The organism is Salmonella sp. 741265055_HSA, from assembly GCF_046569525.1.
Classification (GTDB): domain Bacteria; phylum Pseudomonadota; class Gammaproteobacteria; order Enterobacterales; family Enterobacteriaceae; genus Salmonella; species Salmonella enterica.
In genome coordinates, this window is sequence record NZ_JBKFSQ010000038.1 from 1 (window position 1) to 41103 (window position 41103).

Annotated in this window: 32 protein-coding genes and 1 pseudogene; 18 read left to right on the plus strand and 15 right to left on the minus strand. The window is 53.0% G+C overall.

Features of this window, described 5'->3' with window-relative positions; translation table 11 throughout:
• The first annotated feature begins 145 nt into the window (after positions 1-145).
• From ACLD4K_RS18095 to rluA, 4 genes are all read left to right on the plus strand, one after another.
• Positions 146-766 (plus strand): YdcF family protein, encoded by a 621-nt coding sequence (locus ACLD4K_RS18095; protein ID WP_000877511.1) that lies wholly within the window; start codon positions 146-148, stop codon positions 764-766.
• Between the two features lie 43 nt (positions 767-809).
• Positions 810-3161 carry a DNA polymerase II gene (polB, locus tag ACLD4K_RS18100; protein ID WP_411012268.1) on the plus strand — a complete coding sequence of 784 codons (2352 nt, stop codon included), beginning with the start codon at positions 810-812 and terminating at the stop codon, positions 3159-3161.
• Positions 3162-3334: 173 nt separating this feature from the next.
• On the plus strand, positions 3335-6241 hold the full coding sequence (rapA, locus tag ACLD4K_RS18105) for an RNA polymerase-associated protein RapA (RefSeq protein ID WP_411012269.1): 2907 nt from the start codon (positions 3335-3337) through the stop codon (positions 6239-6241).
• Positions 6242-6252: 11 nt separating this feature from the next.
• Positions 6253-6912, plus strand: coding sequence for a bifunctional tRNA pseudouridine(32) synthase/23S rRNA pseudouridine(746) synthase RluA (rluA, locus tag ACLD4K_RS18110; protein ID WP_411012270.1), 660 nt, complete (start codon positions 6253-6255; stop codon positions 6910-6912).
• 93 nt (positions 6913-7005) lie between these two features.
• On the opposite strand, the gene djlA is transcribed toward rluA, so the two are convergent.
• Positions 7006-7818: a co-chaperone DjlA gene (gene djlA, locus ACLD4K_RS18115; RefSeq protein ID WP_001200595.1), complete on the minus strand. Its 813-nt coding sequence runs from the start codon at positions 7816-7818 to the stop codon at positions 7006-7008.
• Between the two features lie 253 nt (positions 7819-8071).
• Here djlA and lptD point away from each other — a divergent pair, with 253 nt between their 5' ends.
• The 6 genes from lptD to apaH are packed head-to-tail and all read left to right on the plus strand — an operon-like array spanning position 8072 to position 14818.
• Entirely contained in the window at positions 8072-10432 is a 2361-nt protein-coding gene (lptD, locus tag ACLD4K_RS18120) for an LPS assembly protein LptD (RefSeq protein ID WP_411012271.1), read from the plus strand.
• A gap of 53 nt (positions 10433-10485) precedes the next feature.
• Positions 10486-11772 carry a peptidylprolyl isomerase SurA gene (gene surA / locus ACLD4K_RS18125; protein ID WP_411012272.1) on the plus strand — a complete coding sequence of 429 codons (1287 nt, stop codon included), beginning with the start codon at positions 10486-10488 and terminating at the stop codon, positions 11770-11772.
• Positions 11772-12761 (plus strand): 4-hydroxythreonine-4-phosphate dehydrogenase PdxA, encoded by a 990-nt coding sequence (gene pdxA / locus ACLD4K_RS18130; RefSeq protein ID WP_411012273.1) that lies wholly within the window; start codon positions 11772-11774, stop codon positions 12759-12761. The genes surA and pdxA overlap by 1 nt, the downstream gene beginning before the upstream one ends.
• Positions 12758-13579, plus strand: coding sequence for a 16S rRNA (adenine(1518)-N(6)/adenine(1519)-N(6))-dimethyltransferase RsmA (gene rsmA, locus ACLD4K_RS18135; RefSeq protein ID WP_001065397.1), 822 nt, complete (start codon positions 12758-12760; stop codon positions 13577-13579). Before pdxA ends, rsmA begins: the two co-directional genes overlap by 4 nt.
• A 2-nt stretch (positions 13580-13581) precedes the next feature.
• Positions 13582-13959 (plus strand): Co2+/Mg2+ efflux protein ApaG, encoded by a 378-nt coding sequence (apaG, locus tag ACLD4K_RS18140; protein WP_080191598.1) that lies wholly within the window; start codon positions 13582-13584, stop codon positions 13957-13959.
• Between the two features lie 10 nt (positions 13960-13969).
• On the plus strand, positions 13970-14818 hold the full coding sequence (apaH, locus tag ACLD4K_RS18145) for a bis(5'-nucleosyl)-tetraphosphatase (symmetrical) ApaH (protein ID WP_411012274.1): 849 nt from the start codon (positions 13970-13972) through the stop codon (positions 14816-14818).
• 148 nt (positions 14819-14966) lie between these two features.
• Here apaH and folA read toward each other — a convergent pair whose 3' ends face one another.
• The 3 genes from folA to kefF form a co-directional block, all read right to left on the minus strand.
• The gene (folA, locus tag ACLD4K_RS18150) at positions 14967-15446 is read right to left on the minus strand and encodes a type 3 dihydrofolate reductase (protein ID WP_000624379.1); all 480 of its coding nucleotides are present in this window, start codon (positions 15444-15446) and stop codon (positions 14967-14969) included.
• A gap of 198 nt (positions 15447-15644) precedes the next feature.
• The gene (gene kefC, locus ACLD4K_RS18155; protein WP_000377169.1) at positions 15645-17507 is read right to left on the minus strand and encodes a glutathione-regulated potassium-efflux system protein KefC; all 1863 of its coding nucleotides are present in this window, start codon (positions 17505-17507) and stop codon (positions 15645-15647) included.
• Positions 17500-18030, minus strand: a complete 531-nt coding sequence (gene kefF, locus ACLD4K_RS18160; protein ID WP_000600713.1) for a glutathione-regulated potassium-efflux system oxidoreductase KefF — start codon at positions 18028-18030, stop codon at positions 17500-17502. Before kefF ends, kefC begins: the two co-directional genes overlap by 8 nt.
• 121 nt (positions 18031-18151) lie before the next feature.
• Between kefF and ACLD4K_RS18165 the strand changes: the two are divergent.
• A pseudogene (locus ACLD4K_RS18165) lies at positions 18152-18232 on the plus strand (hypothetical protein); the annotation flags it as partial.
• A gap of 351 nt (positions 18233-18583) precedes the next feature.
• On the opposite strand, the gene ACLD4K_RS18170 reads toward ACLD4K_RS18165, so the two are convergent.
• Positions 18584-20473 carry a sulfatase-like hydrolase/transferase gene (locus ACLD4K_RS18170; protein WP_411012275.1) on the minus strand — a complete coding sequence of 630 codons (1890 nt, stop codon included), beginning with the start codon at positions 20471-20473 and terminating at the stop codon, positions 18584-18586.
• 899 nt (positions 20474-21372) lie between these two features.
• On the opposite strand from ACLD4K_RS18170, the gene srfN reads away from it, so the two are divergent.
• On the plus strand, positions 21373-21663 hold the full coding sequence (gene srfN / locus ACLD4K_RS18175; RefSeq protein ID WP_411012276.1) for a DUF1471 family virulence protein SrfN: 291 nt from the start codon (positions 21373-21375) through the stop codon (positions 21661-21663).
• Positions 21664-21886: 223 nt separating this feature from the next.
• Here srfN and ACLD4K_RS18180 read toward each other — a convergent pair whose 3' ends face one another.
• From ACLD4K_RS18180 to ACLD4K_RS18210, 7 genes are all read right to left on the minus strand, one after another.
• Complete coding sequence (locus ACLD4K_RS18180) at positions 21887-22303, minus strand: hypothetical protein (protein ID WP_000767274.1); 417 nt, start codon at positions 22301-22303, stop codon at positions 21887-21889.
• Positions 22304-22602: 299 nt separating this feature from the next.
• A complete protein-coding gene (locus tag ACLD4K_RS18185; protein WP_079825641.1) occupies positions 22603-22833 on the minus strand; it encodes a YgdI/YgdR family lipoprotein in 231 nt (76 codons plus the stop codon).
• Between the two features lie 88 nt (positions 22834-22921).
• Positions 22922-24262: an MFS transporter gene (locus ACLD4K_RS18190; RefSeq protein WP_411012277.1), complete on the minus strand. Its 1341-nt coding sequence runs from the start codon at positions 24260-24262 to the stop codon at positions 22922-22924.
• Between the two features lie 146 nt (positions 24263-24408).
• The gene (gene fixX, locus ACLD4K_RS18195) at positions 24409-24696 is read right to left on the minus strand and encodes a ferredoxin-like protein FixX (RefSeq protein WP_000203736.1); all 288 of its coding nucleotides are present in this window, start codon (positions 24694-24696) and stop codon (positions 24409-24411) included.
• On the minus strand, positions 24693-25979 hold the full coding sequence (locus tag ACLD4K_RS18200) for an FAD-dependent oxidoreductase (protein WP_001287763.1): 1287 nt from the start codon (positions 25977-25979) through the stop codon (positions 24693-24695). The genes fixX and ACLD4K_RS18200 overlap by 4 nt, the downstream gene beginning before the upstream one ends.
• Before the next feature lie 49 nt (positions 25980-26028).
• Positions 26029-26970: an electron transfer flavoprotein subunit alpha/FixB family protein gene (locus tag ACLD4K_RS18205; RefSeq protein ID WP_001032195.1), complete on the minus strand. Its 942-nt coding sequence runs from the start codon at positions 26968-26970 to the stop codon at positions 26029-26031.
• A 15-nt stretch (positions 26971-26985) separates the two neighbouring features.
• Positions 26986-27756: an electron transfer flavoprotein FixA gene (locus ACLD4K_RS18210; RefSeq protein WP_000692185.1), complete on the minus strand. Its 771-nt coding sequence runs from the start codon at positions 27754-27756 to the stop codon at positions 26986-26988.
• A gap of 480 nt (positions 27757-28236) precedes the next feature.
• On the opposite strand from ACLD4K_RS18210, the gene caiT reads away from it, so the two are divergent.
• The 6 genes from caiT (at position 28237) to caiE (ending at position 35420) form a co-directional block, all read left to right on the plus strand.
• The gene (caiT, locus tag ACLD4K_RS18215; RefSeq protein ID WP_000787071.1) at positions 28237-29754 is read left to right on the plus strand and encodes an L-carnitine/gamma-butyrobetaine antiporter; all 1518 of its coding nucleotides are present in this window, start codon (positions 28237-28239) and stop codon (positions 29752-29754) included.
• A 34-nt stretch (positions 29755-29788) separates the two neighbouring features.
• Positions 29789-30931 carry a crotonobetainyl-CoA dehydrogenase gene (gene caiA / locus ACLD4K_RS18220; protein ID WP_005124373.1) on the plus strand — a complete coding sequence of 381 codons (1143 nt, stop codon included), beginning with the start codon at positions 29789-29791 and terminating at the stop codon, positions 30929-30931.
• A 111-nt stretch (positions 30932-31042) separates the two neighbouring features.
• Entirely contained in the window at positions 31043-32260 is a 1218-nt protein-coding gene (gene caiB, locus ACLD4K_RS18225) for an L-carnitine CoA-transferase (protein ID WP_001016207.1), read from the plus strand.
• 62 nt (positions 32261-32322) lie between these two features.
• A complete protein-coding gene (gene caiC / locus ACLD4K_RS18230; protein ID WP_411012278.1) occupies positions 32323-33876 on the plus strand; it encodes a crotonobetaine/carnitine-CoA ligase in 1554 nt (517 codons plus the stop codon).
• 53 nt (positions 33877-33929) lie between these two features.
• On the plus strand, positions 33930-34715 hold the full coding sequence (caiD, locus tag ACLD4K_RS18235) for a crotonobetainyl-CoA hydratase (RefSeq protein WP_000004383.1): 786 nt from the start codon (positions 33930-33932) through the stop codon (positions 34713-34715).
• A gap of 108 nt (positions 34716-34823) precedes the next feature.
• On the plus strand, positions 34824-35420 hold the full coding sequence (gene caiE, locus ACLD4K_RS18240) for a carnitine operon protein CaiE (RefSeq protein ID WP_000122863.1): 597 nt from the start codon (positions 34824-34826) through the stop codon (positions 35418-35420).
• A gap of 76 nt (positions 35421-35496) precedes the next feature.
• Here caiE and caiF read toward each other — a convergent pair whose 3' ends face one another.
• From caiF to carA, 3 genes are all read right to left on the minus strand, one after another.
• A complete protein-coding gene (gene caiF / locus ACLD4K_RS18245; protein WP_024797390.1) occupies positions 35497-35892 on the minus strand; it encodes a carnitine metabolism transcriptional regulator CaiF in 396 nt (131 codons plus the stop codon).
• A gap of 273 nt (positions 35893-36165) precedes the next feature.
• Positions 36166-39393, minus strand: coding sequence for a carbamoyl-phosphate synthase large subunit (gene carB / locus ACLD4K_RS18250; protein WP_001126307.1), 3228 nt, complete (start codon positions 39391-39393; stop codon positions 36166-36168).
• A gap of 17 nt (positions 39394-39410) precedes the next feature.
• Positions 39411-40559: a glutamine-hydrolyzing carbamoyl-phosphate synthase small subunit gene (carA, locus tag ACLD4K_RS18255; RefSeq protein WP_411012279.1), complete on the minus strand. Its 1149-nt coding sequence runs from the start codon at positions 40557-40559 to the stop codon at positions 39411-39413.
• Between the last annotated feature and the right edge of the window lie 544 nt (positions 40560-41103).

The window sequence follows — 41103 nt, forward strand, 5'->3', positions numbered from 1 at the left end:
GGGACTCACTCCCTTGCCGCCTTTAAGCAACTCGAATTATTTTGGGTATATATTGATAAATAGACGTCAGCAAAAATATCTGACGTTAAAAGTCCTTTTATCGTTAAAATATCCATTACACCCGTCACGGGGAACGCACTCATTCATGAAATATCGCTACATCATCAGAATCGCGGCAGGCATAATTCTCATTATGGCCACGGTGTTTATCCATAACGCTATCGCTATTTATCAGTTCAGTCAGCAAAACCAGACGCGCGTAGCTGACTGCGCGATTGTCGCAGGAGCAGGCGTTAGCGGAAAAACGCCTTCTCCCGTTTTTCAGGCCAGACTGGATCATGCCATCTGGCTTTACCAACAACACATTGTCCGCGCGTTGGTATTAACCGGCGGCTACGGCGCTGGCGCAACGGTTTCCGACGCGGCGATAGCCCGTCAATACGTTCTGGAAAAAGGCATTCCGGCTAAGGCGATTTTTATTGAAGAGCGCTCTACCGTGACGCGCGAAAATATTCGTTACGCAAAACAGATACTGCGACAACAACAATGGCGCACAGCGTTACTGGTCAGCGATCCGCTGCATATGCTGCGTCTGAAAACTATCGCTCAGGATAATGGTATCGATAGCCGCTCATCACCCACGCGATCCACCCGCTATAAATCCTGGTGGGCGAAAACCCGCTTCTTACTGCGAGAAACTTTTTATTACAGCGGATATCGGCTTTTACGTTATATGCCTGTACAAAATAACAGTATCACCCCCTAAAACAGGTTATAATTAGCGTGAATTTTTTAGACAGGTAATCATCGTGGCGCAGGCAGGTTTCATTTTAACCCGGCACTGGCGGGATACGCCGCAAGGAACGGAGGTCTCTTTCTGGCTGGCGACAGACAACGGCCCTGTGCAGGCGACGCTGGCACCGCAGGAATCCGTGGCGTTTATTCCGACCAGCCAGACCTCCCGCGCCGCCTCGCTGCTACAGGCGGAAAAAGACTATCGCCTGACGCCGCTCCAGCTGCGAGACTTTCATCGTCAGCCGGTATCCGGTCTGTATTGCCGCACTCACCGCCAGCTTATGCGGATGGAGAAACTGCTGCGCGAAAGCGGCGTCACCGTTTATGAAGCGGATGTACGCCCGCCGGAACGTTACCTGATGGAGCGTTTTATTACGTCGCCCGTTTGGGTAGACGGCGAGATGCGCAACGGCGTTATCCGCAATGCGCGTCTTAAACCCCACCCCGACTATCGACCGCCGCTAAAATGGGTCTCGCTGGATATCGAAACCACGCGACACGGCGAACTGTATTGCATTGGTCTGGAAGGCTGCGGCCAGCGTACCGTTTATATGCTGGGTCCGGCGAATGGCGATGACCGCCAACTGGACTTCGAGCTTGTGTATGTCGCCAGCCGCCCGCAGTTGCTGGAAAAACTCAACGCCTGGTTTGCCGAGCATGATCCTGACGTCATCATCGGCTGGAACGTAGTGCAGTTCGACCTGCGTATGCTGCAAAAACATGCCGAACGCTACCGTATCCCTTTACGGCTGGGGCGAGACCATAGCGAACTGGAGTGGCGCGAACATGGCTTCAAAAACGGCGTTTTTTTCGCCCAGGCCAGAGGGCGAGTCATTATCGATGGTATCGACGCGCTTAAATCCGCGTTCTGGAATTTTTCGTCTTTTTCGCTGGAAGCCGTCTCGCAGGAACTGCTCGGCGAAGGAAAATCCATTGATAATCCCTGGGATCGTATGGATGAGATCGATCGTCGCTTTGCCCAGGATAAACCCGCCCTCGCCACCTACAACCTGAAAGACTGCGAGCTGGTCACGCGCATTTTCCATACAACCGAGATCATGCCGTTTTTGCTGGAACGCGCGACGATCAACGGCCTGCCGGTCGATCGCCACGGCGGTTCGGTCGCCGCATTCGGGCATCTTTACTTTCCACGAATGCACCGCGCCGGCTATGTCGCGCCCAATCTCGGCGAAGTGCCGCCGCTGGCAAGTCCCGGCGGCTACGTAATGGATTCACAACCCGGATTATACGATTCAGTACTGGTGCTGGATTATAAAAGCCTGTACCCGTCGATTATCCGCACATTTTTGATTGATCCCGTCGGGCTGGTCGAAGGCATGGCGCAGCCGGATCCGGAACACAGTACCGAAGGTTTCCTTGACGCCTGGTTTTCACGAGAAAAGCACTGCCTGCCGGAAATTGTTAGCCAAATCTGGCACGGGCGCGATGAAGCCAAACGTCAGGGCAATAAACCGCTCTCGCAGGCGCTTAAAATCATTATGAACGCCTTTTATGGCGTACTCGGCACCACGGCCTGTCGCTTTTTCGATCCCCGTCTGGCGTCGTCAATCACCATGCGCGGCCATGCGATTATGCGCCAAACCAAAGCGCTGATTGAGGCGCAGGGTTATGACGTGATTTATGGCGATACCGATTCCACTTTCGTCTGGCTCCGGCGCGCGCATTCAGAAGCCGACGCGGCGGAAATCGGGCACAGGCTGGTACGTCACGTGAACGAATGGTGGGCGCAGACGTTACAACAGCAAAATTTGACCAGCGCGCTGGAGCTGGAGTTTGAAACCCACTTTTGCCGTTTTCTGATGCCGACCATCCGCGGCGCGGATACTGGCAGTAAAAAACGCTACGCGGGCCTGATTCAGGAAGGCGACAGCCAGCGCATGGTATTTAAAGGTCTGGAAACGGTGCGGACCGACTGGACGCCGCTGGCGCAGCGCTTTCAACAGGAGCTGTATCTGCGCGTTTTTCGCAATGAACCTTATCAAGACTATGTGCGCGAGACTATTGATAAACTGATGGCAGGCGAACTGGACGCGCAGTTGGTTTATCGTAAGCGTCTGCGTCGCCCTTTACATGAGTACCAACGTAACGTCCCGCCGCACGTACGCGCCGCCCGGCTGGCGGATGAACAAAACCTGAAGCGGGGTCGTCCAGCGCAGTATCAGAATCGCGGCGCCATAAAATATGTCTGGACTGTTAACGGCCCCGAACCCGTGGATTACCAGCAGTCGCCGCTGGATTACGAACACTATCTTACCCGCCAGCTACAACCCGTGGCGGAAGGAATTCTTCCCTTCGTTGAAGATAATTTTGCTACACTACTGACCGGGCAACTGGGGTTATTTTGACGCGTGACGAAAGCGCCGCCTTCCAGTACCATAGCGCCCTTTCCATTCCTGGACCTAATTAACGCCACTACCACATTAGCCTGGTAGCGGGGTCGTATACTTGCAATTATCCAGCGTTGTCGCCTGGGTATGACGAGTAATGCCTGCAATTAAAGATATAGAGCCGAACACATATGCCTTTTACACTTGGTCAACGCTGGATCAGCGATACAGAAAGCGAGCTGGGACTTGGAACCGTTGTTGCGATGGATGCGCGAACCGTCACCTTACTTTTCCCGTCCACGGGGGAAAACCGCCTGTATGCGCGCAGTGATTCTCCCGTAACCCGCGTCATGTTCAACCCTGGCGATACGATTACAAGCCATGAAGGCTGGCAGCTACATATTGATGAAGTAAAAGAAGAAAATGGCCTGCTTGCCTATGTCGGCACCCGACTGGATACCGAAGAGACCAATGTGACGTTGCGCGAAGTTCTGCTCGACAGCAAGTTGGTTTTCAGTAAGCCCCAGGATCGCCTGTTCGCCGGTCAAATCGATCGAATGGATCGGTTCGCGCTGCGCTATCGCGCCCGTAAATTTCAGAGCGAGCAGTACCGGATGCCATACAGCGGTCTGCGCGGTCAGCGGACCAACCTGATCCCGCATCAGCTTAATATCGCTCATGATGTGGGTCGTCGCCATGCGCCGCGCGTACTGCTGGCGGATGAAGTGGGCTTAGGTAAGACCATTGAAGCCGGGATGATTCTGCATCAACAGTTATTATCCGGCGCGGCGGAACGCGTATTGATCATCGTTCCGGAAACCCTGCAACACCAGTGGCTGGTAGAAATGTTGCGCCGTTTCAACCTGCGCTTCGCGCTGTTCGATGACGAACGCTATACCGAAGCGCAGCACGACGCGTATAACCCGTTTGAAACCGAACAACTGGTGATCTGCTCGCTGGATTTCGCCCGCCGTAATAAGCAGCGCCTGGAACATTTGTGCGATGCCGAGTGGGATTTGCTGGTGGTCGACGAAGCGCATCATCTGGTGTGGAGCACCGATGCGCCGAGCCGTGAATATATGGCCATCGAACAGTTAGCTGAACGCGTGCCGGGCGTGCTGCTGCTGACCGCCACGCCAGAACAACTGGGGATGGAAAGCCATTTCGCCCGTCTGCGCCTGCTCGATCCGAACCGTTTCCACGATTTCGAACAGTTTGTCGAAGAACAGAAAAACTACCGCCCTGTCGCCGATGCGGTGGCCATGCTGCTGGCGGGCAATAAACTCAGCAACGACGAACTGAACAGGCTGGGCGATCTGATCGGCGAACAGGATATTGAACCGCTGTTGCAGGCCGCTAATAGCGATCGCGACGACGCGCAGGCTGCCCGTGATGAGCTGGTGTCGATGCTGATGGATCGCCACGGCACCAGCCGCGTTCTGTTCCGCAACACCCGTAACGGCGTCAAGGGGTTCCCGAAACGTGAACTGCATACGGTAAAACTGCCGCTGCCGACCCAGTATCAGACCGCCATTAAGGTCTCCGGCATTATGGGCGCGCGTAAAAGCGCGGAAGATCGCGCCCGCGATATGCTCTATCCGGAACAAATTTATCAGGAGTTCGAAGGCGATACCGGCACCTGGTGGAACTTCGACCCACGCGTTGAGTGGCTGATGGGTTATCTGACCAGCCATCGTTCGCAAAAAGTGCTGGTGATCTGCGCCAAAGCGACCACCGCGTTACAGCTGGAGCAGGTGCTGCGCGAACGCGAAGGCATCCGCGCCGCCGTGTTCCATGAGGGCATGTCGATTATCGAACGCGATCGCGCCGCCGCCTGGTTCGCCGAAGAAGATACCGGCGCGCAGGTGCTGTTATGTTCCGAAATCGGCTCCGAAGGACGTAACTTCCAGTTTGCCAGCAATCTGGTGATGTTCGACTTGCCGTTTAACCCGGATCTGCTGGAACAGCGTATTGGTCGTCTGGATCGTATCGGCCAGGCGCATGATATCCAGATCCACGTCCCATACCTGGAAAAAACCGCCCAGTCGGTGCTGGTTCGCTGGTATCACGAAGGGCTGGACGCCTTTGAGCACACCTGCCCGACCGGTCGCGCGATTTATGATTCAGCCTACGCCAGTCTGATTAACTATCTGGCCGCGCCTGAAGAAACCGACGGGTTTGACGATCTGATCAAATCCTGCCGCGAGCAACATGAAGCGCTAAAAGCCCAGTTAGAACAGGGCCGCGACCGCCTGCTGGAGATCCACTCCAACGGCGGAGAAAAAGCCCAACAGCTCGCACAAAGCATTGAAGAACAGGACGACGACACCAACCTGATCGCGTTCGCCATGAACCTGTTCGATATCGTCGGCATTAACCAGGACGATCGCGGCGACAATCTGATCGTGCTGACGCCGTCTGACCACATGTTGGTGCCGGATTTCCCCGGCCTGCCGGAAGACGGCTGTACTATCACGTTTGAACGTGACGTAGCCCTGTCTCGCGAAGATGCGCAGTTTATTACCTGGGAACATCCGCTCATCCGTAACGGACTGGATCTGATCCTCTCCGGCGATACCGGCAGCAGCACCATTTCGCTGTTGAAAAATAAAGCGCTGCCCGTCGGCACGCTGCTGGTCGAACTGGTTTACGTCGTGGAAGCGCAGGCGCCGAAACAGCTACAACTGAACCGCTTCCTGCCGCCGACGCCGGTACGTATGCTGTTAGATAAAAACGGCAACAATCTGGCCGCCCAGGTCGAGTTTGAAACCTTCAACCGTCAGCTCAGCGCCGTGAATCGCCACACCGGCAGCAAACTGGTTAACGCCGTGCAACAGGACGTCCACGCCATTTTGCAACTGGGCGAGACGCAGATTGAAAAGTCCGCCAGAACGCTGATTGATAACGCGCGTCGCGAGGCGGATGAAAAACTGTCCGGGGAACTGTCGCGTCTGGAAGCGCTGCGCGCCGTCAACCCGAACATTCGCGACGACGAACTTGCCGCTATCGACAGCAACCGTCAGCAGGTACTGGAAAGCCTGAATCAGGCAGGCTGGCGTCTGGACGCGCTGCGTCTTATCGTCGTCACGCACCAATAACGGAGCCGTACATGGGGATGGAAAACTACAATCCGCCGCAGGAACCCTGGCTGGTTATCCTGTATCAGGATGAGCACATTATGGTGGTCAATAAGCCCAGCGGCCTGTTGTCCGTGCCGGGGCGTCTGGAAGCGCACAAAGACAGCATTATGACGCGTATCCAGCGCGACTACCCGCAGGCAGAATCGGTGCATCGTCTGGATATGGCCACCAGCGGCGTGATTGTAGTGGCGCTGACCAAAGCCGCGGAACGGGAGCTAAAACGCCAGTTCCGCGAACGTGAGCCGAAAAAGCAGTATGTGGCGCGCGTATGGGGGCATCCCTCCCCGGCGGAAGGACTGGTTGACTTACCGCTCATCTGCGACTGGCCGAACCGGCCAAAGCAGAAAGTGTGTCATGAAACCGGCAAACCGGCGCAAACGGAATATAACGTGGTGGAGTTTGCGGCGGATAATACCGCCCGCGTGGTGCTCAAGCCGATCACCGGGCGTTCGCATCAGCTTCGTGTGCATATGCTGGCGTTAGGCCACCCGATTTTAGGCGATCGGTTTTACGCCTCGCCGGAAGCGTTGTCGCTGGCGCCGCGTTTGCAGTTACACGCCGAAATGCTGACCATTACCCATCCCGCTTACGGCACCAGCATGACGTTTAAAGTCCCGGCAGATTTTTAAATTCTGAGCCAATTTATGCCGGGCGCTTCGCTTGCCCGGCCTACATTCATTAACGTAGGCCGGATAAGGCGCTAGTCGCATCCGGCAATTCAATCACTTGAAGCCTTTCTGTTCTTTGATTAGCTCATACGCTTTCTGAATTTCCTGCGCTTTTTGCTTCGCCATTTCCATCATTTCCGGCGGTAAACCTTTCGCGACCAGTTTGTCCGGATGATGCTCGCTCATCAGTTTGCGATAAGCGCGTTTAATGGTGGTTGCATCATCGGTGGTTTTAACCCCCAGCACATTACAGGCATCTTCCAGCGTCGGGCCGCGCTGCGCCTGCTGCCAGCCGCCGCCGGACTGTTGATGATAACCGCCGCCAAACTGCGCGCCGCCCTGCATCATGCGCAGAAATTGATCGAACTGTACGCGGGAAATACCTAGTTCTTCCGCAATCACATACAGCACTTCCCGCTCATTAGGGTGTAGCGAGCCATCGGCAAACGCCGCCTGGATCTGAATTTCCAGAAACATCCGGATCAGATCAAAACGCCCGAAGCAGACGCTACGAAACTGCCGCATCTTTTCACGTAATGGGTAATTATCCGCTTTTCCGACCCGAAAGGCGTTCTGCGCGGCAGTACGTGAATCGCCGTGTAAATTCATGCGATCCATCAACTGACTGGCGATATGAATATCCGCTTCCGTCACCCGTCCTTTTGATTTGGTTAAGTGGCCCATCACCTCAAAGGTGGTGGCAAAAAACAGCGCCTGCCGTTCCCGCTGGTTGGCAAACCACGCCATTTTTCGGCTGCGGGCTTTGTCGAACATATGGCCCACCAGCAAACCCAGGACCACGCCCCAAAAGCCGCCGCCCATCATCAGGGCTACGGCGACGCCAATTATCTTTCCCCAGTACTGCATAGACTCCCCAAAACGTTACGCTATCGGTGAGGCTATCTCCCACAAAATAAGGTGCTTTTCTGCGAATGAAGGCTACGGTCAATTGTGGGACATCGCCTATAATTTGCATTATCATACCTGTCATTCAATGCCGTGCCTAACACCACAGACGCTAAACGGCAGGATTAACACTGGCGCAGCGAAGATGAGTAAGTTAGGCTGTGACCGTTTGTCACGCGCAACGCTACCGATGATGGAACAATAAATACAACGTATGAAAAAACGTATTCCCACTCTTCTGGCCACCATGATCGCCAGCGCCCTTTATAGTCATCAGGGGCTGGCAGCCGATCTTGCCTCACAGTGTATGTTGGGCGTGCCGAGCTACGATCGTCCTCTGGTAAAAGGCGATACCAACGATCTGCCGGTGACTATCAATGCCGATAACGCTAAAGGTAACTACCCGGACGATGCCGTTTTTACCGGCAACGTGGACATTATGCAGGGGAATAGCCGCCTGCAAGCGGATGAAGTGCAGCTTCATCAGAAGCAGGCGGAAGGTCAACCGGAACCTGTACGCACCGTCGATGCGCTGGGTAATGTGCATTATGATGACAATCAGGTCATCCTTAAAGGGCCAAAGGGCTGGGCGAACCTGAACACCAAAGACACGAACGTCTGGGAAGGCGATTACCAGATGGTGGGCCGTCAGGGGCGCGGTAAAGCCGATCTCATGAAGCAGCGCGGCGAAAACCGCTATACCATTCTGGAAAACGGCAGCTTTACCTCCTGTCTGCCTGGCTCCGATACCTGGAGCGTGGTGGGGAGTGAAGTCATCCATGACCGTGAAGAACAGGTTGCGGAGATCTGGAACGCCCGGTTTAAAGTAGGTCCGGTTCCGATCTTTTATAGCCCCTATTTACAGCTACCCGTCGGTGACAAACGTCGCTCAGGTTTCCTGATCCCGAACGCGAAATACACGACCAAGAACTATTTCGAGTTCTACTTACCGTATTACTGGAACATCGCGCCCAATATGGACGCCACCATCACCCCGCACTATATGCACCGCCGCGGCAATATTATGTGGGAGAACGAATTCCGTTATCTCTCGCAGGCAGGCGCCGGGTTGATGGAATTAGATTATCTGCCTTCTGATAAAGTCTACGAGGACGAACATCCCAAAGAGGGCGATAAGCACCGCTGGTTATTCTACTGGCAGCACTCAGGCGTGATGGATCAGGTGTGGCGTTTTAACGTCGATTACACCAAAGTCAGCGACTCCAGCTACTTTAATGATTTCGACAGTAAGTACGGTTCGAGTACCGACGGTTACGCGACGCAGAAATTCAGCGTCGGCTACGCCGTACAAAACTTTGACGCTACGGTGTCGACCAAACAATTCCAGGTGTTTAACGATCAGAACACCAGCAGCTACTCTGCGGAGCCGCAGTTAGACGTTAACTACTACCATAACGATCTCGGCCCGTTTGATACCCGGATTTACGGCCAGGCGGTGCATTTCGTCAACACCAAAGACGATATGCCGGAAGCAACCCGCGTCCACCTGGAGCCGACCATTAGTCTGCCGCTCTCCAACCGTTGGGGCAGCCTGAACACCGAAGCGAAGCTGATGGCGACGCACTATCAGCAAACGAATCTGGACAGCTATAACAGCGATCCAAACAATAAAAATAAGCTGGAAGATTCGGTTAACCGCGTCATGCCGCAGTTTAAAGTCGACGGTAAGCTCATCTTCGAACGCGATATGGCGATGCTGGCACCGGGGTATACCCAGACGCTGGAACCACGCGTGCAGTACCTGTATGTGCCGTACCGCGACCAGAGCGGCATCTATAACTACGATTCTTCTTTGCTGCAATCCGACTATAACGGCCTGTTCCGCGACCGCACTTATGGCGGTCTCGACCGTATTGCTTCCGCCAACCAGGTCACGACCGGCGTCACAACACGCATTTATGATGATGCCGCCGTTGAACGTTTTAACGTTTCTGTTGGTCAAATCTACTATTTCACGGAGTCTCGCACCGGCGACGACAACATTAAATGGGAGAATGACGACAAAACCGGTTCGCTGGTTTGGGCAGGCGACACTTACTGGCGTATTTCAGAACGTTGGGGGCTGCGTAGCGGAGTGCAGTACGATACCCGTCTGGATAGCGTCGCTACCAGCAGCAGCAGCCTCGAATACCGTCGGGATCAGAATCGTCTGGTACAGTTGAACTACCGCTATGCCAGCCCGGAATATATTCAGGCTACGTTGCCTTCGTATTATTCCACGGCAGAGCAGTATAAAAACGGCATCAACCAGGTGGGCGCGGTGGCAAGTTGGCCGATTGCCGATCGCTGGTCGATTGTCGGCGCGTACTACTTCGATACCAATTCGAGCAAACCTGCAGACCAGATGCTCGGCTTGCAGTACAACTCTTGCTGCTATGCGATCCGCGTCGGATACGAACGTAAGCTGAACGGTTGGGATAACGATAAACAACACGCGATTTATGATAACGCGATTGGCTTCAACATTGAGCTGCGCGGTTTGAGCTCTAACTACGGCCTCGGCACGCAAGAAATGTTGCGTTCGAACATTCTGCCGTACCAAAGCTCTATGTAATCTGATTGATTTACAACGTAATCCGCATTGCGGTTAATTGAAATGGAAAAAGTATGAAGAACTGGAAAACGCTGCTTCTCGGTATCGCCATGATCGCGAATACCAGTTTCGCTGCCCCCCAGGTAGTCGATAAAGTCGCAGCCGTCGTCAATAATGGCGTCGTGCTGGAAAGCGACGTTGATGGCTTAATGCAATCAGTCAAACTCAACGCGGGTCAGGCAGGTCAGCAGCTTCCGGACGACGCCACGCTGCGTCACCAGATCCTGGAACGTTTGATTATGGATCAAATTATCCTGCAGATGGGTCAGAAGATGGGGGTGAAGATCACGGATGAGCAGTTGGATCAGGCCATCGCCAACATCGCCAAACAAAACAATATGACGATGGATCAGATGCGCAGCCGTCTGGCTTACGATGGGCTGAACTATTCAACCTACCGTAACCAGATTCGTAAAGAGATGATTATCTCTGAAGTGCGCAACAATGAGGTTCGTCGCCGTATCACCGTTTTGCCGCAAGAAGTTGACGCGCTGGCAAAACAGATTGGCACCCAAAACGACGCCAGCACCGAGCTGAACCTGAGCCATATCCTGATTGCTCTGCCGGAAAACCCAACCTCCGGGCAGGTTAACGACGCGCAGCGCCAGGCGGAAAGCATTGTTGAAGAAGCGCGTAACGGCGCAGATTTCGGCAAACTGGCGATTACCTACTCTGCCGACCAGCAGGCGCTAAAAGGCGGTCAGATGGGCTGGGGCCGTATCCAGGAGCTGCCGGGGATTTTCGCCCAGGCGCTGAGCACCGCGAAGAAAGGCGACATTGTCGGCCCGATTCGCTCCGGCGTCGGCTTCCACATTCTGAAAGTAAACGACCTGCGCGGTCAGAGCCAGAATATCTCCGTGACCGAAGTTCACGCTCGTCACATTCTGCTTAAGCCGTCGCCGATCATGACCGATCAGCAGGCGCGCCTGAAGCTGGAAGAAATCGCGGCTGACATTAAGAGTGGTAAAACCACATTTGCCGCTGCGGCGAAAGAGTACTCTCAGGACCCGGGCTCCGCTAACCAAGGCGGTGATTTGGGTTGGGCTACGCCAGATATTTTCGATCCGGCGTTCCGCGACGCGCTGACGAAGCTGCATAAAGGCCAAATAAGCGCGCCGGTACACTCCTCTTTCGGCTGGCATCTGATCGAATTGCTGGATACGCGTAAGGTAGACAAAACCGATGCGGCGCAGAAAGATCGCGCTTATCGTATGCTGATGAACCGTAAATTCTCAGAAGAAGCGGCGACCTGGATGCAAGAACAGCGCGCCAGCGCTTACGTTAAGATTTTGAGTAACTAATGAGCAGTGCGCAACGCGTTGTTATCACTCCCGGCGAACCCGCCGGGATTGGCCCCGATCTTGTTATCCAACTGGCGCAACGCGCGTGGCCGATTGAACTGGTCGTCTGTGCGGACGGCGCGCTCCTGACGGAGCGGGCCGCCATGCTCGGCCTGCCTCTCTCGCTTCTCCCCTACTCGCCTGATGTCCCCGCTGCGCCGCAGCCCGCGGGAACGCTGACCCTATTGCCGGTCTCGCTGCGCGCGCCTGCCATCCCCGGTCAGTTGACGGTAGAAAATGGCCCCTATGTGGTAGAGACGCTGGCGCGAGCGTGTGATGGCTGTCTGAACGGTGAATTTGCCGCGCTGATCACAGGCCCCGTGCACAAAGGCGTTATTAACGACGCAGGCATTCCGTTTACCGGTCATACCGAGTTTTTCGAAGAACGTTCGCAGGCGAAAAAAGTCGTGATGATGCTGGCAACCGAAGAACTTCGCGTGGCGCTGGCGACCACGCATCTGCCGCTACGGGCGATTGCAGACGCCATCACCCCTGCGCTTTTGCACGAAGTGATTGCTATTTTGCATCACGATTTGCGGACCAAATTTGGTATTGCCGAACCGCGCATTCTTGTCTGTGGCCTGAATCCGCACGCGGGCGAAGGCGGTCATATGGGCACGGAAGAGATAGACACCATCATTCCGGTGCTCGACGAGCTGCGGGCGCAGGGGATGAAACTCAACGGGCCGCTACCTGCTGATACGCTGTTTCAGCCCAAATATCTCGATAATGCCGACGCGGTGCTGGCGATGTACCACGATCAGGGCCTGCCCGTGCTAAAATACCAGGGATTCGGTCGGGGAGTGAATATTACGCTCGGCCTACCTTTTATTCGAACCTCCGTTGACCACGGCACCGCGCTTGAACTGGCAGGTCGTGGAAAAGCGGATGTCGGCAGTTTTATTACGGCGCTTAATCTCGCCATCAAAATGATTGTTAATACCCAATGAATAATCGAGTCCATCAGGGCCATTTAGCCCGTAAACGCTTCGGGCAAAACTTTCTCAACGATCGGTTTGTGATCGACAGTATTGTTTCTGCTATTAATCCGCAAAAAGGCCAGGCGATGGTTGAAATCGGCCCCGGTCTGGCGGCGCTGACGGAGCCGGTCGGCGAACGACTGGATAAGCTCACGGTCATTGAACTTGACCGCGATCTGGCGGCGCGTTTGCAAACCCATCCGTTCTTAGGGCCGAAGCTGACTATTTATCAGCAGGACGCCATGACCATGAACTTTGGCGAACTGTCTGCGCAGTTGGGCCAACCGCTGCGTGTGTTCGGCAATCTACCCTATAATATCTCCACCCCGCTGATGTTCCATCTCTTTAGCTATACTGATGCCATTGCCGACATGCACTTTATGTTGCAAAAAGAAGTGGTAAATCGTCTGGTTGCAGGGCCGAACAGCAAAGCGTATGGTCGTTTAAGCGTGATGGCGCAATATTACTGTCAGGTGATCCCGGTGCTTGAAGTGCCGCCATCCGCCTTCACGCCGCCGCCCAAAGTGGACTCCGCCGTGGTGCGTCTGGTTCCACACGCAACAATGCCTTACCCGGTTAAAGATATTCGCGTGTTGAGCCGTATTACCACCGAGGCCTTTAACCAGCGCCGTAAAACGATCCGTAACAGTCTCGGCAACCTTTTTAGCGTTGAGACGTTGACGGAAATGGGTATTGACCCGGCAATGCGCGCGGAAAATATCTCTGTCGCGCAGTACTGCCAGATGGCCAACTATCTGTCGGAAAACGCGCCTTTGAAGGAGAGTTAAACATGATCAATTCGCCCAGAGTGTGTATTCAGGTGCAAAGCGTCTACATTGAGGCGCAATCCTCACCTGACGATGAACGTTACGTTTTTGCCTATACCGTAACCATCCGCAATCTGGGCCGGGCGCCAGTGCAGCTATTGGGCCGCTACTGGCTGATTACCAATGGTCATGGCCGTGAAACCGAAGTCCAGGGCGAAGGTGTGGTTGGCGTCCAGCCGCACATTGCGCCTGGCGAAGAGTATCAGTACACCAGCGGCGCGGTAATTGAAACGCCGCTGGGCACCATGCAGGGTCATTACGAAATGATCGATGAAAATGGCGACGCCTTTACCATCGACATTCCCGTGTTTCGACTCGCCGTCCCTACACTCATTCACTAAAATTATAACAATGGCAACTTATCTCATCGGCGACGTTCACGGTTGCTACGACGAACTGATCGCCTTATTACAGCAAGTGGAATTTACGCCAGACACAGACACTCTGTGGCTAACTGGCGATTTGGTCGCCCGCGGTCCCGGTTCGCTGGACGTGTTACGCTACGTCAAATCGCTTGGCAATAGCGTGCGTTTAGTGCTGGGGAATCACGATTTACACCTGTTGGCCGTATTCGCCGGGATTAGCCGCAACAAACCTAAAGACCGGCTGACCCCGCTTCTTGAAGCGCCGGACGCCGATGAACTGTTGAATTGGTTACGCCGTCAGCCGCTGTTGCAAGTAGATGAAGAGAAAAAGCTGGTTATGGCACATGCGGGTATTACCCCACAGTGGGATTTGCAGACGGCAAAAGAGTGCGCCCGCGATGTTGAAGCGGTGCTGTCGAGCGACTCGTACCCGTTTTTCCTCGACGCGATGTATGGCGATATGCCGAATAACTGGTCGCCGGCGTTAAGCGGTCTGGCGCGGCTACGCTTTATTACTAATGCCTTTACCCGTATGCGTTACTGCTTTCCTAACGGTCAACTGGATATGTACAGCAAAGCGTCGCCGGAAAATGCCCCTGCGCCGCTGAAGCCGTGGTTCGCCATTCCGGGACCGGTGAGCGAGGCTTACAGTATTGCTTTCGGGCACTGGGCGTCGCTGGAAGGGAAAGGGACGCCAGAAGGTATTTACGCGCTGGATACCGGCTGCTGCTGGGGCGGGGAGTTAACCTGTTTACGTTGGGAAGATAAACAGTATTTTGTGCAGCCGTCAAACCGCCAGATGGATATGGGCGAAGGCGAAGCGGTCAACGCCTGATAGGTTTATGCCTGATGGCGCTACGCTTATCAGGCCTACATCTGGCTCAAGGATTGGTTTATGCCTGATGGCGCTACGCTTATCAGGCCTACATCCGGCTCAAGAGTAGGCCGGATAAGGCGTTTCGCCGCCATCCGGCACTACAGCGTTAACGACGTTCCAGAATCTCGAAACAATAGCTGTGAGAATTCTGCGCGTCGGCATCGTGAAACTCACTGAATACCGATTCCCAGTCATCCGGTTCATAATCCGGAAAATGGGTATCGCCTTCGACTTCCGCATCAATATGCGTCAGATAAAGCTTCTGCGCCTTTGGCAGGAACTGCTCGTACACGCGCCCGCCGCCAATGACCATAATTTCCGGCGCATCGCCGCAAGCGGCAATCGCCTCATCGACAGACTTCACCCACTGCACGCGATCGTCGGTGCCCGGCTGGCTGCTGATAACAATATTTTTACGTCCCGGTAAGGGGCGTCCGATGGACTCCCAGGTGTGACGTCCCATGACGACAGGTTTATTTAACGTGTTACGTTTAAACCAGGCGAGATCGGCAGGCAGGTTCCACGGCATGGCGTTTTCCATACCGATGACGCGATCCACCGCTAACGCCGCAATCAGACTGATCATTAATTATTTCCTGATACAAAAAAAATTGCCGCCACTATACGTAAAGCGCAATCTTTCGTCGACTGACGAAAAGAGGATGAGCACGAAAATTTTTCGTTCTGCTGGCGACGCCACTCATTTGATGTGGAGCGCCAGCATTACAGTAGTTCAAAAACAGCCAATTAGCAGTAAAGTTTGCAGAACATCACATTTTTTACTTTAGATTGACGGTTTGACCTCGGGTTCATCAGCGGCCTCCCCGGAATGTTTGCCCTCAGCCGTTCCCTGCCAGCCGTGGCGCTGAATCAACGACAGATGCTCCCGGTCCTCGGTAATAATTTCGCTCAACATCGCGCTGGTACGTTTATAGGCGGCGGCGCGAGATAACGGATCGTTTTCCCCTTTCGCCATCTCTTCCACCATCCGGGTATTAAAATGGCGGAACAGATCCGCGCGCTCGCGGGCTTCATAACGCCCCAGCCCCAGCGCCTCCAGCGCCTGTCGTCCGCTTTTGAGCGCGCCTTCGAAGGTTTCACGTTCGGGCATCGCCACACCAGCCTGGCGCAGGCGAATGTAATGATCGACATCACGGGCGCGGGCGATAATCTGCAGATGCGGGAAATGCGACTTCACCAGTTCACTCAGTTGCAAATTGGTTTGCGGATCGTCAATGGCGTTAATCAATACCTCCGCCTTCGCCGCTCCGGCAGATTCCAGTAAATCCATACGCGTCGCGTCGCCATAAAAAACCTTCATGCCGAATTTACGCAGCGTTTCGATATGATCGGGGTCGTGATCGAGCACCACCATCTTCACCCCGCTCGACAGCAGCAGACGCCCGGCTATCTGACCAAACCGTCCAAACCCGGCCACAATAACCCGCGGTTGCTCTTCGTCGATTTCATCCGCCTCGCGCGCTTCCCCCGTCGCGGTCTTCTCCATGCGCGTCAGCAGCACCAGAAAAATCGGCGTTGCCGCCATCGACAGCGCGACCGCCAGCGTCAGCGCTTTTGCCCATTCCGGCTCAAGTACACCCGCCATTTGCGCCGCGCCAAAAACCACAAACGCAAACTCACTTCCCTGGCCTAATAAGACGGCAAACCAGCGACGCTGTTTTGCCGGTACACCCAGCGGCCTCGCGACCAGCCACAACATGACGATTTTGATTGCCAGAAAACCGGCCAACAACAGCAGAATGCGCAGCGGATTCTCCACCAGCGTGCCGAAATCAATCGACATGCCGACGCCAATAAAGAACAGCCCCAGCAGCAACCCCTTAAAGGGTTCAATATCGCTTTCCAGCGCATGACGGTATTCCGAGCTCGCCAGCAGAACGCCCGCCAGGAACGCGCCCATCGCCATTGACAGCCCAACCTCTTCCAGCAACAGTCCGAAACCAAACACCAGAAATAGCGCCACGGCGCTGAACACTTCCCGCAAACCAGAACGCGCGACAAAGCGCAGCGCCGGGCGCGTGACGTAGCGTCCCAGCAGCACCACCAGCGCCAACGCGCCTGCGACTTTCAACGCCGATAGCGCAAACGCGCCAAGCGTGGTGGATGCGCCGCTGGCGGCCAGCAGCGGAATCATCGCCACCAGCGGGATCGCCGCGATATCCTGGAACAAGAGCACTGCGAATGCGCTACGTCCTACTTGTGAAACGGTCAGGTTACGCTCATTCATTGCCTGCATGGCGATAGCCGTGGACGAAAGCGCCAGCGTCATGCCAATCAGCTCCGCCACCTGCCAACGCAGGCCAAGAAACATACAGAACAGACCAATGAGTCCGCCGCAGACCACCATCTGTAACGCGCCGCCGCCAAATACCGAGGCGCGCAGCTTCCATAACCGTTGCGGGTCCAGTTCAAGCCCAATAACAAACAACATCAGCACGACGCCGATTTCCGCAAAATGCAGAATAGATTCGGCGTCCGTCACCAGCCGTAGCCCCCAGGGGCCGATAATGCAACCCGCAATCAGATACCCCAGCACCGATCCTAAGCCCAAACGTACCGCAATCGGCACAATCAGCGCCGCCGAACCAAGATAGATCAGCGCCTGCAGTAGAGTATGGCTATCCATGATTCACCTCCTGCCATGCCAGTAAACGCTGTTTATACTGACGCGCCTGCGCCTGTAAGGTGTCGTCATCGCAAATGAACGTGCAGTGCATGGCAAACGGCGGCAGCCATTTGAGGCCGCAATAGAGCGCCGTCGCCTGTAGCGGCTGAGAGAGAACATCAAATCCCGGATGTGAACCGATAGTAAAATGGTTTTCACCGCCGCCGGTCGTTACCGCCCACAGCAGATATTTACCGCGCAATGCCGTACCGCCGTGACCGTAAGCCCAGCCGTGGGTGAGGACTTTATCCATCCATAATTTGAGTAAAGGAGGGACGCTATACCACTGCATCGGATGCTGCCAGACGATAAGACTCGCGCGCGACAGCGCCTCCTGCTCGGCGGCAACGTCAATATTGAAATCGGGATAGAGGTGATAAAGCGAACGTATTTCGACGTTTTCCAGCGTCCCTGCCTGTTCAAGCATCCGCTTATTCGCATGAGAATGATGCGGATACGGGTGCGCATAAATAATGAGGATCATGATTAGCCTGTGATGATCTGTTTTTTATCACAAAGTGTAGTGACAAATTCGCCAGGCTAATAGTGAATATTATTGAGCTGCTAATCAGAAAAAATTGAATTAACACCAGCCAGGAGTTGACGCCATCCTGCCCCCGGAAGACGCTCTCGAAGGGCCGCAGGCGTTTGCGGAAAAGCGCGATCCGGTGTGGAAAGGTTGGTGATGATGGCAGCCTTAAATCGCTGACAAATCGGTTTAAGGCCTTCTTGTCGGGCGGCGCTGCGCTAAATTTGCCTGTAATGACTGTAATATCAATCCATTACATGATGACACAGGCCCAATAAGCGCAGCGCCAACAGCATCTGAACCTCCAGACACGCTGGATGCCAGATCGCCGACGCATAAATTAACCTAATGGGTCAGACACTTAGAGCCTGGCCCAGTAGGCGTAATTGTTGAAGCCAGTTTGGGGCCGACCAGCGCGCAGAAACCGGAGCGTACACGTAGTACGTGAGGATTTTGAGCACTGCCCGGTCCCAAAATGGCGAATAAAATAACCTAATGGGTCAGGCTCTTAATCTTTCGCCATGCGGTTAAACTGCTCAATAGTAAGATCCCACGGCTCACGGGCCGTATCCGGCATAAAACTGCCGTCATCCACGCCAATTTCGTCCTTGATAATTTTATTCAGTTTTTCATTCATCGTAAGAATGAGATCCTGATATTTCTGTTTATCAGCAGCAAGGTTATGGTTCTCATCAGGATCATTTTTAAGATCGTAAAGTTCAAGATCGTTGTACTTAATAAGATCCTCCCAGGTTTCCGGCGTATTATGCTCCCTTAGCGAGAAATAACGCGCAAACTTATAACGGCCATCGTTAATCATCCGCGTCCCTGAACGATGGCTGAAATCAGGATGCAAATGGGATATTTCCTGCTTGATCTGCGCCACCGTTTTTTGTTTATCCCTTTGTAGCGCGATAACGCGGTGGAGATAATGGGCATCGGTATACAAGATCATGCCATAGCAATATAAGCTGGCATTTCTCACCGCATTAACCGCAACGCCCTCCGGGTTTTTTAGCAATCCGCTAAAATTAACGCCTTTGCGGTTGCCTAACGCCTGGTGTTGTTTTTCTTCCGGCAAACCGGTCAGCCCAACTAATGTCGGCGCGATATCAAGATGACAGGTCAACGCCTGACATTTCTTATTACCGGGGTACGCCGGGTGGGAAATAATCATCGGTACATGGATCTGTTCTTTATAAACGGAAGCGCCTTTACCGTGCATCTGATGGCTTCCGCCTAATTCTCCATGATCGGCAGTAAATACAACAATCGTTTTATCAGTTAACTTGAGGGCATCCAGTTCATTTAATATCCGGTCAAGGTGAGTATCACAATCGCGGATACAGTTGAAATAGTAGTCAAGCAGTTTACGCCAACGACGATCTTCATCAGGAAACTGCCCTTCCAGCGCAGCGCGCGCCGTCTGGTATTCAAGATGCGCCGGCGGTCTTCCCTGCTCATTGAATGATTGATGCCTGTTTGCCGGCAGCGGATAGTTCGGCCAGCTTGCCTGATAAAGCTCGTTTTCCGGCGGCTGCGTGGGCGCCAGGGTATTATCATCCTGATCCAACTCGCCACGCCACTGTACCTTTTCTCCCTCTTTATCGGTATCAATAAACATGACGTCATGAGGATTAACGAGGTTAACGGCCAGGAACCAGGGCTTGTGTTGGTCATTCAAGGGCTGCCCCTTGCATCTTAACCAATTTATAGTCTGAGCCGTGGTGGTTGAATCATAAAAATAGCCGCCTTTACTATGGCCAATAATATCGCCGATGCCGTGATAGTCAGCAAAACCATATTTTTCCATAATTTTATGTAATTCTGGTTCAGGAATATCCCCGACATCAATATCCTCATCTTTTTCGTCAGGCAAAGGCTTCTCCAGTTTTTCTGTAAGATGCCACTTACCTTTATAGGCCGTATAGTATCCCAGTTCCCGCATCATATGGCCTGTGGTTCCAAGAGCGGGGTCAAGGTCATAGGGCATCCAGGGTAATCCCAGATTATCAAACATCTTTGTCTGGGGCATATGTAAGCCGGTATACAATACGGATCGGGAAGGCGTACAGACATTACTGGTATTCTGATGATTACAGAATGTCACCCCCGTTTTCATGAGCCGCTCTCTGCCGGGTACCGGGAAAGGAAACGTAGGAAAAAAACGCTCCTGGTCGGTCACGACTAACAGAATATTATATCCTTCTGGCAATTTTTCCGGGATTTCGCCAGTAAACGGTTTATCCCACGCCGGTTTCGCCTTGACGGCGCATTTTTCATCAGCCTTTACCGCGCCGGATAGCATACCGCCGGCGGCAAGAATACCGGCGCTGGTTAACAGTTTCCTACGCGTAAGATCCGTCTCTTCTGCGGACAGATTTTTTTTATTACTCATATTATTATACCTGTAGTCAGTAACTTTATCACATATTCATTTATTACTGTACGAGGAAGCGTGGATATGTATCAATGCCTTCCGGGTAAGAATATGTGTTATAAATTGATTTGTATTTCAAATTAGAAATATATTAATAAATAACCATAATTCACTGAAAAATCATTTAGATGAAAAGTTCATTGTTTTTATTTTAGAGATACAACTGCAGACATTACTTCATAAAAAAATACATTATTAAACATACTCAATAGCGCTGTGTTCGTGCCTTTTCCCTTCAACTACGGTGATTACCCTATGCCGCTACAATAAAATCGCCCCGAAAGAAACACTATCAGTAACAGGCCGCGCAACCATAGACATACAACCGGTAACATCACTCTATGAAATTAAAACATAACTCAATTCTGTTATGTTGCTTATGAATAAAACTAGCGTATTGCCGCGTGATTCAATAAAAATTACGCCATTAAAAGAAATAATATAAAAACTATTATTTACAGGGGGGTTAAGTTTCTTTTTAGCTGGCAGCGCATTATTTTATATTGACAACAACATAAAGAGGTGACTATAACAAGATATAAGACGGTCACACCAAATAAGTCTATTTTCAGATAATCAACCGAGGTTATATACCCAAAATAATTCGAGTTGCTTAAAGGCGGCAAGGGAGTGAGTCCCCAGGAGCATAGATAACTATGTGACTGGGGTGAACGACAAATCTGCCGGGAGCAGATTTGAACGTCGCGTGCGACGGCCCGTCAGGGCGAGGCCCATGGATGGACCGAGTAATCCGTAGCCAACACATAAGCAACTTGAAGTATGAAGGGTATAAATAATTTCGTTACGGATTACTGATATTGCGCAAACCTTATCATCAATGCAACAGGAACAGAACCATGAAAAAATGCATTATTGCCGCCGCATTACTGGCAACGGTTGCTTCATTCAGCACGCTTGCGGCAGAGCAGGTCTCTAAGCAAGAAATCAGCCACTTCAAACTGGTTAAGGTCGGCAACATAAATGTGTCCCAGAGTGGCGGGCAGATTTCCTCACCCACTGATTTACGCGAAAAATTGTCAGCATTAGCCGATGCGAAAGGCGGAAAATATTACCATATTATCGCTGCACGTGAGCATGGTCCGAATTTTGAAGCCGTTGCCGAAGTTTATAACGATGCGACGAAATAAAGCTCTGATTGCGCCATAACGAGGGCACAGGCATGAAATAATAAGAGAGCACCAGCAAGGTGCCATGTTACGTCACAATCCACTCAGGGCCGTCTGGAAACAGATGCTGGCCCTCTTTTTTATCAACAGTTCATCCGGGGCAGGCAAGTCGGTAGAATGTATGCGCGCAGACAGTAAGCCCTTCGTGAGTAAGACGGTTTTGCGGGCTGTTTTAAGATAATATTTAGTGCGCTTTTACCTGCCTGAACCAGTAATTTTCCATTTTCGTTATCCATTTCCCCTTTTTATTTTTCGGTATTACGCCAGCCCACAGTAATTGCAACTGTCGGTTATAGGTTCCAATAGCGTGTCCACCATACGCCCCTTCAAATGCTATCACCATGGGTCCCTGCCCTTTTACCCCCTCTTGTCCTTCATGGCAATAAAGCGCGTTGCGGTGAGTCACGTCAAGTTCATACTGTACGTTCAGTTTCACACATTTTTCCCCGCAGCCTTCTACTGGCGGCAATATTGTCATGGTATAAGGCGGGTTATCTGCCGTGGTTTTCCATGTTCCGATCAGGTCTTTGCAGGCGTTTATCTCCGTAGCCCCGGAGGCAGCAGAAAATAGCGCGAGCAAATAAAAAGGTATTAGTTTCAGTTTCATTACAGACTCCTGTTCCTTATACCTGGTCATTTATACCTAATCATAAGGATAAATGCCCTGAGATATGTTTTTTTCCGGGAAATGTTGAGCCGCTGTTCAGAGAAATGTCGATGAGTATAACCTCATGTAAGCGGACAGCGCGGTGGGGAAAGCGGGAACACGGGCGAATGGTCTAACGTATTTCGACGTTTTCCGGCGTCCCTGCCTGTTCAGGCATCCGTTTATTCGCATGGGAATAAATGGATGCGCATAAAGAGAGAATATTATTGAGCGGCTAACCAGAAAAAATTGAATTAATTATCCAGCTCGCTCATGTTTTTTAGCTGATCGCGGTTAATCTGTTCGGTTTTCCCGGTGGCGGCGTTTTTGTAAGACACCATACCGGTATCGTTATCGACCTCGGGTTTCCCGTCGGTGACAATAGTTTTGCCATCCGTGGTTTCAACCGCCTGGTTAGAAGAGCATCCTGCGACGGTGAATAGTGTTGCTGCGGTAAACAGTGCGGTCATAAGACATTTTTGCATGGTGTTCTCCCTGCTTTTCAGTTGTTTTAGCATGTGACTGTTAACTGTAGCGTTATTGGCGAAAAGCAGGGAGAAATGCAGAACACTCTTAACGAGGGTTATCCGATGGCGTTCCGCGCAAAGTCATGTTTCCGGTCTGTGTTAGCGTCAAGCCGCGAGTTTCCGGGGCAAACATCACCGATACGCCAAGCCCGACTAACGAAATCAACGCGCCAATCAGCATGACGTTATTAATACCGTAACGAGTAATAAAAATCGGTAATGCCCAGGTGGAGACAATGGTTCCGATGCGGCTTAATGACATGATGACCCCCACGGCCGAAGCGCGAATATCCGTCGGGAAGAGTTCATTAGGATAAAGCCATTGCAGTATGCCCGGCCCGCCGGAAAAGAAGGCGTATACCGCAAACGCCACCACGACCAGGATGATGCCCAGATTTGACACCAGCCCCAGCAGCGCCAGCGCGATAGTCATCATGGCGAAGCTGCCAATAAGCAGAGGGCGACGGCCAATACTGTTTAGCCAGAACATCGCCGGTATACAGCCCAGCATAAAAAAGAGGCTAATCACCACATTGCCGAGCGCCGCGTTGCGCCCCTGTTCCCAGCCGAGTAACCCGACGATCTGCGGCCCAAAGGTATAGATAGCGAACATCGGGATCACCTGACAGGTCCAGATAGCCGCAACGAACAGTACAAACGGAAAATGACGGCGGTTAAACAGTTGCAGGAAGCGGGTCTCCTGCGGCGGCTCATCGTCAAAACAGACCGGTTCGCCGAACAGTTTGATCATCATTTGTTCGCACTCTTTTACCCGTCCTTTTCGCAATAGCCAGCGTGGCGATTCCGGCAGGTCAAAGCGGCCAATCAAAATGATTAAGCACGGGATAAAGGCGCTGCCAAGCATCCAGCGCCAGCCGCCTTCCATGTCATACAGCCAGTAACCCACCAGGTTGGCGCAGGTCGCGCCGACGTACCACATCGCGGCGATAAAACCGATGGAGAACGCGCGCTGGCGGGTGTTGGAAAACTCCGTAATCATGGAAGTGGCGATAGGGTAATCCGCGCCGATAACAATGCCAATTAAAACGCGCATCACCAGCAATTCAAGCGGCGTGGAAACAAACATGGTCGCCACGGAGATAACGCCGATAGCGATAATATCCAGCAGGAACATTTTACGCCGCCCGACCTTATCGGAAATGTAGCCAAACAACGAGGTGCCGATAAACAGTCCGGCAAGCGTAGCCGCGCCGAGCGCGCCAATCCATTCAGCATCAAGGTGCAATAGCGGCGTCAGTTGTTCCAGCGCCACGCCAATGATCACCAGCACGTAGCCATCAAGGAACGGGCCGCCGCTTCCCCACAGCATAATTCTGCGATGAATGGAGGAGAATTTAAGGTCGTCAAAGTTCCTGGGCTGCGGCATGGTGATGTCCTGTTTCAACACGGGCAAAGCGCATCTGTAAGCCGGATAAGGCGTTTCCGCCGCCATCCGGCATTGGCGCCACATGATTGCCGGATGGCGACGCTACCGCATCTTATCCGGCCTACGGGGGCACAACTTCGTACTTATTAGCCGTAGCGGAACTCCACGCCAAACGTCCCGCGTGGGTATTCCCATTTTTCCAGCGCCGTATCAAGGCCGAGGATCCGGCACGTTCCGCACTCCAGGCACCCGGCGTAATCAAAACGAACGCTGCCGTCGTCCTGCTTTTTATACAGTCCCGCCGGACAGGCCTTAATCAGCACCTCCAGCGCCTGTTTATCAGGATCGGTTTTGAGAATGATGTGCGGGCTATCTTCATCCACATTGAACTTATTGACGCCCAGTTTGACGTCCACATTAACGGGAGATGTCATAATACGGTCACTCCTTTCAGGCCATCTTTCATCAGGTTGATGAAGCCCACTTTCTTCGCATGGCGCAGGATTTTTTTACGCATTGGCACCGGAGCGGAGCCATCCACGGTGAACAGGTCGCGCGCGATATTGACCGCCATTTCGGGATAGGCGGTAAACATGCGGGGATTATCAAGAAAAGCCGGCAGTTTCTGATACATACGCATATCGCGCATCGGACCTTCGTCCAGATGCTGACGGTATTCCCCCAGCGACTGCTTGCTAAAATCGTCGCGCTTCATCGCCGAAAGCACCGTCTTCGCCGCCGCTTCGCCTGCGGATATGGCGAGATCCATACCACGGATGGTAAAGCCGAGGTTCATACACATGCCGGCAGCGTCTCCGGCAATCAGTACGCCATCGCCCACCAGTTCAGGCTGCATATTCATTCCCGCCTCGGGTACAACGTGCGCGGCATATTCCACCAGCTTGCCACCGGCGATCAGCGGCGCAACTGCCGGATGCTGTTTGAAATCTTCCAGCATTTGCGGGACCGATTTTTTCGCGTCTTTCAGATGATGAAGACCGCAGACCAGCCCCAGGGAAAGGGTTGTTTCATTCGTATACAGGAAGCCCCCGCCCATCAGACCATCGGTTGGCGCCCCGGCAAACAGACAGGCGGCACCTTCGTTGCCCTGTAACTGGAAACGATCTTCAATCACCGATTTTGGCAATTCGATCAGCTCTTTTACGCCAACGGCAACATGCGATGCCTCAACGCGTTTGGCCATGCCCAGCTTTTCAGCCAGCAGAGAATTCACCCCGTCAGCGAGGATTACGACTTTGGCTTCCAGAATATCGCCATCGGCTTCCACGCCCACGACGTTGCCATCACGCTGAACGACGTTGTCGACGCGAATACCGGTGATCAGTTGCGCCCCCGCCTCTTCGGCCTGCTCCATCAGCCAGGCGTCAAATTTACTGCGCAAAACGGAATAAGAAACCTGCGACGATGCGGCGTCCTCGCCGTTGCAATAATCCATCGTCATCGCCCCTTTGTCGGTCATAAAGGCGAGTTTTTCGTGGGTGATCATGCGTTCAATGGGGGCCTGATCCGCAAAACCGGGAATGATGCGTTCCAGGCTATGTGCATACAAGCGCCCACCGGTGACATTCTTCGCGCCAGCAGAATTGCCGCGCTCGATAACCAGCACCTGTGCACCTTCGCGAGCAAGCACCAGCGCCGCAACCGAACCGGCCAGACCTGCACCCACGATGATGGCATCAAAGATATCTTCGGACATACGTACTCCTGTCAGCGGCAGGATACCTTCGTATCCTGCCCGAAATGGTTTATCGCGCTAAGGCAGCCGTCAGCGCAGGCAGGATCTTCAGCGCATCGCCAACGATGCCAAAATCCGCATACTGGAAGATTGGCGCGTTTTTATCTTTGTTGATGGCGAAAATCGTCTGCGCGCCGTTGGCACCAACCATGTGTTGGATCTGCCCGGAGATCCCCACCGCCAGATACAGTTCAGGCTTGAGCATCAGGTTGGAGATACCGACGTAGCGCTCGTGCTCCATCCACTTCTCGTTTTCCGCCACCGGGCGGGAACAGGCCAGCTCGGCGCCAATCGTCTGGCACAGCGCTTCGGCCAGCGAGATATTCTCTTTGCTGCCGATGCCGCGTCCCACGCTGACCACCAGACGCGCTTTGTCGAGGTCAACGCTGTTGCTCTGACGCGCCTGGGTTGCGGTGCGGGTCACGGTAATGGCCGGAGCCTGCCACTGCACGGTGTGCATCTCGCCGCTGCGAGAAGTGTCCGGGTCTTGTGCGTCAAACGTTCCGCTACTGAGCGTGATCACGGCAAACGGCGAAGCGATGGATTCTGCCCCTATCGCCAGACCGCCGTAGACCATATGTTTGACCGCCGCTTTTCCATCCTGCAGGGCGACTTCGCTGGCGTCGTTGGAAACCGCAGCCGACAAGCGATAGCCCAGTTTTGCCGCCAACAGCTTGCCCCGACGCGTATTCGGCAGCAGCACCGCGCCGCCCTCGCTATGCTGACGAATAGTCTCAGCCATCGCAGCAGCGTAGTCTTCGATCATGCGGTCTTCTGGTTTGCCGCTGAGCAGCCAGACATGATCCGCGCCCAAATGGCATGCTGTCGCGCTGTCCGCTTCGTTCAGTACGAACGCGTTAACTTTTTCACCTACAGCCTGCGCGCCACTCATCAGTTCGGGCAGACGAGAAGGGGTATCGCTGAATACCCAGACACTGGAAAATTTGTTCATAACATCCCCTGATAATTAAATGATTTTGCGCAGATTCTCGACAAACGCGGCGATTTGTTCTTCACCGTCACCTTCAATCACCACACGCTGACGCTCGCGCTGCTTCGGTGCGGCAACCTGTTGTGCGGAATACGCGGGTACGCTGTTCAGCCCGATATCCGCAGGCGACCAGACCTGAACCGGTTTTTTCGCCGCGCCAAGAATGGCTTTCATCGAAGGGATTTGTGGGGTGTTAATGTCGGTGGAAACCGCGATCACCGCCGGGAGCGGGATGCTCAGCGTTTCAACTTCATCTTCCAGTTCGCGTTCTACCGTCAATGTGCTGTCGGTAAGAGAGAGGATTTTACTCACGCCGTTAATCGCCGGAATGTTCAGCGCTTCGCCCACCAGCAAACCAACCTGCTGAGCATAAAGATCGGAAGAACCGTCGCCGCAGATAAGTAGATCGAAACCTGATTTTTGCGCGGCAGCGGCCAGCGCGGTAGCGGTGTGTTGCGGCAGCGCCTGCTCAAATTGATCGTCAATGACCACAATCAGTTCATCAGGGCCACGAGAGAGGACATCTTTGCGCCCTTTTGCATTAGTCAGCGCTTTGCCGCCAACGCTCATGGCGACAACCTGAGCGTCTCCCAACTGCTGTTTTAACTGGCAAGCAGCTTCAATTGCATTCAGATCATATTGGCTGATTTTGCTATCCGCTTTGCTGAAATCGAGTGTTCCGTCAGCATTATTAATCGCAATATCCTGCTCATCAGGTACGCATTTGTAGCAAGTAATTATCTTCATTGCATCTCCAGAAATCATGAAGGAAACGTATTTATATCGGCGGTGTTAAATACAGATATCACGCTCTTTAATTCGGAAATAAAACCTTAATCACCAATATTGAAAATGTCACACATTGATATTCGTAACTTTCAATAGTGTTACGCACCTCACCAATATTGAAAGAAATATGCCAAATATGAAAATTTTCAATATTGTTTGCTGGCTCAACAATATTGAACGTCAGACACTTAAAAAACTTAAAAAATCACAATCAACAAATTGATAAATAAAGGAAAAATCAAAATTTAGACACAAAATAATCAACGCAAAAAAGTGTGACAAAGATAACAGAATCACCCGAAGTGAATACCCATCATGAGTTACTCATTGAGGCGTCCCAGAGGTTAAAAACTTATCAACAAATCATTAATAATAAATAAACAAACGTTCATGGACTGGCACGCTAAATAAATTTCGTTTTCACACTGGAATTCACTTATGAAAAATGAAAAGAAAAAATCGGGAATTGAACCGAAGGTTTTTTTTCCGCCATTAATAATTGTCGGGATACTTTGCTGGCTAACAGTCAGAGATCTTGATGCCGCTAACGTCGTTATTAATGCGGTATTCAGTTATGTCACCAACGTCTGGGGTTGGGCATTTGAATGGTATATGGTCGTCATGCTCTTCGGCTGGTTCTGGCTGGTTTTTGGCCCCTATGCCAAAAAGAGATTAGGTGACGAAAAACCGGAGTTTAGCACCGCCAGCTGGATTTTCATGATGTTCGCCTCCTGTACATCCGCTGCAGTTCTGTTCTGGGGCTCTATTGAGATCTACTACTATATCTCTACCCCGCCGTTCGGCCTGGAACCAAATTCCACCGGCGCGAAAGAGATAGGTCTGGCGTACAGCCTGTTCCACTGGGGGCCGCTACCGTGGGCAACCTATAGCTTCCTTTCCGTGGCCTTCGCCTACTTCTTCTTTGTGCGCAAGATGGATGTCATCCGCCCCAGCTCCACGCTGGTGCCGTTAGTGGGTGAAAAGCATGCGAAAGGGTTGTTCGGTACCATCGTCGATAACTTCTACCTGGTGGCACTGATCTTCGCGATGGGCACCAGCCTCGGTCTGGCTACCCCGCTGGTCACCGAGTGTATGCAATGGCTGTTCGGTATTCCGCATACGCTGCAATTGGATGCCATCATCATTACCTGCTGGATCATATTGAACGCCATTTGCGTGGCCTGCGGCCTGCAAAAAGGGGTCAGAATCGCCAGCGATGTGCGTAGCTACCTGAGCTTCCTGATGCTCGGCTGGGTGTTTATCGTCAGCGGCGCCAGCTTCATAATGAACTACTTCACCGACTCCGTCGGGATGCTGTTAATGCACCTGCCACGGATGCTGTTCTATACCGACGCCATCGGTAAAGGCGGCTTCCCGCAGGGCTGGACCGTTTTCTACTGGGCGTGGTGGGTTATATACGCCATCCAGATGAGTATCTTCCTGGCCCGTATTTCTCGTGGTCGCACCGTACGTGAACTGTGCTTCGGGATGGTACTGGGTCTGACCGCGTCTACCTGGATCCTGTGGACTGTCCTTGGCAGCAACACGCTGCTGCTGATGGATAAAAACATCCTCAACATTCCGCAGTTGATTGAACAACACGGCGTGGCGCGCGCCATTATCGAAACCTGGGCCGCCTTGCCGCTCAGCACCGCCACCATGTGGGGCTTCTTCATCCTCTGCTTTATTGCCACCGTCACGCTGATTAACGCCTGCTCTTACACCCTGGCGATGTCGACCTGTCGTGAAGTTCGCGATGGTGAAGAGCCGCCTCTGTTAGTGCGTATCGGCTGGTCGGTGCTGGTCGGCATCATCGGTATCGTTCTGCTGGCGCTGGGTGGGTTGAAGCCGATTCAGACCGCGATTATCGCCGGAGGATGTCCGCTGTTCTTCGTCAACATTATGGTGACGCTGTCCTTTATTAAAGACGCCAAAGTGCACTGGAAAGACAAGTAATTCTTATTAACCCAATTGATCAAGAGGCTGAAAGATGGATTTCAACTTAAATGACGAACAGGAGCTGTTTGTCGCCGGTATTCGCGAACTGATGGCCAGTGAGAACTGGGAAGCTTATTTTGCCGAGTGCGATCGTGACAGCGTCTACCCTGAGCGTTTTGTAAAAGCGCTGGCGGATATGGGCATTGATAGCCTGCTGATCCCGGAGGAACACGGCGGTCTGGAAGCGGGTTTTGTTACCGTCGCCGCCGTCTGGATGGAGCTGGGACGTCTTGGCGCGCCAACTTACGTGTTGTACCAATTGCCGGGAGGTTTTAACACTTTCCTGCGTGAAGGGACTCAGGAGCAAATTGATAAAATCATGGCGTTCCAGGGCACCGGTAAGCAGATGTGGAACTCTGCTATCACCGAACCAGGAGCGGGATCGGATGTTGGTAGTCTGAAAACCACTTATACACGCAAAAATGGTAAGGTTTATCTTAATGGCAGTAAGTGCTTTATCACCAGTAGCGCCTATACCCCGTACATCGTAGTGATGGCGAGAGATGGCGCATCGCCGGATAAACCGGTTTACACCGAGTGGTTTGTGGACATGAGCAAAGCAGGTATCAAGGTCAACAAACTGGAGAAACTCGGTCTGCGCATGGATAGCTGCTGTGAAATCACCTTTGACGACGTTGAACTGGACGAGAAAGACATGTTCGGTCGGGAAGGTAACGGCTTCAATCGCGTGAAAGAAGAGTTTGACCATGAGCGCTTCCTCGTCGCGCTGACCAACTACGGTACTGCAATGTGCGCTTTTGAAGACGCTGCGCGTTACGCGAATCAGCGCGTGCAGTTTGGTGAAGCTATTGGCCGTTTCCAGCTGATTCAGGAGAAGTTTGCGCATATGGCGATCAAACTGAACTCCATGAAAAATATGCTGCTGGAAGCCGCGTGGAAAGCGGATAACGGCACCATTACCTCCGGCGACGCGGCAATGTGCAAATACTTCTGCGCCAACGCCGCGTTTGAAGTGGTAGACACCGCCATGCAGGTACTGGGAGGTGTTGGTATCGCGGGCAACCACCGCATCACGCGTTTCTGGCGTGACCTGCGCGTTGACCGTGTTTCTGGTGGTTCTGATGAAATGCAGATCCTGACGTTGGGTCGTGCGGTACTCAAGCAATACCGCTAATCGATCCCTTGTAGGCCTGATAAGACGCGGGGCGTCGCCATCAGGCAATCATGCCGGATGGCGCTGTGCTTATCCGGCCTACATACCGCAAAAAATGCCAGGAGAAAAATGATGAATCATTTACCAATGCCAACCTTTGGCCCGCTTGCTGGGGTACGCGTTGTTTTTTCAGGAATCGAAATCGCCGGTCCATTCGCCGGACAGATGTTCGCCGAATGGGGTGCCGAGGTTATCTGGATTGAAAACGTCGCATGGGCCGATACCATCCGCGTACAGCCTAACTACCCGCAGCTCTCACGCCGCAACCTGCACGCCCTGTCGCTGAATATTTTCAAAGATGAAGGTCGGGAAGCGTTTCTGAAATTGATGGAAACCACCGATATTTTCATTGAAGCCAGTAAAGGTCCGGCCTTTGCCCGCCGCGGTATTACCGATGAAGTGCTGTGGGAACATAACCCGAAACTGGTTATCGCCCACCTTTCCGGCTTCGGCCAGTTTGGTACCGAGGAGTACACCAATCTTCCGGCGTATAACACCATCGCGCAGGCATTCAGTGGTTATCTGATCCAAAACGGCGACGTTGATCAGCCGATGCCAGCCTTCCCGTATACCGCCGATTACTTCTCCGGGATGACCGCGACGACAGCCGCGCTGGCGGCCCTGCACAAAGTACGCGAAACGGGTAAAGGTGAAAGCATCGATATCGCGATGTACGAAGTGATGCTGCGCATGGGTCAGTACTTCATGATGGACTACTTCAACGGCGGCGAAATCTGTCCACGTATGACGAAAGGGAAAGACCCCTACTACGCCGGTTGCGGCCTGTATAAATGCGCCGATGGTTACATCGTCATGGAGTTGGTCGGCATCACGCAAATCAACGAGTGTTTTAAAGATATTGGCCTGGCCCATATTCTTGGTACGCCGGAAGTTCCGGAAGGCACGCAGCTCATCCATCGCGTGGAATGCCCTTACGGCCCGCTCGTCGAAGAGAAACTGGACGCCTGGCTGGCAACACACACCATCGCCGACGTTCAGGCGCGCTTTGCTGAGCTGAATATCGCCTGTGCGAAGGTGCTCACCATTCCGGAACTGGAAGGTAACCCGCAGTACGTTGCCCGCGAATCGATTACTCAGTGGCAAACAATGGACGGTCGCACCTGTAAAGGGCCGAACATCATGCCGAAATTTAAAAACAACCCAGGGAAAATCTGGCGTGGTATGCCGTCACACGGCATGGATACCGCCGCCATTCTGAAAAACATTGGTTATAGCGAAGCAGATATTAAGGAACTGGTCGGCAAAGGCCTGGCCAAAGTTGAGGATTAAACGCGATGCGCTAATCGGTTTTCCGGTTAGCGCTCACGCCTGATTTCAGTGGATAAAGCAATATGGATATCGTTGGCGGACAAAACTTACGTCAGATGTGGGACGACCGGGCCGGGGTGTACGGAGATAAAACGGCGTTAATTTTCGAATCCTGTGAGGGAATCGTTCGGCAGTTTAGCTATGCTTCGCTCAATGAAGAGATTAACCGCACGGCGAACCTTTTTCATTCCTTAGGGATCCGCAAGGGTGATAGGGTCGCGCTGCACCTGGATAACTGTCCGGAATTCATCTTTTGCTGGTTTGGGCTGGCAAAAATCGGCGCCATTATGGTGCCGATTAATGCCCGCTTACTGGGCGAAGAAAGTGCCTGGATCCTGCAAAACAGCCAGGTGAGCCTGCTGGTTACCAGCGCCCAGTTTTATCCTATGTACCGTGAAATACGCCAGGAAAATAGCACTCCGCTTAATCATATCTGTCTGATTGGCGAGCAGCTTCCGGCTGACGACGGCGTGAGTCACTTTACCCAACTACAAGCACGTCAGTCGGCCACGCTGTGCTATACGCCCGCGTTATCCACTGACGATACGGCGGAAATTTTGTTTACCTCCGGTACCACCTCGCGTCCAAAAGGGGTGGTGATTACCCACTATAACCTGCGTTTTGCAGGCTATTACTCTGCCTGGCAAATCGCCCTGCGCGATGATGACGTGTACATGACGGTGATGCCCGCTTTTCATATCGACTGTCAGTGTACCGCCGCAATGCCAGCCTTTTCCGCCGGCAGTACCTTTGTGCTCCTGGAAAAGTACAGCGCCAGGGCCTTCTGGGATCAGGTACGTAAATATCAGGCGACGGTGACCGAGTGCATCCCGATGATGATCCGCACGCTGATGGTCCAACCCGCCGCACCAACGGACAGGCAGCATCATCTGCGCGAAGTGATGTTCTATCTCAATCTATCCGCGCAAGAAAAAGACGCCTTTACCGAACGCTTTGGCGTCAGGCTGCTGACCTCTTATGGTATGACTGAAACCATTGTCGGCATTATTGGCGACCGTCCCGGAGACAAACGGCGCTGGCCTTCCATTGGTCGCGTGGGTTTTAGCTATGAAGCTGAAATTCGCGACGATCAAAATCGCCCGCTGCCCGCCGGAGAAATTGGCGAAATCTGTATTAAAGGCATCCCCGGCAAGACTATCTTCAAAGAGTATTACATGCAGCCGGAGGCAACCGCCAGGGCGCTGGAACCAGAGGGCTGGTTACATACCGGTGATTCGGGTTACCAGGATGAGGATGGCTATTTCTATTTTGTCGACAGACGCTGCAACATGATTAAACGCGGCGGGGAAAATGTCTCCTGCGTCGAGCTGGAAAATATTATTTCTGCGCATCCGAAAATTCAGGACATTGTGGTGGTCGGTATTAAAGACGCGATCCGTGATGAGGCCATTAAAGCGTTTATCGTCCTTAATGAAGGTGAAACATTAAGCGAAGCCGAGTTTTTCAGCTTTTGCGAAAACAATATGGCGAAATTCAAGGTTCCCTCTTTTATGGAGATCAGAACCGACCTGCCACGCAACTGTTCAGGAAAAATAATCAAAAAAAATCTGAAATAAACCTTCCGGCAGGAATCCCTCCCGCCGGGAAACTATTTATCTGGAGATGAACTATGAGTGAGTCATTACATCTGACCCGTAACGGCCCGATCCTGGAAATTACCCTCGACCGACCTAAAGCGAATGCCATTGACGCCAAAACCAGCTTTGCAATGGGTGAAGCTTTTCTTAATTTCCGTGACGATCCGGAATTACGCGTAGCAATCATTACCGGCGGCGGGGAGAAATTCTTTTCTGCTGGCTGGGACTTAAAAGCGGCAGCGGAAGGTGAAGCGCCGGATGCCGATTTTGGTCCCGGCGGCTTTGCTGGTTTAACCGAAATATTTGACCTCGATAAGCCGGTTATCGCCGCGGTGAACGGCTACGCGTTTGGCGGCGGTTTTGAGCTGGCGCTGGCGGCGGACTTTATTGTCTGCGCCGAAAACGCCAGTTTCGCGCTTCCGGAAGCAAAGCTCGGCATCGTGCCTGACAGCGGCGGCGTATTGCGTCTGCCTAAGCTGCTGCCACCGGCTATCGTCAACGAAATGGTGATGACCGGCAGACGAATGAGCGCCGAAGAAGCGCTGCGTTGGGGAGTCGTGAACCGCGTTGTCAGCCAGAGCGAACTGATGGATAGCGCGCGCGAACTGGCGCAACAACTGGTCAATAGCGCCCCGCTGGCTATCGCGGCGCTGAAAGAGATTTATCGCGCGACCAGCGAAATGCCGGTAGAAGAAGGCTACCGCTACATCCGCAGCGGCGTGCTGAAGCATTATCCGTCGGTACTGCATTCAGAAGATGCGCTCGAAGGACCGCAGGCATTTGCCGAAAAACGCGATCCGGTGTGGAAAGGTCGTTAATGTGACTATGCCGGATGGCGCTTCGCTTATCCGGCCTACAGCACATGCGCAACCGTAGACCGGATAAGGTGTTTACGCCGCCATCCGGCAAAAAACCGAGGTACAACTATGAGCTATTACGCCTTTGAAGGACTGATCCCGGTGGTGCATCCGGACGCGTTTGTCCATCCCAGCGCCGTGCTGATTGGCGATGTCATCGTGGGCGCCGGTGTTTATATTGGCCCACTCGCGTCATTGCGTGGGGATTATGGTCGCCTGATCCTGGAGGCAGGCTCTAATCTGCAGGATGGCTGCATTATGCATGGCTACTGCGATACCGATACCATCGTGCATGAAAACGGCCATATCGGCCACGGCGCTATTCTACATGGCTGCGTGGTGGGACGGGACGCCCTGGTCGGCATGAATAGCGTCATTATGGACGGCGCAGTGATTGGCGAAGAGAGCATTGTCGCCGCCATGAGTTTTGTCAAAGCCGGATTTCAGGGTGAGGCAAGGCAACTGCTGGTGGGATCACCGGCGCGCGTACTACGCCAGGTTACGGACCAGGAGCTGCACTGGAAACGCCTCAATACCAAAGAATATCAGGATCTTGCGATCCGTTGTCGAACGGGGTTATCTGAAACGAAGCCGTTAACGCAGGTCGAAGAAAACCGACCGCGCCTGAAAGGCACGACGGACGTGAAGCCAAAATCAGCACAGTAATTGATGCCGGATGCGCTCACGCTTATCCGGCCTACGCGTCAATTACCGTTTACCCCGCCATCAGGTAAACAGACAATTAGCGACGCATACTCTTGGAGAGCATCATCTGCCATTTCTGCTCACGGTTTAGCTCTGTGGGGGGAACGGCAGACAGCCGCGGCGCTTTCGCCACGCTCACTTTTCTTTCCTGCAAATTATGATTCAATCGGCGATAGAGATGAGAGTCGATACTCACGACTTTCACCAGACGCTGGCACTGGCAGCCTCGTCCTGCAATCTGGTTAGGGATCATCTTCACTTCACAAACAATTTCCCCCACTTCTGACAGAATATAGGAGAGCGTATTAATTGCTTTGCAATGTTCAATATCAAATTGACGGGAAATCTCCCTGGCCGTGATCCATCGGTTCTCTGCCATCATCCAGTCAGCAATTAACAAATAAAGCGGTCTTTCAACATATTTTTCACACATAAGCACACCATTTCACAAATTAAAAATCTGGCTACGGCCTGTCCAAACTAATAAAAACTAAGCCATATTAAAATTGTGGATATGCAAGATAGTATGCGACTTAAATATTGATTAGTGTGAGCAATATCGTGCTTATTACATAGAAAATGTGGTTACGGAAACGGACTTCTCCAGGAATGACCTTACGCAAGATAAAAAAAGGGTTTCTTTACAGAAACCCTTTCAGAATTATATTACAGGTCCGGTTAGAGCAATATCCACCGGACCCTTTATTTACGACTTTTTGATCTGCGCGTGCATTTCCTGCACCGAGGTTACCTTCTCGGTGGCATCGGCATTGAGCGCCATCGTCGTGGCAAAACCGCCGTTCAGCGTGGTGTCATAATGCACTTTATACTGCAGCGCGCTGCGGCGAATCACCCTGGAGTCTTCAATCGCGCGGCGGCCTGCGGTGGTATTGATAATATAGGTGTATTCGCCATTCTTGATACGGTCCTGAATGTGCGGACGACCTTCATGTACCTTGTTCACCAGACGCGGGTTGATACCGGCTTCACCCAGCACAATCGCCGTACCGTGGGTGGCATCCAGCTCGAAGCCCTGTTTCAGCAGCTTAGCGGCCAGGTCAACCACGCGCTCTTTGTCGCCTTCGCGAACGGAGAGCAGCGCACGGCCCTGTTTCTTCATGGTGGAGTTGCTGCCCAACTGTGCCTTAGCGAACGCTTCCGCGAAGGTACGGCCCACGCCCATCACTTCCCCGGTGGAGCGCATTTCTGGCCCTAACAGCGGGTCAACGCCCGGGAATTTGTTGAACGGCAACACCACTTCTTTCACCGAGTAGTACGGCGGGATAATTTCTTTGGTCACGCCCTGCTCGGTCAGCGATTTGCCGGCCATCACGCGCGCCGCCACTTTCGCCAGCGGCACGCCGGTGGCTTTGGAGACGAACGGTACGGTACGCGCCGCACGCGGGTTGACTTCAATCAGGTAGACTTCGTTGTCCTTGACCGCAAACTGCACGTTCATCAGGCCGCGCACCTGCAGCTCAAAGGCCAGCTTCTGCACCTGCTGGCGCATCACGTCCTGAATCTCCTGGCTCAGCGTGTAGGCCGGCAGGGAACAGGCGGAGTCGCCGGAGTGTACGCCCGCCTGCTCGATGTGCTCCATGATGCCGCCAATCAGCACCATTTCGCCGTCGCAGATGGCATCCACGTCCACTTCAACCGCGTCATCAAGGAAGCGGTCCAGCAGCACCGGCGCATCGTTAGAGACGCTGACCGCTGTCTGGAAGTAGCGACGCAGATCGGCTTCGTCATAGACAATTTCCATCGCCCGGCCGCCCAGCACGTAAGAAGGACGTACCACCAGCGGGTAGCCGATCTCTTTCGCCTTCTCAACCGCTTGTTCAATGGCGGTGACGGTGGCGTTGGCCGGCTGCTTCAGCTTCAGACGGTCAACCGCGTGTTGGAAGCGCTCGCGGTCTTCCGCGCGGTCGATGGCGTCCGGGCTGGTGCCGATAACCGGCACGCCTGCCGCTTCCAGCGCGCGCGCCAGCTTCAGCGGCGTCTGGCCGCCGTACTGCACGATAACGCCTTTCGGCTTCTCGATACGCACGATTTCCAGCACGTCTTCCAGCGTCACCGGCTCGAAGTACAGGCGGTCGGAAGTGTCGTAGTCGGTGGAGACGGTTTCCGGGTTACAGTTGACCATGATGGTTTCGTAACCGTCTTCGCGCAGCGCCAGCGAAGCGTGTACGCAGCAGTAGTCAAATTCGATGCCCTGGCCGATACGGTTCGGGCCGCCGCCGAGGACCATGATTTTATCGCGGTCAACGGACGGGTTCGCTTCGCACTCATCTTCATAAGTGGAGTACATGTAGGCGGTATCGGTGGCGAATTCCGCCGCGCAGGTATCCACGCGTTTGTAAACCGGGTGCAGGTCATACTGGTCACGCAGCTTACGGATTTCCGCTTCGCGTACGCCCGCCAGTTTCGCCAGACGCGCATCGGCAAACCCTTTACGCTTGAGCTGACGCAGGAAGTCGGCGTTGAGGCCAGTAATGCCGACTTCTGCCACTTTCTCTTCCAGACGCACCAGCTCTTCAATCTGCACCAGGAACCAGCGGTCGATGTTGGTCAGGTTAAAGACGCCATCCACAGACAAGCCCGCACGGAAGGCATCGGCGATATACCAGATACGATCTGCGCCCGCGTCTTTCAGCTCGCGGCGGATTTTGGTCAGCGCTTCCGGGTCGTCGAGGCTGACTTTCGGGTCGAAACCGGTAGCGCCCACTTCCAGGCCACGCAGCGCTTTCTGCAGGGATTCCTGCTGCGTGCGACCAATCGCCATCACTTCCCCGACCGATTTCATCTGGGTGGTCAGACGGTCGTTAGCACCGGCGAATTTCTCAAAGTTAAAGCGCGGAATTTTAGTAACCACATAGTCGATGGACGGCTCGAAGGAGGCCGGCGTACGCCCGCCGGTGATGTCGTTCATCAGTTCGTCAAGGGTGTAACCCACCGCCAGTTTGGCGGCTACTTTGGCAATCGGGAAGCCGGTGGCTTTCGACGCCAGCGCCGAGGAGCGGGAGACGCGCGGGTTCATTTCGATAACGATCAGACGACCGTTTTTCGGGTTCACTGCGAACTGGACGTTAGAACCGCCGGTTTCGACGCCGATTTCACGCAGTACCGCCATCGAGGCGTTACGCATGATTTGATATTCTTTGTCGGTCAGAGTCTGGGCGGGCGCCACGGTGATGGAGTCCCCAGTATGGATACCCATTGCGTCGAAGTTTTCGATGGAGCAGACGATGATGCAGTTGTCGTTTTTATCACGCACCACTTCCATCTCGTACTCTTTCCAGCCGATCAGCGATTCATCAATCAGCAGCTCGTTGGTTGGCGAGAGGTCCAGACCGCGTTCGCAGATTTCTTCGAACTCTTCACGGTTGTAAGCGATACCGCCGCCGGTGCCGCCCATGGTAAAGCTAGGCCGGATGATGCACGGGAAGCCCACGTCAGCGGCAACCGCCAGCGCTTCTTCCATGGTGTGCGCGATACCGGAACGCGCGGTGTCGAGACCAATTTTCTTCATCGCGATATCGAAGCGACGACGGTCTTCGGCTTTATCAATGGCGTCGGCGGTGGCGCCAATCATGGTGACGCCGAACTCTTCGAGCACGCCCTGCCGCTCCAGCTCCAGCGCACAGTTCAGCGCTGTCTGGCCGCCCATGGTTGGCAGCACCGCATCCGGGCGTTCTTTCTCAATAATTTTGCGTACCACTTCCCAGTGAATCGGCTCGATGTAGGTGGCATCGGCCATTTCCGGGTCGGTCATGATGGTGGCCGGGTTGGAGTTCACCAGAATAACGCGGTAACCCTCTTCGCGCAGGGCTTTACACGCCTGCGCGCCGGAATAGTCAAACTCACACGCCTGACCGATAACAATCGGGCCCGCGCCCAGAATCAGGATGCTTTTTATATCTGTACGTTTTGGCATGGCTCTTTTACTCCTGATTATTTCGCGGACTGACGGTATTGCTCAATTAACTCGATAAAGTGGTCGAACAGCGGCGCAGCATCGTGCGGGCCGGGGCTGGCTTCCGGGTGGCCCTGGAAGCTGAACGCCGGTTTGTCGGTACGATGAATACCCTGCAGGGTGCCGTCGAACAGCGACTTGTGGGTCACGCGCAGGTTGGCTGGCAGCGAGTCTTCATCCACCGCAAAGCCGTGGTTCTGCGCGGTGATCATCACCACGTTTCGGTCCATATCTTTTACCGGATGGTTGCCGCCGTGATGGCCGAACTTCATCTTGATGGTCTTCGCACCGCTCGCCAGCGCCAGCAACTGATGGCCGAGGCAGATGCCAAATAGCGGAATGTCGGTCTGGAGGAATTTCTCAATCGCCTCGATAGCGTAGTCGCACGGCGCCGGGTCGCCAGGGCCGTTCGACAGGAAGATACCGTCCGGGTTCATTTTCAGCACCTCTTCAGCAGAGGTCTGCGCTGGCACCACCGTCAGGCGGCAGCCGCGATCCACCAGCATACGTAGAATATTGCGCTTGGCGCCAAAATCGTAGGCCACCACGTGGAACGGCAGGTCATCCTCAGATTTCGCTTCCGGTAAACCGTCTTTCAGCGTCCAGCTACCCTGCGTCCAGCGGTAGGATTCAGCGGTGGTCACTTCTTTTGCCAGGTCCATCCCATTCAGGCCAGGGAACGCTTTGGCCTTTTCTAAGGCCAACGTAGCATCCAGATTATCGCCTGCAATGATGCAGCCGTTCTGAGCGCCCTTCTCGCGCAGCAGTCGGGTCAGCTTGCGGGTATCGATATCGGCAATCGCCACAATGTTATGGCGTTTCAGGTAAGAAGAGAGGTCTTCTGTGTTACGGAAGTTGCTGGCAATCAACGGCAGATCGCGAATCACTAAACCTTGCGCATGAACCTGAGAAGATTCTTCATCGGCTTCATTGGTGCCGACATTACCAATATGGGGATAAGTAAGAGTGACAATTTGGCGGGAATAGGAAGGATCAGTGAGGATTTCTTGATAACCGGTCATTGAAGTATTGAAAACGACTTCCCCAACCGCCGAACCTGTTGCCCCTATGGCCCGACCGTGAAACTGGGTTCCGTCTTCCAGAACCAATAGCGCTGACTTAATCAAAACACCCTCCAGAGAATATTCACTCACTTTATTTGCATATTAATTCATTCAGTCAGTATGAAGCAATGCAAATTTGCTTACCCGTGGATTTCTGGCAAACGGCGGCATTCTGAAGTTAAGCCGGATAAAAGTCAACTTAAAGAGGGTATTTTTTATGTTATTTTGCACATTATAAGGAAGTTATTCTGTTTAAGAGGCAAAAAGATCAACTAAGTGACGATAGAAAACGCTTGCGCTTCCTTGAGTTCGCAAAAAACTAGCTAACATGATAAAAAGTGGACCAAATGGTCAAATTTCACATTAAAACAACAAAAAACAACGATAAAAATCAATTTAATGACGTTTAAAATCAACAAATCAAGAGAAATACAAAATTAAGCAACTTAACATAAAAAATAATTTAAAAATCAATCAATTAGTTAATGCCATAAAAGAATAAAACCATCATAAAATAATAATAAAAAAACAATTTAATATAATATATTAAGGCTTAGAGCCTATCCCACCAGGCGTTATTGGCGCAGCCAGTTTGGACACGGACAGC

Bases quoted from the DNA above. Each gene is read 5' to 3' on its own strand.
- caiB (WP_001016207.1), top strand. From the start codon at position 31,043: ATGAATCATTTACCAATGCCAACCTTTGGCCCGCTTGCTGGGGTACGC.
- ACLD4K_RS18190 (WP_411012277.1), bottom strand. From the start codon at position 24,262: ATGCCGCAGCCCAGGAACTTTGACGACCTTAAATTCTCCTCCATTCAT.
- ACLD4K_RS18200 (WP_001287763.1), bottom strand. From the start codon at position 25,979: ATGTCCGAAGATATCTTTGATGCCATCATCGTGGGTGCAGGTCTGGCC.
- apaH (WP_411012274.1), top strand. From the start codon at position 13,970: ATGGCAACTTATCTCATCGGCGACGTTCACGGTTGCTACGACGAACTG.
- pdxA (WP_411012273.1), top strand. From the start codon at position 11,772: ATGAGCAGTGCGCAACGCGTTGTTATCACTCCCGGCGAACCCGCCGGG.
- srfN (WP_411012276.1), top strand. From the start codon at position 21,373: ATGAAAAAATGCATTATTGCCGCCGCATTACTGGCAACGGTTGCTTCA.
- lptD (WP_411012271.1), top strand. From the start codon at position 8,072: ATGAAAAAACGTATTCCCACTCTTCTGGCCACCATGATCGCCAGCGCC.
- rluA (WP_411012270.1), top strand. From the start codon at position 6,253: ATGGGGATGGAAAACTACAATCCGCCGCAGGAACCCTGGCTGGTTATC.
- caiC (WP_411012278.1), top strand. From the start codon at position 32,323: ATGGATATCGTTGGCGGACAAAACTTACGTCAGATGTGGGACGACCGG.
- fixX (WP_000203736.1), bottom strand. From the start codon at position 24,696: ATGACATCTCCCGTTAATGTGGACGTCAAACTGGGCGTCAATAAGTTC.
- djlA (WP_001200595.1), bottom strand. From the start codon at position 7,818: ATGCAGTACTGGGGAAAGATAATTGGCGTCGCCGTAGCCCTGATGATG.
- carB (WP_001126307.1), bottom strand. From the start codon at position 39,393: ATGCCAAAACGTACAGATATAAAAAGCATCCTGATTCTGGGCGCGGGC.
- rsmA (WP_001065397.1), top strand. From the start codon at position 12,758: ATGAATAATCGAGTCCATCAGGGCCATTTAGCCCGTAAACGCTTCGGG.
- caiE (WP_000122863.1), top strand. From the start codon at position 34,824: ATGAGCTATTACGCCTTTGAAGGACTGATCCCGGTGGTGCATCCGGAC.
- rapA (WP_411012269.1), top strand. From the start codon at position 3,335: ATGCCTTTTACACTTGGTCAACGCTGGATCAGCGATACAGAAAGCGAG.
- folA (WP_000624379.1), bottom strand. From the start codon at position 15,446: ATGATCAGTCTGATTGCGGCGTTAGCGGTGGATCGCGTCATCGGTATG.
- caiA (WP_005124373.1), top strand. From the start codon at position 29,789: ATGGATTTCAACTTAAATGACGAACAGGAGCTGTTTGTCGCCGGTATT.
- ACLD4K_RS18205 (WP_001032195.1), bottom strand. From the start codon at position 26,970: ATGAACAAATTTTCCAGTGTCTGGGTATTCAGCGATACCCCTTCTCGT.
- surA (WP_411012272.1), top strand. From the start codon at position 10,486: ATGAAGAACTGGAAAACGCTGCTTCTCGGTATCGCCATGATCGCGAAT.
- caiT (WP_000787071.1), top strand. From the start codon at position 28,237: ATGAAAAATGAAAAGAAAAAATCGGGAATTGAACCGAAGGTTTTTTTT.
- ACLD4K_RS18170 (WP_411012275.1), bottom strand. From the start codon at position 20,473: ATGAGTAATAAAAAAAATCTGTCCGCAGAAGAGACGGATCTTACGCGT.
- ACLD4K_RS18210 (WP_000692185.1), bottom strand. From the start codon at position 27,756: ATGAAGATAATTACTTGCTACAAATGCGTACCTGATGAGCAGGATATT.
- kefC (WP_000377169.1), bottom strand. From the start codon at position 17,507: ATGGATAGCCATACTCTACTGCAGGCGCTGATCTATCTTGGTTCGGCG.
- ACLD4K_RS18095 (WP_000877511.1), top strand. From the start codon at position 146: ATGAAATATCGCTACATCATCAGAATCGCGGCAGGCATAATTCTCATT.
- kefF (WP_000600713.1), bottom strand. From the start codon at position 18,030: ATGATCCTCATTATTTATGCGCACCCGTATCCGCATCATTCTCATGCG.
- caiD (WP_000004383.1), top strand. From the start codon at position 33,930: ATGAGTGAGTCATTACATCTGACCCGTAACGGCCCGATCCTGGAAATT.
- apaG (WP_080191598.1), top strand. From the start codon at position 13,582: ATGATCAATTCGCCCAGAGTGTGTATTCAGGTGCAAAGCGTCTACATT.
- caiF (WP_024797390.1), bottom strand. From the start codon at position 35,892: ATGTGTGAAAAATATGTTGAAAGACCGCTTTATTTGTTAATTGCTGAC.
- ACLD4K_RS18185 (WP_079825641.1), bottom strand. From the start codon at position 22,833: ATGCAAAAATGTCTTATGACCGCACTGTTTACCGCAGCAACACTATTC.